Genomic DNA, 55,631 nt, shown 5'->3' on the forward strand with positions numbered 1-55,631 from the left:
GCAGCGGTGGCGCGGCACCATGGTTTCGGATGCGACTGGCAGATGCAAGGGCAGATGCACGTGCACGTGACCGAAATGATCCTGCCCGTACCGCTTCTTGGCCATTTTTTCTGCCACATTGGACCATGCGACTGTCAGAGGTCCGTACCTCTGCCTGCGGAAAACGGCTGACCTCTTTCCGTTTCCGTAACCGGACGAGTACTGCTCGAAGTGTTTTAGTGGCAGACTGCGGCCCCTGAAGACGGTTGGGGAGGCTGGCGAACGTGAGCGCGGGAGAGCCCGGATCGGTGGTGCGGCGCATGCTGCTCGGCTCGCAACTCAGGCGGCTGCGTGAAGCACGGGGGATCACGCGCGAGGCGGCGGGTTACTCGATCCGCGCGTCCGAATCGAAGATCAGCCGGATGGAGTTGGGCCGGGTGAGCTTCAAGACCAGGGACGTCGAGGATCTGCTGACGCTGTACGGCATCAGCGACGAGGCGGAGCGGGAGTCGCTGCTCTCCCTCGCCCGGGAGGCCAACGTGGCCGGCTGGTGGCACAGTTACACCGACGTGCTGCCGAGCTGGTTCCCCACCTACGTGGGCCTGGAGGGCGCGGCCTCGCTGATCCGGGTGTACGAGGTGCAGTTCGTGCACGGCCTGCTGCAGACCGAGGAGTACGCCCGCGCGGTGGTCCGGCGCGGCATGAAGGGCGCGAGCCCCGCCGACGTGGAGCGGCGGGTCGCGCTGCGCCTCGAACGGCAGAAGCACCTGCTCGCGGACAACGCCCCCGAGTTCCACATCGTCCTGGACGAGGCCGCCCTGCGCCGTCCGTACGGCGGGCGTGACGTGATGCGCGGCCAGCTCCAGCACCTGATCGACATCTCCCAGCGCCCCAACGTCCGGCTCCAGGTGATGCCGTTCGGCTTCGGCGGCCACTCCGGCGAGAGCGGCGCCTTCACCATCCTCAGCTTCCCCGACACGGACCTGTCCGACGTGGTCTACCTGGAGCAGCTCACCAGCGCCCTGTACCTGGACAAGCGCGAGGACGTCGCCCAGTACGAGCAGGCGCTCAAGGAGCTCCAGCAGGACAGTCCGGGCCCGGACGAGAGCCGGGATCTTCTCCGGGGACTCCTTCAACTCTCTTGAAACACAAGTACGATGACGTGTGATCAGACCGTGACGTCGCTCCTGTGTCTGCTACCGATTGAGGGATCACATGCCGTCCTACTTCAGCGACCTGGCCCAGCAGTACATCGACGGTGAGTGGCGCCCGGGCACCGGTTCCTGGGACGTCATCGACTTCAACCCGTACGACGACGAGAAGCTGGCCTCGATCACGGTGGCGACGGTCGACGAGGTCGACCTGGCCTACCGCAGTGCCGCCCGTGCGCAGAAGCAGTGGGCCGCGACGAACCCCTACGCCCGCCGCACGGTGTTCGAGCGGGCGCTGCGGCTGATCGAGGACCGCGAGCAGGAGATAGCCGACCTGATCATCGCGGAGCTGGGCGGCACCCGTGTGAAGGCCGGCTTCGAGCTGCACCTGGTCAAGGAGTTCCTGCGCGAGGCGGTCCACCTGGCGCTGCGCCCCGAAGGGCGGATCCTCCCCTCCCCGGCCGACGGCAAGGAGAACCGCGTCTACCGCGTGCCGGTGGGCGTCGTGGGCGTGATCAGCCCGTTCAACTTCCCGTTCCTGCTGTCGATCAAGTCCGTGGCCCCGGCCCTCGCGCTCGGCAACGGCGTGGTGCTCAAGCCGCACCAGAACACCCCGATCGCGGGCGGCACCCTGGTCGCGAAGATCTTCGAGGAGGCGGGGCTGCCGGGCGGCCTGCTCAACGTCGTCGTCACCGACATAGCCGAGATCGGCGACGCCTTCATCGAGCACCCGATCCCCAAGGTCATCTCCTTCACCGGCTCCGACAAGGTCGGCCGGCACGTCGCCACCGTCTGCGCCTCCCACTTCAAGCGCGCGGTGCTCGAACTCGGCGGCAACAGCGCGCTGGTGGTCCTGGACGACGCCGACATCGACTACGCGGTGGACGCGGCCGTCTTCAGCCGCTTCGTGCACCAGGGCCAGGTCTGCATGGCGGCGAACCGGGTCCTCGTGGACCGCTCGGTCGCCGAGGAGTTCACCGAGAAGTTCGTCGCCAAGGTCCGGACGCTGAAGGTCGGCGACCCGCGCGACCCGCAGACCGTCATCGGCCCGGTGATCAACTCCCAGCAGGCGAGCGCCGTCTCGGGCACCGTGGACCAGGCGCTCGCCGAGGGCGCCACCGCCCTCGTGCACGGCACCACCACCGGCAACCTGGTCGAGCCCAGCGTGCTCACCGACGTCCCCGCCGGCTCCGCACTGCTCCAGCAGGAGATCTTCGGCCCGGTCGTCTTCCTCGTCCCCTTCGACGGCGAGGAGGAGGCGGTCCGCATCGTCAACGACACCCCCTACGGCCTCAGCGGCGCCGTACACACGGGCGACATCGAGCGCGGTGTCGCGTTCGCCAAGCGGATCGACACCGGCATGTTCCACGTGAACGACGGCACCGTGCACGACGAGCCGCTGGTGCCGTTCGGCGGCGAGAAGCACTCCGGCCTCGGCCGGCTGAACGGCGAGACGACCGTCGAGGCCTTCACCACCGTCAAGTGGATCTCGGTGCAGCACGGCCGCAGCGGCTTCCCCTTCTAGAGGCACCGGCGTCATTTCGCGCGTGCCGGGCCCTTGCGGACGGAAACTGACCGCAAGGGCCCGTAGCTTCGTCGGTGTCAGGCAAGAGGACCCGATGGAAGGGCGGCCGGTCATGGTCACACACGTGGCGGCGGAGACGCAGGGCGACGAGCGCGGGGCGCTGCTGGCGTTCCTGGAGGAGCAGCGGGGCGGCATCCGCAGGGCGCTGCTGGGACTGACGGAGGAGCAGGCCCGCTCCCGTCCGACCGCCAGCGAGCTGTCGCTCGGCGGTCTGCTCAAGCATGTCGCCGAGGTCGAGCAGAGCTGGCTGGCCCGGGCCCGGCAGGAGCCGCCGGTCGTACAGCGCGACCAGTCGAACTGGCACGAGTGCTTCCGGCTCACCGACGACGAGACGGTCGCGGGGCAGCTCGCCTACTGGGAGGGGGTCGCCGCCGACACGGAGAAGTACATCCGGTCCGCGCCCAGCCTCGACGACACCTTCCCGCTGCCGCCCGACCCCTGGTTCCCGCCGGAGGGCCGGGTCTCATTGCGCTGGCTGTGCCTGCACCTGATCCGCGAGACCGCCCGGCACGCCGGCCACGCCGACATCATCCGGGAGTCCCTGGACGGGAAGACCGCCTTCGAGCTGGTGGCCCTGGAACAGCGGGGCTGAGCCGCGGCCATAACCTGGACGGCATGTCAGCGATCCGTCTTCTCGTGCTGGGCGCGGTCCGCCAGCACGGGCGGGCCCACGGCTACCAGGTCCGCGGCGACCTGGAGTACTGGGGCGCGCACGAGTGGTCCAACGCCAAGCCGGGCTCGATCTACCACGCCCTGAAGCAGATGGCGAAACAGGGGCTGCTGCGGGCGCACGAGGTCGCGCCGTCCACCGCGGGCGGTCCGCCGCGCACCGAGTACGAGATCACCGGCCAGGGCGAGGCGGAGTTCTTCCGGCTGCTGCGCGACTCCCTGGTCTCCTACGACCAGAAGATGGACGTCCAGTCCGCCGCCATCGGCTTCCTGGTCGAACTGGAGCGGGCCGAGGCGCTGGACCTGCTCCGGGAGCGGATCCGGCGCATCGGCCGGTGGCGGTCCGCCGTCACCGGTGACTACCTCCCCGAGGGCGGCCCCGGACAGCTCGGCCACATCGGCGAGATCATGAACCTCTGGGTGCACACGGCCGACTCCGACGCCGCCTGGACCCAGGGGCTCATCGGCCGCCTGGAGGCCGGCGCGTACACCTTCGCGGGGGAGGGCGAGCCGTTCGTGGGCGTCCTCGCCGAGGGCCAGGACAACCCGTACGCCACGGGGGAGCGGCCCCCGGGGGACGACCGCTGACCCGGCCCGGTCCGGACGAGGTCCCCTAGTGGTGGAAGCTGGTGGCCGCCTCCCGGTCCTTGGTGAGGGGGTGCGGCTGCCGGCGCAGCTCCGGCAGCAGGCGGGCCAGGTCGTCCACGAACAGGTCCGCCAGGTCGTGGGAGAAGCCGTTGCGGCACACCACCCGCAGCACCGCCAGGTCCTCGCGGTTGGGCGGGAAGGTGTAGGCGGGCAGCAGCCAGCCGTGCTCGCGCATCCGCCGGGAGACGTCGAAGACGTCGTAGGGCAGGCCGGCCTGGGTGGTGAACGCGAACACCGGCAGCTCGTCCCCGCGCGTCAGCAGTCGGAAGTCGCCGAGCGCCTCGATCTTCCCGGCGAGCGCCCGCGCCACGTCCCGTGTCGTCTGCTGCACCGCCCGGTAGCCGTCGCGGCCCAGCCGCAGGAACGAGTAGTACTGCGCGACGACCTGGGCGCCGGGGCGGGAGAAGTTCAGGGCGAACGTCGGCATGTCGCCGCCCAGGTAGTTCACCCGGAAGACCAGCTCCTCGGGCAGCGCCTCCTTGTCCCGCCACAGCGCCCAGCCGACACCCGGGTAGACCAGGCCGTACTTGTGCCCGGAGGTGTTGATCGACGCCACCCGCGGCAGCCGGAAGTCCCACACCAGGTCCTCGTCGAGGAACGGCGCGATCATCGCCCCGGAGGCCCCGTCCACGTGCACCGGGACGTCAAGACCGGTGCGCTCCTTGAGGGCGTCCAGGGCCGCGCACAGCTCCGCGATCGGCTCGTACGACCCGTCGAAGGTGGAGCCGAGGATGCCGACGACACCGATGGTGTTCTCGTCGCACAGCTCGGCCGCCGCCTGCGGGTCCAGGTGGAACCGGTCGCCCTCCATGGGCACCAGCCGGGCCTCCACCTCCCAGAAGTTGCAGAACTTCTCCCAGCAGACCTGGACGTTGACGCCCATCACCAGGTTCGGGCGGGCTCCCGGGTAGCGGTCGGCGTTGCGCTGCGCCCAGCGGCGCTTGAGCGCCATCCCGGCCAGCATGCAGGCCTCGCTGGAGCCCGTGGTAGAACAGCCCACGGCGGCCGACGGGTCCGGGGCGTTCCACAGGTCGGCGAGCATCGCCACGCACCGCCGCTCCAGCTCGGCCGTGCGCGGGTACTCGTCCTTGTCGATCATGTTCTTGTCCCGGCACTCACCCATCAGCACCCCGGCCTGCGGCTCCATCCAGGTGGTGACGAAGGTGGCCAGGTTCAGCCGCGAGTTGCCGTCCAGCATCAGCTCGTCGTGGACCAGCTGGTACGCCGTGGACGGCGGCAGCGGGGTGTCCGGGAGCCGGTGCGTGGGCGGGGCCTCGGTCATCCCGCCGACCGGATTGGCCTCACCGAAGAACGGGTTGACCGACATCAGGCGCTCTTCGTGCTTCTCCGGACCTTTGTGCAGGGCCATGACGTGCCTCCAGACGGGGGGATGGGATCAGCGGACGGAGCCGCCGTCACCGCGCAGCTGCATCTGCGGCCGCCCGGTCACCAGCAGCCAGGCCGGCAGCGACGCGATGCAGAGCAGGGCGATGATGGCGGGGGAGGCCACCAGGACGGCGGCCGTGAACAGGCTCACCCAGCCCTGCCGGGTGATCGCCAGCAGCATGCCCAGCACGCACGCGGACACGCCCACCGCGGCGGGCACGGCCGGGACCAGCGCGTGGGCGCTCAGACCGAGCGCGGAACCGACGAAGACGGCGGGGAAGATCCGGCCGCCGCGGAAGCCGCAGGAGGCCGCGACCAGCAGCGCCGCCAGCTTCACCACGGCCATGCCGGCGAACTGCCCGGCGGACCAGCCCGTCGGGTCGTGCGCCAGCTCGCCGACCTCCGTCAGCCCTTTGAACAGGGTCAGGTGACCGCCCACGGCGGCCAGGGCGCCGAGCACGACACCGCCCGCCGGTAGCATCAGCATCGGGTGCCGCAGCCGCTGGAAGGCCGCGTGGACGAAGGGGAAGGCGCGCACGGCGCACATGCCGAGCAGGGCGGCCACCGAGGCGAGCACCAGGACCGCCAGCAGGTCCGTCCAGCGCGGGCGGCCCAGCGGCGGCAGCCCCAGGTCGAAGGCCGGCCGGTACAGCAGCGAGGTGGTCAGCGCCCCGACGGCGGCCGCGATCAGCGGTGCGAACAGGTTGTCCCACAGCAGCCCGCGGACCGGCCGCCCGGCCAGCGCCTCGGAGATGACCAGGGCCGCCGCCACCGGGGTGCCGAACAGCGCGCCGATCGTCGCCGCCTCCGCCAGCATCGGCCACAGCGCGCCCGGCATCCGGGACAGCAGACGCCCGCCGAGCCAGGCCGCCAGGCCGACGTTCACGGCGATGATCGGGTTCTCGGGGCCGAGGCTCGGGCCGCCCGCCAGCATCAGCCCGGTCGCCAGCACCAGTCCCGGCAGCACCGGCGGCGGCAGCACCGGTGCGTCCAGACCGGTGGTCGCCGGATCCGGACCCGCGTGGCCCGGCACCTTCCACACCACCAGCCCCACGGCGAGCCCGGTGGCCACCAGCATGACGAACATCCACAGCACCGAGTAGGGGCCCACGCCGAGCGCGTGCGGCAGCGGCCCCCACAGCACACGCTGCAGCTGCTCCGCTCCGAGGCTCAGGCCGACGTAGACGAGGCTCGCCGCCACGCCGACGGCCACGGCGGGCAGGATCAGCGGCAGCAGCGCCCGTGCCGGGCTCGCCGGCCGGGTCGAGCGGGCCTGCTGCCCTGTGTCCTGGGTCACGTCGTCACGATAGGCGGACACGACGCCGCCAACATCCGGAGCGCGTCCGGCTTGCACCTCACGTGACGTGAGGCCTCAGCGTGGTGGCCGTACCGACGACGAAGGAGCGGAAAGTGAGCTACTCCGTGGGACAGGTCGCGGGGTTCGCCGGAATCACGGTGCGCACCCTGCACCACTACGACGAGATCGGCCTGCTCGTGCCCAGCGAGCGCACCCACGCCGGCCACCGGCGCTACAACGACGCCGACCTCGACCGGCTCCAGCAGATCCTGTTCCACCGGGAACTCGGCTTCCCGCTCGACGAGGTCGCGGCCCTGCTCGACGACCCGGACGCGGACCCGCGCGCGCACCTGCGCCGCCAGCACGACCTGCTGACCGCCCGGATCGAGAAGCTGCAGAAGATGGCCGCGGCCGTGGAGCACGCCATGGAGGCACGCACGATGGGCATCAACCTCAGCCCCGAGGAGCGGTTCGAGGTCTTCGGGGACAACGACCCCGAGCAGTACGCCGAGGAGACCGAGCGGCGCTGGGGCGGCACCGCGGCCTACGCCGAGTCGCAAGCCCGCGCCGCCCGCTACACCAAGGACGACTGGCAGCGCATGCGGGCCGAGAACGACGACTGGACCGCGCGCTACGTCGCCCTGATGGCCGCCGGCGGACGGCCGGACGACGAGGCGGCCATGGACCTCGCCGAGGAGCACCGCCGGCAGATCGACCGGTGGTACTACGAGTGCCCGCACGCCATGCACCGCTGCCTGGGAGCGATGTACGTCGCCGACGAGCGCTTCAAGGCGTACTACGACTCCACCCGGCCCGGCTTCGCCGACCACCTCAGCGAGGCGATCGCCGCCAACGCCGACCGCCACACGGCGTGATCCGCCGGCCCGGGACGCCTACTCCCGGGCCAGCACCACGGCCGTGCCGTAGGCGCACACCTCCGTGCCCACGTCCGCCGCCTCGGTGACGTCGAAGCGGAACATCAGCACGCCGTTGGCGCCACGCGCGCGTGCCTGCTCGACCAGCCGCTCCATGGCCTGGTTGCGGGTCTGCACGAGAGTCTTCGTGAGCCCCTTCAGCTCGCCGCCGATCATCGACTTCAGCCCGGCGCCGATCTGGCTGCCGAGGTGCCGCGAGCGCACGGTCAGCCCGAAGACCTCGCCGAGCACCTGCTGCACCCGGTAGCCGGGCACGTCGTTCGTGGTCACGACCAGCACGTCGGGCTGCGGCCCCTGGCCGCCGCCGTAGTCATCGAGTCCCATGAGCCACAGCTTTCTCCCGGTCGCACCGCAGTGCATCCTGGAGACACAGGTGGAACCCGGGGCGGTCGCTCCACGTTGGTAGCTTTGTGCGGCCCCCCATGGACGCCGTAGCCGCCTCACCCCCTCAGGAGCCCGGACCCGTGACGACACTCGCCCTCGGCCCGAGCTGGCTGGACCCCCAGTACCTGCTGGACACCTACAGCATCTGGGGCCTGCTGCTCATCGTGTTCGCCGAGTCCGGCCTGCTCATCGGCTTCTTCCTGCCGGGTGACTCGCTGCTGTTCACCTGCGGTCTGCTGATCACCTCGGACAAGCTGGACTTCCCGCTGTGGGGCGCGATCGCCCTGATCTGCCTCGCCGCGATCCTCGGCGACCAGGCGGGCTACATGTTCGGCAAGAAGGTCGGGCCCTCCCTGTTCAGCCGGCCGGACTCACGGCTGTTCAAGCAGGAGAACGTCGCCAAGGCGCACGAGTTCTTCGAGAAGTACGGCCCGAAGTCCCTGGTCCTGGCCCGCTTCGTGCCCATCGTGCGCACGTTCACGCCGATCGTCGCCGGCGTCAGCGGCATGCGGTACCGCTCGTTCCTGACCTTCAACGTCATCGGCGGCGTCCTGTGGGGCGCGGGCGTCACCCTGCTCGGCTCCTGGCTGGGACAGCACGCGGTCGTCAGGGACAACATCGAGGCGATCCTCATCCTGATCGTCCTCGTGTCGGTGATCCCGATCGCGATCGAGTACCTGCGCGCGCGCAGCAAGAACAAGAAGGCCGCGCAGCGGGAGGCGGCCGAGGACCGGCCCGCCCAGCAGCACCCGGTGCCCCAGTTCCACGGGCAGCCGGCCATGGACGACGCGACGACCCGCCTGCGCCGCATCGAGCCGGAGGAGCCCTACCAGCAGCCTTACGGGCAGCAGCACCAGCAGGAGCGTCGGCACTGGGACCAGGGCGGCTACGACGGCGACCGTCACCACGGCCAGGGGCAGCACCAGCAGCCGCGGTACGACCAGCACCCGCAGGGTCAGGGGCACGGCCAGAACGGACCCCGGTACGACCAGGACGGGTACCACCGCGGCGGATACGACCAGAACCAGTACGGCCAGAACGGGTACGGCCAGAACGGACACGACCCGAACGGGTACGGCCAGAACGGGTACGACCCGAACCAGTACGACCCGAACCAGTACCCCTACGGCGGCCAGGGCGACCACCGCTCCCGCTGAGACCGTCAGAAACCGCGGGTCCGCTTCGCCGCCCGCCGCTTGCCGGCGGAGCCGACCCGCAGGGTCAGCCGGGAGATCTCCGACCCCAGGTTGACCCCGATGGCGATCGCCATGGCCAGGGACGCCGCCTTGGCCAGCGACACCAGCCCCTTGTCGACCTCGTTCTGCGCAATGTTCAGCAGCCCGAAGTAGGTGGCCGAACCCGGCAGCAGCGGCCCGATGGCCGCGGTCGTGTACGGCAGCGCCGACGCGAACCGGAACCGGGACAGCAACTGCCCGAACAGCCCCACCAGCCCGGCCGCCACCGCCGTCGAGGCCACCGGTGAGATCCCGCCCGCGTTCGGTGAGTGCATCGCGCCGTACACCGACCAGGCCACGCCCCCGTTGAGCGTGACCGCCAGCACGGTGGACCGCTCCTGCTGCAGCAGCACGGCGAACGTCAGCGACAGCACCATGGAGGCGGCGATCTGGACCAGCGGCCGCTCGGTGATGCCGCCCAGCGCCGCGTCGGGATCCAGCTTGCCGCCCACCTTCACCCCGAAGTACAGGACGACCAGCACCCCGACGACGATGCCGACGAAGAAGTACATGACCTCCAGCAGCCGCGCGGACGCGGTGATGTAGAAGCCCGTCAGACCGTCCTGCACCCCCGCCACCAGCGCCCGCCCGGGCAGGAGTGCGAACAGCCCACCGGTGACCACCGCGGACGCGTTGACGCCGATGTGCGTCAGCGAGAACGCCACCCCCATCGCGGCCGGCGGCATCGCCGCCACCGTGAACTGGTAGAACTCCGGCAGCCCGCGTCCCGCGCACAGCCAGGCCAGCCGGTCGCCGAGCATCGCGCCGAGGGCGGCGGCGACGAACACGATCACATCACCGCCGACCAGCACCGAGGCCGCACCGGCCAGCAGCCCGCTGGCCAGGGTCAGCGCCCAGCCGGGGTACGGGTGCCGGTTGCGGCGGATCTCCGCCAGCCTGCGGTAGGCCTCCTCGAGGGAGACATGGGTCTCCGGGTCGGTCAGGTCGTCCACCAGGTGGAACACGGCCGCCAGCCGGGTGTAGTCGGTGCCGCGCCGCCGTACCGTGCGCGAGGCCGTCACCGGGTCGTCCACCAGCGAGGGCTGGTAGGAGATCGACAGCAGCGTGAAGGTGACGGTCGGCTCGCACCGGTCCAGGCCGTAGGACCGGCACACCGCGAACATCGCGGCCTCCACGTCCTCGGCGCCCTCGCCGCCGGCCAGCAGCAGCTCACCGATACGCAGGGTCAGGTCGAGCACGCGCGGAACCGCCGGGCCCTCGTCCTCGGTCCGCTGCACGGGCTCGGGCGCCGGCCGCTCGGTCACCGGCATGCGCAGCATCGTGCGCATCCGGTCCTGCCAGGGCGCGTCCTTGATCAGGCTGACCGCGGGCACCCCCGTCGCCGGGGTGAATGCCGCCAGCGCGTCCTTGGCGCTGTAGGTGCGCGGCAGGCTGAACGCCGAGCCCTCCGGCTCGGCGCTCGGCGGCTGCGGCGCCTGCAGCCCCTCGGGCACCGCGAACTCGGACGTGGTCTCCGACTCGCCCGCGCCCCTGGGGACCGCCAGTCCCTCGGGAAGGGCGAACTCGGACGTGATCTCCGGGTCGTACGTGGTCCGCGCCTCGTCCGACCGGGGCTTGCGGTCCTCCGCCTCCGTCACCTCGCACCGCTTCCTGAACGACACCTTCCGCAGGCCCCAGTATGCGCACGCACACGCAGACGGGCCGCGCCACCCCACCAGGGTGCCGCGGCCCGTGTCGGGCAAACCGGCCGGTCAGTGGCCGCCCTGCTCCTTGAAGCGCTTGTACGACCGCTCGATCTCGATCTCGGCGTCCGTGCGGCCCACCCAGTTGGCGCCCTCGACCGACTTGCCGGGCTCCAGGTCCTTGTAGACCTCGAAGAAGTGCTGGATCTCCAGGCGGTCGAACTCCGACACGTGGTGGATGTCGCGCAGGTGCTCCACACGCGGGTCGGTGGCCGGGACGCACAGCAGCTTGTCGTCGCCGCCGGCCTCGTCCGTCATCCGGAACATGCCGATGGCGCGGCACTTGATCAGGCAGCCCGGGAAGGTCGGCTCGTCAAGAATGACCAGCGCGTCCAGCGGGTCGCCGTCCTCGCCGAGGGTGTTCTCGACGAAGCCGTAGTCGGTCGGGTAGGCGGTCGAGGTGAAGAGACGACGGTCCAGGCGGATCCGACCGGTCTCGTGGTCCACCTCGTACTTGTTGCGCGAACCCTTCGGGATCTCGATCGTGACGTCGAACTCCACCGGTGGCTCCTCCATGATCAACACATAGTTCTGGTGATTAAGTGTCCCTCACGCAGGTGTGTGATCGCGAAAGGGGCTGGTGGTCGTGCCAGAGCAGAGGCCTTGGCGTGCCGCGGGACCGCATGTGCGGCGGATCGCGGACGCCGTACGACCGCGCCTGGCGCGTGCCGCGACGGCCGCGAAACCGCGGATCGCGCGGCTGACGAAGGCCGTGCGCCCGAAACTCGCGCACCTCCCCCGCCGGCGGGCCGACAGGACCTGGCAGTACACCGCGGGCGCCGCCACCGCCGGGCTGGCACTGGCCGCCGCGGTGGTGACCGCCGCCGGTCCCTGGGACGCCAACGGTCAGCGTACGGCCGAGCGGGACCGGGCGGTCGCCCTGGAGCGATCAGGTGGCGCAGATCACGGCGGATCCGGCACGAACGCCCAGACCCCCCAGGCCGCGCCGAGCGCCGCGGCCGTCCTCGCGGGCCTGGGCGGCACCACCGGCACCGTCAGCACCAAGAAGGCCCCGCCCGGCCGGCAGGCCCTCACGGACGTCCTCGGGCCCCTGCTGGACGCCCCGGCGCTCGGCTCCGGCCGCGGCGCGGCCGTCGTCGACGTCACCACCGGCACGCGGCTCTACGCCGCCGGGGCCGACCAGGCCCTCACCCCCGCCTCCACCACGAAGATCGCCACCGCGGTCGCCGCGCTGTCCGCCCTCGGCTCCGACCACCGCTTCACCACCCGCGCCGCCCTCGAACCCGACACCGGGGAACTGGTCCTGGCCGGCGGCGGCGACCCCACCCTCACCGCGCACCGCGACGCCGGCGACTGGGCGAGCCTGCGCACCCTCGCCGCCGACACCGCCGCCACCCTCGCCAAGCGCGGCATCCACAAGATCACGCTCTCCTACGACACCACGCTCTTCTCCGGCCCCGCCCTGCACCCGATCGGCGTCAACGACAACCTCGCCCCGGTGAGCGCCCTGACCGTCGACGAGGGCCGCACCGACGCCTCCACCAGCGGGCCCGCGGCCCGCGTCGCCGACCCGGCCGCGGACGCCGCCCGCAAGTTCGCGGGCTTCCTGCACGACGCCGGCGTCGAGACCACGCCCCCCGGCCCCTCCAAGGCCACCGGCCGCGCCGAGACCCTCGCCACCGTCTCCTCGCCCACGCTCGCCACCCTCGTCGAGCGCATGCTCACCAACAGCGACAACGACATCGCCGAGACCCTGGCCCGCCAGACCGCCCTCGCGAGCGGCCAGGCGGGCAGCTTCTCCGGCGGCGCCAAGGCCATCACCCTCCAGCTGCGCAAGCTCGGCCTGCCGCTGGCCGGCGCCTCCTTCCACGACGGCAGCGGCCTCGACCGCGAGGACCGGCTGACGGCGAACCTCCTCACCGCCCTCCTGGTCAAGGCCGGCGACCCCGCCCGCCCGGGCCTGCGGCCCGTCCTCACCGGCCTCCCCGTCGCCGGCTTCACCGGCACCCTCACCGACCGCTACACCGACGGCGCGGCCGGCGTCGTGCGGGCGAAGACCGGCACCCTCACCGGCGTCAACACCCTGGCCGGCACGGCCGTCGACCGCGACGGCCACCTGCTCGCCTTCGCCTTCATGGCCTCCGGCACCACCAGCGCCCAGGAGGCCCAGTCGGCCCTGGACCGGACGGCCACCGCCCTCGCGGGCTGCGGCTGCGGATAGCCACCACCGGCCCGGGCGGCCCCTGCCGCGGGCGACCCGGAACGCCTCGCACGGCCTGCCCGAAATGGGACCGCTCACGTACCGTTGACGCATGACGAGCTTCGGTGGCACCGCATCTCCCGGGATGGTCGACTGGAACCTCGCGGTGGCGACCGCGACACGGCTCGTACGACCGGGCCCCGAAGTCAGCCGCGACGAGGCGAGGGACGTCGTCGCGGAACTGCGCCGGCACGCCAAGGCCTCGGAGGAGCACGTCCGGGGCTTCACCCGGCTGGCCACCGAGGAGACCCACGACACCCCCGTCCTCGTCGTCGACCGCCCCGGCTGGGTCCGGGCCAACGTCGCCGGCTTCCGGGAACTCCTCAAGCCGCTCCTCGGCAAGATGCAGGAACGGCGCGGCGGCAACCCGGGCAGCGCCGTCCTCGGCGCCGTCGGCGGCAAGGTCACCGGCGTCGAACTCGGCATGCTGCTGTCCTTCCTGGCCTCCCGCGTCCTCGGCCAGTACGAGACCTTCGCCCCCGCCTCCCGCGACCTGCCCGCAGGGGAGAACGGCGGCGGCCGGCTGCTCCTCGTCGCGCCCAACATCGTCCACGTGGAACGCGAACTCGACGTCCACCCCCACGACTTCCGGCTCTGGGTGTGCCTGCACGAGGAGACGCACCGCACCCAGTTCACCGCCGTGCACTGGCTCCGCGACCATCTCGAGGGCGAGATCCAGTCGTTCTTGGCGGAGACCGACGTCGACCCGATGACCGTCCTGGAACGCGTCCGGGAGGCCGCCCAGTCCCTCGCCGGCGGACGTCCCGAGGGCGAGGAGGACGACGGCGGGCGCTCCTTCGTGGAACTGGTGCAGACCCCGGCCCAGCGCGAGATCCTCGGCCGCCTCACCGCCGTCATGTCCCTGCTCGAAGGGCACGCCGACTTCGTGATGGACGGGGTGGGCCCCCAGGTCGTGCCGAGCGTCGCCGAGATCCGCGAGAAGTTCCAGCAGCGCCGCGCCAAGGGCGCCTCCCGGCTCGACCTCGCCCTGCGCAAGCTGCTCGGCCTGGACGCCAAGCTCAGGCAGTACCGCGACGGCGAGCGCTTCGTGCGCGCCGTCGTCGACCAGGTCGGCATGGACGGCTTCAACCGCGTCTGGACCTCGCCCAACACCCTGCCCACCAAGGCGGAGATCGCCAAACCGGCGGACTGGGTCGCACGGGTGCACCGCAAGGCCGAGTCGTGAACCACGCCGCGACGCCGTGAGACGAATCCGGCCGACGGCAGGCGAACGCCCCTCCAATCACCCGTCCGAGGGACCGTGAGCCATGGGTAGGCGTGCAATGCTCGGGGAACGGCCCGCTTCTGTCACCATCGACACACTCTGAGTGACCGACCCTCGGGCTCACCCCCCGAAAACTTCATGAAGGGAACCGGACATGGGTCCCCATCCATCGGTCGCGGCGATACGCCTGGCGGTCCGCCGCGTCCTCCACGACATCCTGACCGACCACACAAGCAGCACCGGGCAGGTCCGGACCGCCGCCGGGCGGGGTCCGGCCGAGCGGCCCCCCTCCCCGCTCGTGCTCGTCGCGTGCTCCGGCGGCGCCGACTCCATGGCGCTCGCCTCCGCCCTCGCCTTCGAAGCCCCCAAACTCGGCATCCGCGCCGGCGGCATCACCGTCGACCACGGCCTCCAGCCCGGCTCCGGACTGCGCGCCGACGAGGTCGTGCTCAAGCTGCGCGGACTCGGCCTCGACCCCGTCGAGTCCATCGCCGTGACCGTCGGCCGCGAAGGCGGGCCCGAGGCCGCCGCCCGCGACGCCCGCTACGCCGCCCTGGACGCGGCGGCCGAACGCCACGGCGCCACCGCCGTCCTGCTCGGCCACACCCGCGACGACCAGGCCGAAACCGTCCTGCTCGGCCTCGCCCGCGGCTCCGGCATCCGCTCCCTGTCCGGAATGGCCGCGGTCTCGGGGGCCGGCGGCCGTTACCGGCGCCCCTTCCTGACCCTGGACCGGCAGACCGCCCGCAAGGCCTGCATGGCCCAGTCCCTCTCGGTCTGGGACGACCCGCACAACACCGACCCCGCCTACACCCGCTCCCGGCTCCGGCACGAAGGCCTGCCCGCCCTGGAGAAGGCCCTCGGCAAGGGCGTGGTGGAAGCGCTCGCCCGCACCGCCCAGCTCTCCCGCGACGACGCCGACGCCCTCGACACCTGGGCCAGCCAGGCCGAGCCCTCCGTGCGCGACGCCACCGGCCTCCTGGAGTGCGCCAAGCTCTACGCCCTCCCGCCCGCCGTACGCCGCCGCATCCTGCGCCGCGCCGCCATCGCGGCCGGCGCCCCGGCCGGGTCCCTCTTCGCCCGCCACATCGAGGAAGTCGACCGGCTCATCACCGGATGGCGCGGCCAGGGAGTCATCAATCTCCCGGGCAAAGTCGTCGCCCGCCGCCAGGGTGGCAGACTGGTGATTCGGCAGAGCTGACATCGCGGCTCCGGAGGGACCCCTCCGGAAGGCGGGGCAGCCGGAGCACGCGAGTGCGGCCGTAAGTGCGGGACGACCGAAAGTGATGCGGGTGGACGCGAACGACATGGGTGCCGACCTTCAGCGGGTACTCATCACCAAGGAAGAGATCGACGCGAAGCTGGCCGAGCTGGCCGCGAAGATCGACGCGGAGTACGCGGGCAAGGACCTGCTCATCGTCGGCGTCCTCAAGGGCGCGGTGATGGTCATGGCGGACCTCGCCCGGGCGCTGTCCACCCCCGTCACGATGGACTGGATGGCCGTGTCCTCCTACGGCGCGGGCACCCAGTCCTCCGGTGTCGTCCGCATCCTCAAGGACCTCGACACCGACATCAAGGGCAGGCACGTCCTGATCGTCGAGGACATCATCGACTCCGGCCTGACCCTGTCGTGGCTGATCAACAACCTCGGCTCGCGCGAGCCCGCCTCCCTCAAGGTGTGCACGCTGCTGCGCAAGCCGGACGCCGCGAAGGTCGCCATCGACGTCGAGTGGGTCGGCTTCGACATCCCGAACGAGTTCGTCGTCGGCTACGGCCTCGACTACGCCGAGAAGTACCGCAACCTGCCGTTCGTCGGTACGCTCGCGCCCCACGTCTACGGCGGCTGAGCCAACCGGGCCATTCCCTGTAGGACGACCGGGAACCCCAGCGGGTTTCTCCGCGTTGGAGCATGCAGAGACGGGATTGCCGGCCGTCGATGCCGCTCCGTGCGGCTTCGGACAACGATGCTGGGGTACCGTCAGAAGAACTGTCTTATCAAACTCACTATGGCAGGAGGGACGGGGCGACACCGCTCCGTATGGATGGACGTGAAGCGATACTTCCGTGGGCCGGTCATGTGGATCGTGCTGGCCGTCCTTGCCGTGGTCGTGTTGATGCAGGTCGTCGGCTCGTCCGGCGGCTACAAGACGGTGGACACCGGCCAGGTCGTGGCGGCGATCAACGACAACAGGGTCCAGTCGGCCAAGCTCACCACCGGTGACGAGCAGACCGTCAAGGTCGAGCTCAAGGATGGTCAGAAGGTCGACGGCAGCTCCAAGATCCAGGCGAGCTACATCGGCGACCAGGGCGTGACCATCGCCAGCACGCTGCAGAGCAAGTACCAGGAAAAGCAGATCCCGGACGGCTACACGGTGTCGCCGTCCAAGCAGAACCCGTTCCTCGGCGTCCTGCTGTCCCTGCTGCCCTTCGTCCTCATTGTGGTCGTCTTCCTGTTCCTGATGAATCAGATGCAGGGCGGCGGCTCCCGGGTCATGAACTTCGGCAAGTCCAAGGCCAAGCTCATCACCAAGGACACCCCGAAGACGACGTTCAGCGACGTCGCCGGCTGTGACGAGGCCGTCGAGGAGCTCCACGAGATCAAGGAGTTCCTGCAGGAGCCGGCCAAGTTCCAGGCCGTCGGCGCCAAGATCCCCAAGGGCGTGCTGCTCTACGGCCGTCCCGGCACCGGCAAGACCCTGCTGGCCCGCGCCGTGGCCGGCGAGGCCGGAGTCCCCTTCTACTCGATCTCCGGCTCCGACTTCGTCGAGATGTTCGTCGGTGTCGGCGCCTCCCGGGTCCGCGACCTGTTCGAGCAGGCCAAGGCGAACGCCCCGGCGATCGTCTTCGTCGACGAGATCGACGCGGTCGGCCGCCACCGCGGCGCCGGCCTCGGCGGTGGACACGACGAGCGTGAGCAGACGCTGAACCAGCTGCTCGTCGAGATGGACGGCTTCGACGTCAAGGGCGGCGTCATCCTGATCGCGGCCACCAACCGGCCCGACATCCTCGACCCGGCCCTCCTGCGCCCCGGCCGCTTCGACCGGCAGATCGCCGTCGACCCGCCGGACCTGCAGGGTCGCATGGAGATCCTCAAGGTCCACCAGAAGGGCAAGCCGGTCGCGCCCGACGTCGACCTGGCCGCCGTCGCCCGCCGCACCCCCGGCATGACCGGCGCCGACCTCGCCAACGTGCTGAACGAGGCGGCCCTGCTCACCGCCCGCGGTGACCAGAAGCTGATCGACAACAAGGCGCTGGACGAGGCGATCGACCGTGTGGTCGCGGGCCCGCAGAAGCGGACCCGGATCATGTCGGACAAGGAGAAGAAGATCACCGCGTACCACGAGGGCGGTCACGCCCTGGTCGCGGCGGCCTCCCCCAACTCCGACCCGGTCCACAAGATCACCATCCTGTCCCGGGGCCGCGCCCTGGGCTACACGATGGTGCTCCCGGACGAGGACAAGTACTCCACCACCCGCAACGAGATGCTCGACCAGCTCGCCTACATGCTGGGCGGCCGTGCGGCGGAGGAACTGGTCTTCCACGACCCGACCACCGGCGCCGCCAACGACATCGAGAAGGCCACCAACCTGGCCCGCGCGATGGTCACGCAGTACGGCATGACCGAGCGGCTCGGCGCGATCAAGTTCGGCGGGGACAACAGCGAGCCCTTCCTCGGGCGTGAGATGGCTCACCAGCGCGACTACTCCGAAGAGGTCGCCGCGCTGGTGGACGAAGAGGTCAAGAAGCTCATCGAGACCGCTCACAACGAGGCCTGGGAGATCCTGGTCGAGAACCGCGACGTGCTCGACAACCTCGTCCTGGCCCTCCTGGAGAAGGAGACCCTGGGCAAGGAGGAGATCGCCGAGGTCTTCGCCACGATCCACAAGCGCCCGCCGCGGCCGGCGTGGACCGGCTCCTCCCGCCGCACCCCCTCCACCCGCCCGCCGGTGCTCTCCCCCAAGGAGCTGGCACTGACCAACGGTGCGAACGGCGCGACGGCGGCCATCAGCACGGCCAAGTCCACGGCCTCGGACACCGCCCCGGTGACCGAGCAGACCCCGGAGGACCGCCCCGAGAGCTGACGTTCCGGCCGATGGGCCCGGAATGAACGCCGCACCCCCCAGGTTCTAGCCTGGGGGGTGCGGCATTTTCTTGTGCCCGCGGCAAGACGTACAGGAACGAGGCATCAGATGACCGACCCCGTGACGCTGGCCGGCGAAGGCTTCATCGGCGAGTTCGACGAGAAGCGCGCCGAGAGCGCCGTTCGGGAACTCCTGATCGCGGTCGGCGAGGACCCGGACCGCGAGGGGCTGAGGGACACCCCGGCCCGGGTCGCGCGGGCGTACCGGGAGCTCCTGGCCGGTCTGTGGCAGGAGCCGGAGGACGTGCTGACCACGACCTTCGACCTCGGGCACGACGAGATGGTCCTGGTGAAGGACATCGAGATCGTGAGCCTGTGCGAGCACCACCTGCTGCCGTTCCACGGCGTGGCGCACGTCGGTTACATCCCGGCCGAGAACGGCAAGATCACGGGACTGTCCAAGCTCGCCCGCCTGGTCGAGGTGTTCGCGCGCCGCCCGCAGGTGCAGGAGCGGCTCACCACGCAGATCGCGGACTCCCTCGTCCGGATCCTCGAGGCCCGCGGCGCGATCGTCGTCATCGAGGCCGAGCACATGTGCATGTCCGTACGCGGCATCCGCAAGCCCGGCGCCAAGACCACCACCTCGGCGGTCCGCGGCCAGCTCCGGGACGCCACGACCCGCGCCGAGGCGATGAGCCTGATAATCGCGCACTGACACGGCCGCCGGGCCGTTACGGCTCCTTGAGGGCTCCCGCCGGGGCCGGTGGTCAGGCCACCGGCTCCGCGCCCGTGCGGTCCTGGTCGTCGTCCTCGGGGAGCTTGCAGACCCGCTCTAGGAACATGGCCGACGCTATGACGGCGATGCCCGCCAGGACCGAGAAGCCGGCGTAGACGGCCTGGTCGCGGCGGGCGGGGATGTCGAGGAGTTCCAGGAGGAAGACGCCCGTGCCGCCGTACATGCCGGCGACGAGGGCGGCCACCAGGGCGCTGGCCTGGCCGAAGACGACCGCCCGGGCGGCCATCAGGGGGTCGACGCCCTTGGCGCCCGGCCGGCGCTCGCGCTGCGCCTTGAGGCGGGCCCGCAGCGAGAGCGCCGTGGCGAGCAGGACCACCGCGATCAGGGCGAGGACGACGGGGGCGGCCAGGGGGACGCTGGGCAGGGTCCCGACCGAGTTCCAGAGGCGGGCGCCCGCCCAGGACAGGACGCCGGCCACGACGAACACGCCTGCCAGCACCCTGATGCGCAGCTGTTTCACGGTGTCCCTTCAGCTCCCCCGGACCGTCCCGGACTGTGGTCGTCTTGACCTTAACGACTACTCGGGCAGTCGGAGTTCCAGGTCCGCGCGTGCTTCGACGCCGTGGCGGGTGACGCCCGACAGCAGATCGGCCACCGGGCCCCGGCCGGGGAGCTGCGCCTGGGGGTCCACGTCGTGCCAGGGCGCGAGCACGAAGGCGCGTTCGTGGGCGCGCGGGTGGGGGAGGGTCAGCAGCGGGTCGTCGGAGGTGACGTCGGCGTAGGCGACGATGTCGACGTCCAGCGTGCGCGGTCCCCAGTGCTCGTCGCGGACCCGGTGGAAGGCCTCCTCGACGGCGTGCGCCCGCTCCAGCAGGGAGGACGGGGGCAGCGTGGTCTTGAGCACCACGACCGCGTTGAAGTAGGAGGGCTGCGAGCCCGGTTCGACGCCCCAGGGTTCGGTCTCGTAGACCGGGGAGACGGCCTTCACACGGACGCCGGGGGTGTCCTCGAGGGCGTCGACGGCCCCCTGGAGGGTCTCCAGGCGGTTGCCGAGGTTGGAGCCGATGGAGATCACGGCCCGCTTGGGGTTGCTCAGCGTGGTGTCGGCGGCGTCGACCTGCTCGACGACCGCGGCGGGCACCGGCTGGACGGTCGGGTCGCTGTGACCCTGGGTGAAAGGTCGGGTCATACTCGGCTCCGGGTGATGGTGACGGTCACGTCGTCGAAGGGCACGGTGATCGGGGCGTCCGGCTTGTGGACGCAGACCTCGACCTCCTCGACCCCTTCGTGCTTCAGGCAGGTCTGGGCGATCCGCTCGGCGAGGGTCTCGATGAGGTTCACCGGCTCTCCCTCGACCACGGCCACGACCTCCTCGGCGACGATGCCGTAGTGCACGGTCTTCGTCAGGTCGTCGTCCGCCGCGGCCGGCCGGGTGTCCAGGCCGAGGACGAGGTCGACGAGGAAGGTCTGGCCTTCCTCGCGCTCCTTGGGGAACACGCCGTGGTGCCCGCGGGCCCTCAGGCCGCGCAGCGCGACACGATCCACGCGAATCACTCCTGCAATCGTCGGGAACGGCCGGGCGGTGCCATGTGCGGACGGCACACCGGCCTGGGACGAATCTACCTGCGGGCGCCTGCGGAGCCGGGGCGCCGGGGCGCGGCGCGGGCCGGCGCCCGGAGGTTTCATCGCGCGTTCTCCCTGGGGAACCCGGCCACGTCATGGGCTGGTAGCGGCTCCTACCCCAGGTTCGTGATTCCAACCACTTCCGGGCTCCCGCGGGCCGCGCGCCGGCTCAGAGCAGGGGGTCGTCGTCCGGATTCACGCCGTTGACCCCGTCCTGTCCGTTCTCGTCCTCCTCGTCGGACTCGGTCAGCACGGGTGAGGCGTGGTGGGCCCAGAGCTTCCAGCCGGTGGGCGTGCGGCGGAAGACGTTCGTGGCGACGACGAGCTGACCGAGGAGGGGGCCGAGCTCCGCGCCCTCCTCGGGGGCCGGGCCGCCGCTGAGGATGTTCTCGGTGCAGGTCACCAGGGCGGTGTCGCCGGTGACCGAGACGTGCACGTCGGTGAGGAAGAACTGGATGTAGTCGGTGTTCGCCATGATCAGCGCGTACGACCTGAGGACCTCGGCGCGGCCGGTGAGCACCGGCCAGCCGGGGTGGACGCAGGAGACCACGCCGGTGTCGGCCGGATCGTGGTACTCCTCGTCGACGCCCAGGTCGGTGGGCACGAGCCAGAGGGAGGTCAGCTCCTCGAAGTCCCCGCGCTCCATCGCCTCGTAGAAGGCGGTGTTGGCGGCCTCCACCTGCTCGACGTCGGTGTGGGGGGCGCTCACCGGGTTCCTTCCGCCCCGTGCTCGCCGCCCGCGCCCCGCGGGGACCGCTCCGCGCGCGCTCCCTCCACGGCGCGCGCGACCCGTACCGCGTCGGCGCTGGCGTGCACCTCGTGCACACGGACCGCCCAGGCGCCGGCCTGTGCGGCGAGCGCGGAGACGGCGGCGGTGGCGGCGTCGCGTTCCCGGGCCGGCGGTGGCGCGCCCTGCGGGCCGGCGAGGACGCGGCCGAGGAACCGCTTGCGGGAGGCGGCGACGAGCAGCGGGTGGCCGAGGGCGCGCAGCCGGTCGAGGTGGGCGAGGAGGGCGAGGTCGTGTTCGGCCTCCTTGGAGAAGCCGAGGCCGGGGTCGACGACGATGCGGTCGGGGGCGATGCCGCCCGCCAGTACGGCCTCCACGCGCGCGTGCAGTTCGTCCACGACCTCGGCGACGACGTCCTCGTAGGCCCCCTGGACGTTGCCGCCCTCGAGGAAGCCGCGCCAGTGCATGACGACGAAGGGCGCGCCGGCGGCGGCGACCACGGGGATCATCGCGGGGTCGGCGAGGCCGCCGCTGACGTCGTTGACCAGGGCGGCGCCGGCGGCGAGGGACTGCTCGGCGACACGCGCGCGCATGGTGTCGACGGAGACGACGACGCCTTCGGAGGCGAGACCGCGGACGACGGGGATGACGCGCCTGAGTTCCTCGGCCTCGTCGACGCGGGTGGCGCCCGGGCGGGTGGACTCGCCGCCGACGTCGACCAGGTCGGCGCCCTGGGCGACCAGCTCCAGGCCGTGCTTGACGGCGGCGCTCGTGTCGAACCAGCGGCCGCCGTCGGAGAAGGAATCGGGGGTCACGTTCACGACGCCCATGACCGCGCACCGGTCCCATGCCGGAAGGCCCGCCACTCGGCCGCGTCCGCTGAGGTTGTTCATACCTTCAGCGTAGGCCCAGGGCGGTGCCGCGAACGCGCGGTGGCGTCTGTGCCGGTGCCGGGCGCGGCGGCGGCCGGACCGCCCGCCGGGCGGCTCAGGCCGCCCGGACGTCGTGCTCCACGACCGCGTGCGCGCAGGGGCGCCGGACGGCCGCGCCGCGCCGGCGCAGGAAGCGCGGCAGCGGCAGGGCGAGGTCGACGAAGCCCTCGGCCTGCATGGCGGCGAAGCCGATGCGGGGCAGGTCGGACGAGGCGCGGTAGACGACGAAGCGGGGCTCCCACCGGGGCTGGAACTTGGCGTTGAACTTGTACAGCGACTCGATCTGGAACCAGCGGGAGAGGAAGACGAGCAGCCCGCGCCAGGCGCGCAGCACCGGTCCCGCGCCGATCTTCTCCCCGCGCGCGAGGGCGGAGCGGAACATCGCGAAGTTCAGCGAGACCCGCGTGACGCCGAACTTCGGGGCGGCCTGGAGGGCGGCGACGATCAGCAGTTCGTTCATGCCGGGGTCGGCGCTGCGGTCGCGCCGCATGAGGTCCAGCGAGACGCCGTCCTCGCCCCAGGGCACGAAGTGCAGGATCGCCTTCAGGTCGCCGTACTCCCCGGGCTCCTCCTCGCGCTTGTGGGCGGTGGCGATCAGGCAGTCGCCGTCGGCGGGGTCCCCGATGCGGCCGAGCGCCATGGAGAAGCCGCGTTCGGTGTCGGTGCCGCGCCAGTCCTCCGCCGCCCGGCGGATGCGCTCCAGTTCGGCGTCGCCGAGGTCACGGATGCGCCGTACCCGGGTCTCGTAGCCGGCCCGCTCGATGCGCTTGACCATCTGGCGCACGTTGCGCATCGCGCGTCCGGCCAGCGAGAAATCCGCCACGTCGACCACCGCCTCGTCGCCCAGCTCCAGGGCGTCGAGGCCGGTCTCGCGGGTCCACACCTCGCCGCCCGTCTCGGAGCAGCCCATGACCGCGGGCGTCCAGGAGTGCGCCCGCGCCTCGTCCATGAAGCGCTCGATGGCGCCGGGCCAGGCCTCGACGTCGCCGATCGGGTCGCCGCTGGCGAGCATCACGCCGGAGACGACGCGGTAGGTGACGGCCGCCTTGCCGCTGGGGGAGAAGACGACCGCCTTGTCCCGGCGCAGCGCGAAGTGGCCGAGGGAGTCGCGCCGGCCGTGCCGGTGCAGCAGCGCGCGGAGCCTGGCCTCGTCCTCCTCGGTGAGCCGGGCGGCCGGGTGCTCGGGGCGGAAGGCCAGGTAGACCGTGGTGGCCGTGGTGAGCCAGCCGAGCGCGCCGAGGGAGAAGGCGACGGTCCACGAGGTGCTGCCGGTGTAGTCCACCGGGCCCTCGAAGCCGAACAGGCCGTACAGGACGTGCGTCAGGCGGTCGGCGAGGCTCGGGTCGCCGACCGTCCGGTCCGGGTGGACGCTGACGATGACCAGGCCGAGGGCGAGCGAACCGGCGCTCATCAGGACGAAGTTGGCGAGCGCGCGCCAGCGGCTGCGGGGGTCGGGCAGGGCGGCGAACTCGTCGCGGTGGCGCAGCAGCGGCACCAGCAGCGCCACCGATATGAGCATGCCGATGAGGGAGTGCCGGTAGCCGAACTGGGCCACCGCGCCTGCCGGGAGGAGCGCGACGGCGGCCCGCCACGCCCGGCGCTTGCGCCTCCGGAGCCCGTGCGCGAGCAGCAGCAACAGCACGCCGGCGCTCAGCGAGAGGGCCGCGGCGAAGGGTCCGAAGGAGCCGGGCAGCACCTCGGCCATGGCGTGCATACGGCTGTGGCGGAAGCGGGGGAAGACGCCCGCGGCGATGTCCAGCACGCCGACGACGGCGCACGCTCTGGCGACCAGGGTGGGAACGGCCTCGGGGCGCGGGCCGCGCAGGATGCGCCGCGCCCGGCTTGATCGGCTCGGAACCTCGCCCGACATTTCCCCATCTATCCTGACAGACATCGCATCCCGTAGTTCTGCGAGAGACCTTGAACCCGGTGCCGATCGGGGCATCCGGCGACATTGCGCCCTCTAGGACGGTGTCTCGGGGAGAGAGGTTCACTCCCCTCCGGAAAGCCGGGTCAAAGGCCAAGGAAAGCCCCGGACAAGCCCTCGCGACGATGTGTGGGCTGGACACGGGCGGAAAGCGCAGGCGGAAACAGCCCATGGGTCTCACGAGCAACAAGGTGCTGCTGCTGGCGATCGTGCTCGCCGCGGCTCTGTTCGTCGCCACGGTGTGGCTGTGGCCACGGCTCGCCCGGCGGAGCTGGCGGGCCGTCAGCGGGCGCGTCGGTCTGCTCCTCGCCACCCAGCTGGCCCTCTTCGCCTCCCTGGGGATCGGCGCCAACCAGGCCTTCGGCTTCTACGCGGACTGGGCGGACCTGTTCGGCCGGGAGACCGAGCAGGGCGTCGTCGTCGACCACTCCTCGGGCGGCGGCCCGGGCGGCCCGCTGCAGGTGCTCTCCACCTCGTCGGTGCCGGGCGTGACGGGCGGCCCGCGCACGGCCGGGCAGATACAGCGGGTCGCCATCGTGGGCCGCGGATCCCGCATCGCCTCGCCCGCCTACGTCTACCTGCCCCCCGAGTACTTCCAGCCGCGGTACCGCACGCGTACGTTCCCGGCGGCGGTCGTGCTGACCGGTTACCCCGGCACGGCGCAGGCGCTGGTGAACAAACTGCACTATCCGCGTACGGCGCAGGAGCTGGCCAAGGACGGGCGGATGCAGCCGATGATCCTGGTGATGCTGCGGCCGACCGTGGCGCCGCCGCGGGACACCGAGTGCGTCGACGTCCCGGGCGGCCCGCGGACGGAGACGTTTTTCGCCAAAGACCTCCCCGAGGCCGTGCTCGCCCACTACCGGGTGGGGAAGCGGCCCGGGAGCTGGGGCGTCATCGGCGACTCCACCGGCGGTTACTGCGCGCTGAAGCTGGCCATGCACCACCCGGGCGTGTACGCGGCCGGAGCGGGCCTGTCGCCGTACTACAAGGCGCCGGTCGACCCGACGACCGGTGACCTCTTCCACGGCGACCGGAACCTGCGCGACCGCGCCGACCTGTGGTGGGTCCTCAAGCACGCCCCCGCGCCGGACACCTCACTGCTCGTCACCAGCAGCCGCGTCGGCGAGCACAACTACCGGGACACGCTCAGGTTCATAGACCGGGTGAAGGCCACGAACCGGACGCGGATCTCGTCGATCATCCTGGACAGCGGCGGGCACAACTTCAACACCTGGCGACGGGAGATCCCGCCGACGCTGCAGTGGATCAGCGGACGGCTCAGCGACCGCTGATCCCCGGTGCCGCCGTGGCCGGCGAAGCCGTGGGTGTGGCCGTGTTTTTACGGGGCGGGGACCCATGATTCGCCTACGCGCGGTAAGTTTCTGGCCATGCCACGTGGACGCCACCGCCATTCCCCGCCTCTGCACCGGCTGTTGCCACCGTCGGCGATCGCCGGAGTCTCCGTCGTCTGCGCGCTGGGTCCCTGGGTGTTCTCCGAGACCACGGTGCTGCGCGTGCTGGCCGCGGCCGCCGCGGCGACCGCCGTCGCCGGCGCCGTCGTGATGCGCCGCTGGGACACCCACGCGGGCAAGCAGGTCGCCGACCTCACACGCGCGCGTGCCAGCGACGAGTGGCGCTTCGAGGAGCGGGTCGCCGAACTGGAGACCGACCTGGAGGAGTCGCGGGAGCTGCGCACCAAGCTGGAGCGGCGGCTGCGCGCCAAGCGCGCGGAGCTGGCCGGGCTGCGCAACGAGCACGCGGCCCTGCTGCGCCGCTACGCGACCGCCGAGACCGAGCGGGCGAGCGCCCTGGAGGGGCGCCGGCTGCTGGAGATCGAGGCGGGCGAGCCGTCCGGCGCGCTCGCGCTGCCGCCCGCGCGCAGCGCCGAGCCGGAGGCACCGACCGAGCCCGAGTCCCCTGAGACCGCCGACGCGGCGGTCACGGCGGAGCCGGCCGGGGCGCAGAAGCCGGAGCACGACGCGGTGTTCTCGCCCGAGGGCTCGCGGCTCTACCTCCGGGCCGCGACGGCACTGGCCCGGTTCGACGCCGGGACCGACGCCGAGGCCGAGGCTCCCGCCGGGACCGACGCCGACGTCGAGGCGTCCGCCGCAACCGACGCCAAGGCGTCCGCCGGGCTCGATGCCGAGCTTTCCGCCGACCCTGACGTCGACGCCTCCCCCGAGGAGCCCGCGAATCCGGACGCCGAGGCTCCCGGCAGGGCCGTCACCGACGCCGCGTTCGTGAAGTCCGCCGCCGGGACGCCGGCCGGGCCCCGGTCCGCCGCGCCCGCGCCGCGCGGGGCGGCCGCCAAAGGAGAGGGCGCCCCGGAGGGCGTGACCGAGGCGGCCGGCTCCCCCCGGAGCGAGGGCGCCGTCCAGGAGGACGAGGCGCGGGGGAAGCCCGGGGCGGCCGGGGAGCACACGCGCCCGGCCGCCACCACGACGGCGCCGGCCGAGCCCGCCAAGCCCGCCGGCCGGCAGCCCGCGGGGCACTTCACGGTGCCGACCGCGGTGGCCGTCGTACCGGCCGCGCCCGCCCGGCGTCCGGCGGTCGAGGGCGGGTTCGACTTCTTCGGCACCCACAAGCACACCTCGTCCGAGGCGCTGGAGTCCGTGCAGAACGAGGACCTGGCGGACGTCGTCGGTCAGGAGGCCCTCGCCCTGCACAAGGCCGAGGCCGAGGCCGAGTTCAAGACCGCCGACGAGCAGGCGCGCGGCGTCGGCCAGGTCATCGACCTGACCGCGCACGACGAGACGGAACAGATCGACGTCCAGGGACTGCGCAGCGCGGCCTCCTGAGCCCGCACGGCGAACCCGTGAGCCCGGCGCCCCGCGAGGGGAGCCGGGCTCCGTCGGGTCCGGCGGCCGCCCCGCTCAGGACATCCAGCGGTCCGGGCGGGCGTCCCGGCGGCCGGTGCGGGAGCGCTCCGCCTGGGCGCGCAGCAGCCGGGCGGCCTCGTCCGCGTCGCGCAGCCGGGCCGTGACGGTCCGGCCGGCCCCGGTGTCCACGTGCACGTCGGCGAGCCGCCACAGCCGCCGCCAGGGCCCCTGGGTGAGCCGTACGCTCTGCACCTTGGCATGCGGAACCAGGGACAGCCGGCGGCGCAGCAGGCCGTGCCGGGCGGCGAACACCGCGTCCGTGACCGCGAGGCCGTGCCCGCGCCACCACACCGGCACGCACCAGCGGGCCCGCCGCGGCGGCCGGGCCGGCGACGCCGGGACGCTCACACCTGGCAGCACGCGCGCTATGACCGACTCGGCGACGGCGCGTGGGGCGACCGGCACCAGCACCGAGTTGTCCGATCCGGCCACGTCCAGCTCCACCCGCACCCAGCCCAGCCGCCGCCACAGCAGCGGCTCCACGACGCGCACCGTCTGGACCCGGCCCGGCGGGACCGTCTCGTGCGCGCGGTCGAGCAGCCCGTGGTCGATGCGCAGCCCGTCCGCGGACTCGCCCACCGACCAGTCGTACTCGGCGACGAACCGGCCCGCGCTGCTCGCGCCGGCGGCGCCCAGCAGCGGCAGGGCGGTGGCGAGGACCGTCCACACGCTGTGCGTGGCGAGCCACAGCAGGGGCGGTACGACCAGGGCGGCGGCCAGCGAGCCCCAGGTGGCGCCCGTCAGCAGCAGGGAGACCACCAGCGCGCGCGGCGGCACGCGCAGCAGTTCCCGCGCCGGCGCCTCGCCGACCTCGCGCGCGGTCTCGGGGGCGAAGCCCGCCGCGCGCGCGAGCAGTTCCGCGCGCAGGGCGCGCGCCTCCCGCTCGCCCAGGAAGGCCAGTTCGTCCTTCTTGGCGGCGCCGACGACGTCGATGCGGAGCTTGGCCACCCCCGCCACCCGCGCGAGGAGCGGCCGGGTGACGTCGACCGCCTGGACGCGCTCCAGCCGGATGTGCGCGGTGCGCCGGAACAGCAGGCCGGTGCGGATGCGCAGTTCGCCGTCCGTGACCGCGAAGTGCGTGAACCACCAGGACAGGAAGCCGTACAGACCGGCCGCCGGGACCAGCACGCTGAGCGCGACGAGCAGCATGGTGCCGGTCAGCCGCGCCAACTGCTCCTGCGCCGCGCTCGGGTCGTGCACGGCCCAGCCGGCGAGGACGGCGACCGGCGCCCAGGCCCGCCGGAACGGGGTGACGGGGTGCAGCCGCCGCTCGGCGGCCGGCGGGCGGTCCGGCGCGTCGCCGGGGGCCGGGGCCGTCACAGCCCCGCCGACCGGGCCTCGCCCAGCTCGGTGAGCCGGTCGCGCAGCCGTTCCGCCTCGGCCGGCTCCAGGCCCGGGACGACCGCGTCGGTCGCCGCGGCCGCGGTGTGCAGCTGGACGCTGGCCAGCCCGAAGTAGCGCTCCAGGGGACCGGAGGTGACCTCCACGAGCTGCATCCGCCCGTACGGCACCACGGTCTCCTCACGCCACAGCACGCCGCGGCGGATCAGCAGGTCGTCGGCGCGCTCGGCGTACCGCCAGGAGCGCCAGTTGCGGCCCAGCAGCCGCCAGCACCACGCGGCCAGGGCCGGGGGGAGCAGCGCGAAGGCGGCCCAGGCCGGTCCCGCGAGCAGGCCCGGCAGCAGCCCCGCCGCCAGGGCGAGCACGCCCGTCCACACCACCAGCAGCAGCCGGCGCATGCGCAGCAGCCCCGGCGGCAGTCCCCGCCACACCGGCTCGTCCCCCGCCACCCCGGTCTCCGCCGGGCTCCCCGTCTCCATGGGGCCAGCGTACGTAGGGGAGACTGGGTCCATGACTGCGACGGAGACCACGGTCGGCGTCGGCGGCGCCGCCGAGAGCACCGACATGGTGCTCAACATCGGCCCCCAGCATCCGTCCACGCACGGCGTGCTGCGGCTCAAGCTGGTGCTGGACGGCGAGCGCATCCAGCACGCGGAGCCGGTGATCGGCTACATGCACCGGGGTGCGGAGAAGCTCTTCGAGGCGCGCGACTACCGGCAGATCATCATGCTCGCCAACCGCCACGACTGGCTGTCGGCGTTCTCCAACGAGCTGGGCGTGGTCCTCGCCGTGGAGCGGATGCTCGGCATGGAGGTCCCCGAGCGCGCCGTGTGGACGCGGACGCTGCTCGCCGAGCTGAACCGGGTGCTCAACCACCTGATGTTCCTCGGGTCGTACCCGCTGGAGCTGGGCGGGATCACCCCGGTGTTCTACGCGTTCCGGGAGCGCGAGGTGCTCCAGAACGTGATGGAGGAGGTCTCCGGCGGGCGCATGCACTACATGTTCAACCGCGTCGGCGGCCTCAAGGAGGACCTGCCGGCCGGATGGACCGCACGCGCGCGTGCCGCCGTCGCCGCCGTGCGCTCCCGCATGGACGTCTTCGACGACCTGGTGCTCGGCAACGAGATCTTCCGGGGACGCACCAGGGGCGTGGGGGAGCTCTCACCGGAGGCCGTGCACGCCTACGGCGTGAGCGGGCCCATCGCGCGCGCCTCCGGTGTCGACTTCGACCTGCGCCGCGACGAGCCCTACCTGGCGTACGGCGACCTTCAGGACGTCCTGAAGGTCGTCACCCGGGACGAGGGCGACTGCCTGGCCCGCTTCGAGTGCCTGCTGGAGCAGACCCACAACGCGCTGGACCTCGCCGACGCCTGCCTGGACCGGCTGGCCGGACTGCCGCCGGGGCCGGTCAACCAGCGGCTGCCCAAGGTGCTGAAGGCGCCCGAGGGGCACACCTACGCGTGGACCGAGAACCCGCTCGGCATCAACGGCTACTACCTGGTCAGCAAGGGTGAGAAGACCCCGTACCGGATGAAGCTGCGCTCGGCGTCGTACAACAACATCCAGGCGCTGACCGAACTGCTTCCGGGGACGCTGGTGGCCGACATGGTGGCGATCCTCGGATCGATGTTCTTCGTGGTGGGCGACATCGACAAGTAGCCCCCGGGTGGCGCGCGCGGTTCAGGCGAGCGGGTCCGGGACGCCGACCGGCTGGAGCAGCCAGCCGAAGCCGCCGAGTCCGTCCGGGGCGGTCAGTTCGGCGGCCTCCCCGGCGCTCGCCAGGGCGCGCACGTAGGCCGCCGGGTCCGTGGCGGCCAGCGTGAGCGGGGGGCGCGCGCCGGTGAGGTCCAGGGCGTGCAGGGCGTCGCGTTGGGTGAGCAGCCGCGCGGGCGGTGAGACCTCCGCGCGCGCCGCCGCGCACGCGTCCAGCGCGACATGCGCCGTGATGTCGCAGGAACCGTCCGGCACAGGCGCCGTCTCGCGCCCCGCCCGGAACCCGGTGAGGGTCCCGAACGACGGGCGCGCGCCGGCGGTGTGCGCGTAGTCCACGGCCACCGCGAGCCCCCGCTCCACCCGGTCCACCGCGGCCGCCCAGGCCGTGTCCCTGGGCCGTCCGATCTCCGCGCGCAGGCCCTGCTCGCAGGGCAGCGGCCACCACCGGGCCAGCCAGTCCGCGTCCGCCCCCGACACCGGCTCCCCGAGCCGCTCCGTGCCGTCCGCCGCGACGAGCACCAGCCGGGGCACGCCCGCCGGGTCCACCTCGGCGACGTCCACCGGCACGTTGTCCAGCCACTCGTTGGCGAACAGCAGCCCGGTGACGCGCTCCGGGGGCTCGCTCAGCCAGGCGATCCGCTCGTCCAGCCCCGCGGGGCGTGCGGCGAGCTCGACGGCGTACCCGCGCGCGCGTGCGGCCACGCCGGCCGGCAGCGCCGCGAGCACGGCGGTGACCAGCTCACCGCGTCCCGCCCCCATGTCGACGAAGTCCAGGGCGGCCGGCCGGCCGAGCGCCTCGTCGACCCGGCACAGCAGCCGGGCCACGGCGCGCGCGAACAGCGGGGAGGCGTGCACCGACGTACGGAAGTGCCCGGCCGGCCCCTCGGGCCGCCGGTAGAAGCCGTCCCGCCCGTACAGCGCCTCCTGGGCCGCCTGCCGCCACCCGCGTCCCTCGCGCCCGCTGCGCGCCGCCGCCTCGTCCGTCACCGGGACAGACTAGGCGCACAGGTGATCACTTCCTCCACCTTGCGGAGTACGCGGGCCTCCCGGGGATCGGCCCTCCGGTTGACCCGTGCACTCATTTCATTTCCCTACTCTGGGTTACGTGCAGCGCCTCTATGACTTTCTCCGCAGGCACCCGACGTGGGTCGACAGCTTCTGGGCCGTCGTCCTGTTCGGGCTCTCCGGTGTGAGCGTGGTGAGTCTCAGCAGGGCGCCGGGGCACCACATGCCGGTCGCCGGAGGGCTGGCGGTGTCCGCCGTGCTGTGCCTGGTCGTGGCGCTGCGCCGCCGTTATCCCGAGCCGATGCTGCTGCTGGCCCTCGCCACCGGACTGGCGCAGCTGGTCCTGGACATCGAGTCGACCGTCGCCGACTTCGCGATGCTGGCGATCACCTACACGGTCGCGACGATGGGCGCGCGCTGGGCCTCCCGGCTCGCTCTCACCGTCACTCTGTTCGCGGCGACCCTGGCCCAGATCCGCTGGCCCGCCCCGCACACGGGCCTGCTCGGCCAGGTGGCGATCGCGGCGTTCCAGACGGTGCCGTTCGCCCTGGCCTGGGTGCTCGGCGACTCCATGCGCACCCGCCGCGCCTACTTCGCCCAGCTCGAGGAGCGCGCCGCCCGGCTGGAGCGGGAGCGCGAGGCGCAGTCCAAGGTCGCGGTCGCCGCCGAGCGCGCCCGGATCGCGCGCGAGCTGCACGACGTCGTCGCGCACAACGTGTCGGTGATGGTGGTGCAGGCCGACGGCGCCGCCTACGTCCTCGACGCCGCCCCCGACCAGGCGAAGAAGGCCCTGGAGACCATCTCCTCCACCGGCCGGCAGGCCCTCGCCGAGATGCGCCGCCTGCTGGGCGTGCTGCGCACCGGCGAGCACCAGGAGACGGGGGAGTACGTCCCGCAGCCGGACGTCGACCAGATCGACGACCTCGTCGAGCAGTGCCGCACCTCGGGCCTGCCGGTCGACTTCAAGGTCGAGGGCACCCCGCGCCCGCTGCCCAGCGGCGTGGAGCTGACCGCGTACCGCATCGTGCAGGAGGCGCTCACCAACACCCGCAAGCACGGCGGGCCCAACGCGGGCGCGAGCGTGCGCCTCGTCTACTTCGACGACGGGCTCGGCCTGCTCGTCGAGGACGACGGCAAGGGCGCCCCGCACGAGCTGTACGAGGAGGGCGGCGCCGACGGGCAGGGGCACGGCCTGATCGGCATGCGGGAGCGGGTCGGCATGGTCGGCGGCACCCTGGACGCCGGACCGCGTCCTGGTGGAGGCTTCCGCATCAGCGCGCTGCTGCCGCTCAAACCGGCGCACTGACGACGCCGCACGCCCCCTGTTGACACCTGTCACGCCCCCGGGCGCGACCCCTGATCCGACCTCGCACGACCCCCGCACGACCTTCGACGACGACTGGAAGAGGACCCCGATGACGATCCGCGTGATGCTCGTGGACGACCAGGTGCTGCTGCGCACCGGGTTCCGGATGGTGCTCGCCGCCCAGCCGGACATGGAGGTCGTCGCCGAGGCGGGCGACGGCGTCGAGGCCCTCCAGGCGGTCCGCTCCACCGGCGTCGACGTGGTCCTGATGGACGTCCGCATGCCGAAGCTGGACGGGGTGGAGGCCACCCGGCGGATCTGCGCCGAGCCCAACCCGCCGAAGGTGCTGATCCTGACCACGTTCGACCTGGACGAGTACGCCTTCTCCGGTCTGAAGGCGGGCGCCTCCGGCTTCATGCTCAAGGACGTGCCGCCCGGCGAGCTGCTGACGGCCATCCGCGCCGTGCACAGCGGGGACGCGGTGGTGGCGCCCTCCACCACCCGGCGCCTGCTGGACCGGTTCGCGCCGATGCTGCCGTCCGGCGCCGGCGCACCCAAGCACAAGGAGCTGGAGCGGCTCACGGAGCGAGAGCGCGAGGTCATGGTGCTGGTCGCGCAGGGCCTGTCCAACGGGGAGATCGCGGCCCGGCTGGTGCTGTCCGAGGCGACCGTGAAGACCCATGTGGGCCGCATCCTGACCAAGCTCGGCCTGCGGGACCGGGTGCAGGTGGTGGTGCTGGCGTACGAGACCGGACTGGTGCGGGCCGGCGGTCACGGCTGACCGGGCCCGGCGGGCGGCCCGCGTCGGTAGGGTCGCCGTCATGCTCCTGTGGATCAACGGCCCCTTCGGGGGCGGCAAGACGCAGACCGCGTACGAGATCCAGAGCCGCATGCCCGGCAGCGTCGTCTGCGACCCCGAGCACGTCGGATTCGGCCTGCACCGCATGCTCCCGCCCGGGCTGCGCGGCGACTTCCAGGACCTGGCGTCCTGGCGGCAGGGCGTCGTCGAGGTCCTCGACCTGGCCCTCACCGGGCACGGGGGCGTGGTCATCGCCCCGATGACGGTGACCGACCCCGGCCACTTCGCCGAGACGGTCGGCCGTCTGCGCGGACTCGGCCACGACGTACGGCACTTCACCCTGCTCGCCGAGCGCGAGACGGTGCTCGGGAGACTGCGCGAGCGCGGCCTCGGGCGCCTCCTGCGGCTCCCCGGCGGGCAGAAGGCCCGGTCGGGCCGGGAGACCTGGGCGGTGAGCCGGCTCGACCACTGCCTGAGCCGGCTGCGCGAGCCGGAGTTCGCCGAGCACCTGTGGACGGACCGCGTCACCGTGCCGAGGACGGCGGACCGCATCGCCGTCCTGGCCGGCCTCACCCTCCGGCCCCACCGCGGCGGCCCGGTGCGGACCCGGCTGCGGCAGGCCCGGGTGGGCCTGCGGCACATCCGGTTCGACTGACCCGCCGCCCGCCGCCCGCCGCCCGCCGCCCGCGTCCCCCCCCGCTTACGGCGCCGCCGGCAGCCGGGCCACGAAGTCCGCGACGGCCGCCCGCACGTCGTCCGCCGTCCACTCCAGGCCCGCCGAGCGGAGGGTGACCTCGGTGCACGCGACGCCCGGCCCGGCCTCCTCCCAGCCGTTGGCGAAGAGCAGCACCGAGGTCTCCTCGCCCTGCCGCACCGCCGCCTCGGCCACCACCTCGGGCCGGTACGGCAGCAGCACCTGGAACTCGTGGGTGTGCGGCACCTCGGGGTGCACGCGCGCCCACGGCAGACCGGCCGCGGCGAACCCCTCGCCCAGCGCGGCCGCGACCACGCGCGCGTGGCGCACGTACTCCGGCAGCCGGGGCAGCTCCCGGTCCAGCCCGACCAGCGCCGACAGCGCGGTCGGGAACTGCTGGAAGACCATCCCGCCGTACCGGTGCCGCCAGGTCCTCGCCTGGTCGACCAGGGACCTCGGGCCGGCCAGCGCGGCGCCGCCGAAGCCGTCGAGGGACTTGTAGAACGACACGTACACGCTGTCCGCGAGGCCGGCTATCTCGTCCAGGGGCCGGCCGAAGTGGACGGTCGACTCCCACAGGCGCGCACCGTCGAAGTGCACCACCGCGTCCCGCTCCCGGGCCGCCGCCACGATCTCGGTCAGCTCCTCCCAGGAGGGCAGCAGGAAACCGGCGTCCCGGAGGGGCAGCTCCAGCATCAGCGCCCCGAAGGGCTCGGGGAAGTCGCGGACCTCCTCGGCCGTGGGCAGCCGGGGATCGCTGGTCAGCCGCACCGGACGCAGGCCGGCCACCTGGCTGAGCGCGTGCCGTTCGTGCACCTCGGGGTGGGCCAGGCCGTGCAGCGCCACGGTGGTGTCGCCGGTGCGGGCCGCCCAGCAGCGCAGGGCGACCTGCTGGGCCATCGTGCCGGTCGGGAAGAACGCGGCGGCCTCCGTGCCGAGCAGCGCGGCGACCCGCTCCTCCAGGGCGGCCACGACCCCGTCGCCGTAGACGTCCGCCGGTTCGTCCAGGTCGTACACCGCCGGGGCGGCCTCCTGCAGCAGCGCCAGCCGCTCGCGCATCGTGCCCCGCCAGCCCGCGCGCGACAGCACCCGCCGCGCCTGCCTCTGGGCGACCCCGCGCCGCTCGCGCAGCCGCTGCGCCGCCGACCGCTCCCCGCCCTGCTCCGCCGTATCGCTCATGTGCGGGATCATGCCCTGCGCGGCCCCGGCGGGGCAGCCGGGTTTCCCCGATCCCGCGCCGTGGCGAAGCCCACAGCCTGTGGACGACCGGCCGCGCCGTGCCGGATAGCGTTAACATGACGAGAAATCGTCCGGTACCCAGAGCGGACTGGAACGGGAAGGCCACCGTCGCGTGAGTACAGTCCACCAGCCAGACCTCAAGGACCGCCCCGCGCGGCTCACCGTAGGCGTCGTCGGCGCCGGACGCGTGGGCCCCGCCCTGGCCGCGTCCCTCCAGCTCGCCGGGCACCGCCCGGTGGCCGTGTCCGGAGTCTCCGACGCCTCCCGCAGACGGGCCGAGACGATGCTCCCGGACGTGCCCCTGGTGCCGCCCGCCGAGGTCCTCCGGCACGCCGACCTGGTACTGCTCACCGTCCCCGACGACGCCCTGCCCGGCCTGGTCGCCGGCCTCGCCGAGACCGGGGCCGTACGGCCCGGGCAACTGCTCGTGCACACCTCCGGCCGGTACGGCGCGAAGGTCCTCGACCCCGCCCTGCGCGCGGGCGCGCTGCCGCTGGCGCTGCACCCGGCGATGACCTTCACCGGCACCCCCGTCGACGTCCAGCGCCTCGCGGGCTGCTCCTTCGGCGTCACCGCGCCCGAGGAGCTGCGGCTGGCCGCCGAGGCCCTGGTCATCGAGATGGGCGGCGAGCCCGAGTGGATCGGCGAGGAGAACCGCCCGCTGTACCACGCGGCCCTCGCCCTCGGCGCCAACCACCTGGTGACCCTGGTCGCCCAGTCCATGGAGCTGCTGCGCACGGCCGGCGTCTCCGCCCCCGACCGGATGCTCGGCCCGCTGCTCGGCGCCGCCCTGGACAACGCGCTGCGCTCCGGCGACGCCGCGCTCACCGGCCCCGTCGCGCGCGGGGACGCCGGGACGGTCGCGGCGCATGTCGCCGAGCTGCGCAAGCACTCCCCGCAGGCCGTCGCGGGCTACCTGGCGATGGCCCGCGCGACCGCCGACCGGGCGCTCGCCCACGGCCTGCTGAAGCCGGAGCTCGCCGAGGACCTGCTCGGCGTGCTGGCCGGCGGGGCCGACGGCACGAACGGGACCAACGGCACCGAGGGGAACGCCTGATGACCACCGCCCTGCTCAGCACCGCCGAAGAGCTGCACGCGCGCGTGCGCCGCGGCCGCCGTGCCGTCGTGATGACCATGGGAGCGCTGCACGAGGGCCACGCCACGCTGATCCGCACCGCGCGCGAGATCGCCGGACCGGAGGGCGAGGTCGTCGTCACCGTCTTCGTCAACCCGCTGCAGTTCGGCGCCGGCGAGGACCTCGACCGCTACCCGCGCACCCTGGACGCCGACCTGAAGCTCGCCGAACAGGCGGGCGCCGACGCCGTGTTCGCGCCCGCCGTGGACGAGGTGTACCCGGGCGGCGAACCCCAGGTGCGGATCACCGCGGGCCCCATGGGCGAGCGCCTCGAAGGCGCCTCCCGGCCCGGGCACTTCGACGGGATGCTCACCGTCGTCGCCAAGCTGCTGCACCTCACCCGCCCCGACGTCGCCCTGTACGGCCAGAAGGACGCCCAGCAACTGGCCCTGATCCGGCGCATGGTGCGCGACCTGAACTTCGGCGTGGAGATCGTCGGCGTCCCGACCGTGCGCGAGGAGGACGGGCTCGCCCTGTCCAGCCGCAACCGCTACCTCTCGCCCGGCGAACGCCGCACCGCCCTCGCGCTGTCCCGTGCCCTGTTCGCCGGCCGGGACCGGCACGCCGCACAGGAGGCGCTGCGCGCCCGGGCCCGCGAGGTGCCCTCCACGCACGCGCGTGCTGAGGCGCTGAGCGTCATGGGCGAGTCCCGCGCGGCGGCCGACGCGCACGCCGTCGCCACCGCCGCGCCCGGCGGCCCGGCGGCCGTCCGCGCCGCCGTGCACCAGGTGCTGGACGAGGCCGCCCGCCTCGACCCGCCGCTGAGGCTGGACTACCTCGCCCTGGTCGACCCGTCCGACTTCACCGAGATCGGCGCCGGCTTCACCGGCGAGGCCGTCCTCGCCGTGGCCGCCCGCGTCGGCACCACCCGGCTGATCGACAACCTGCCCCTCACCTTCGGATCCCTCGGAGCCGCCTCGTGACCAGCACAGGCATACGACTGCACGCGCCCGCACCCGGGTGGAGCATCTCCGCGGACGTGGTCGTCGTCGGCTCCGGAGTGGCCGGGCTGACCGCTGCGCTGCGCTGCGAGGCCGCGGGCCTGACGACCGTCGTCGTCACCAAGGCACGCCTCGACGACGGTTCCACGCGCTGGGCGCAGGGCGGCATCGCCGCCGCCCTCGGCGAGGGCGACACCCCGGAGCAGCACCTCCAGGACACCCTGGTGGCGGGCGCCGGCCTGTGCGACGAGGAGGCCGTGCGCATCCTCGTCACCGAGGGCCCCGACGCCGTACGGCGGCTGATCTCCACCGGCGCCCACTTCGACACCGACGACGAGGGCGGCATCGAGCTCACCCGCGAGGGCGGCCACCACCGGCGCCGCATCGCGCACGCGGGCGGCGACGCCACCGGCGCGGAGATCTCCCGCGCCCTGGTCGAGGCGGTGCGCGCGCGTGGCCTGCGCACCGTCGAGAACGCGCTCGTGCTCGACCTGCTGACCGACGCCGAGGGCCGGACGGCGGGCGTCACCCTGCACGTGATGGGCGAGGGCCAGCACGACGGCGTGGGCGCGGTGCACGCCCCCGCGGTGGTCCTGGCGACCGGCGGCATGGGCCAGGTGTTCTCCGCGACCACCAACCCCTCGGTGTCGACCGGCGACGGCGTGGCGCTGGCGCTGCGCGCGGGCGCGGAGGTCAGCGATCTGGAGTTCGTGCAGTTCCACCCGACCGTGCTGTTCCTCGGCGCGGACGCCGAGGGCCAGCAGCCGCTGGTCTCCGAGGCGGTGCGCGGCGAGGGCGCCCACCTGGTCGACGGGGACGGCGTGCGCTTCATGGCGGGGCAGCACGAGCTGGCCGAGCTGGCGCCCCGGGACATCGTCGCCAAGGGCATCACGCGGCGGATGCAGGAGCAGGACGCCGAGCACATGTACCTCGACGCCCGGCACTTCGGCGCCGAGATGTGGGAGCACCGTTTCCCGACCATCCTGGCCGCCTGCCGCGCCCACGGCATCGACCCGGTGACGGAGCCCGTACCGGTCGCCCCGGCCGCCCACTACGCCTCCGGCGGCGTCCGCACCGACGCCCGGGGCCGTACGACCGTGCCCGGCCTGTACGCGTGCGGCGAGGTCGCCTGCACCGGCGTGCACGGCGCCAACCGCCTCGCCTCCAACTCCCTGCTCGAAGGCCTCGTCTACGCCGAGCGCATCGCCGCCGACATCGCCGAGACCCGGGCGGGAGGCGGCCTGGCGGTGCGCGAGCCCGCGACGCTCGCGCACCCCGAGACGCCCGGCCACCCGCTGCTGGCCCCGGAGTCCCGGTTCGCCATCCAGCGGATCATGACCGAGGGCGCCGGCGTGCTCCGCTCGGAGCGGTCGCTGCAGCGGGCCGCGGACCAGCTCCAGCGGCTGCACGGCGAGGCCCGCGACGCCCTGCGGGAGAACGGCAAGACCGCCGAGCCCGGTGTCGACACCTGGGAGGCCACCAACCTCCTGTGCGTGGCCCGGGTCCTGGTCGCCGCCGCCCTGCGCCGCGAGGAGACCCGCGGCTGCCACTGGCGCGAGGACCGCGCCGAGCGCGACGACGCCCACTGGCGGCGCCACATCGTCGTACGGCTCGGCCCGGACCGGTCGCTGGCCGTGCACACCACGGACACCGCAGACTTCCCCCCTACCCGGCCCCAGCGTTCCCAGGAGCAGTGACACACGTGAGCACCGACGACCTTCCCCTCGCCCCGACCGGCGGCTGCGGCGACGGCTGCGCCTGCGGCGCCGAGGGCGACGAGGAGTACCTGGAGTGCGGGCTCGACCCCGCGCTCGCCGAACTGCTGGCCGCCGCCGGGCTCGACCCCGTCGAGGTCGAGGACATCGCCAACGTCGCCATCCAGGAGGACCTGGACGGCGGGGTGGACGTGACGACCGACTCGACCATCCCCGAGGACGCGGTCGCCACCGGCGACTTCACCGCGCGCGAGGCCGGCGTGGTGGCGGGCCTGCGGGTCGCCGAGGCCGTGCTCTCGGTGGTCTGCACCGACGAGTTCGAGGTAGAGCGGCACGTCGAGGACGGCGACCGCGTGGAGGCCGGGCAGCGGCTGCTGTCGGTCACCACGCGCACGCGTGACCTGCTCACCGCCGAGCGCAGCGCCCTGAACCTGCTGTGCCGGCTGTCCGGCATCGCGACCGCCACGCGCGCGTGGGCGGACGTCCTGGAGGGCACCAAGGCCCGCGTCCGCGACACCCGCAAGACCACTCCGGGGCTGCGCTCCCTGGAGAAGTTCGCCGTGCGCTGCGGCGGCGGGGTCAACCACCGCATGTCCCTCTCGGACGCGGCCCTGGTGAAGGACAACCACGTGGTCGCCGCCGGGGGCGTCGCGCCGGCCTTCAAGGCCGTGCGGGAGGCCTTCCCGGAGGTGCCGATCGAGGTCGAGGTCGACACCCTGCACCAGCTCCGCGAGGTCGTGGAGGCGGGCGCCGACCTGGTCCTGCTGGACAACTTCACGCCGGGCGAGTGCGCCGAGGCCGTCGGCATCGCCGGCGGGCGGGCGCTGCTGGAGGCCTCCGGCCGGCTCACCCTCGACACCGCGCGCGCGTACGCCGAGACCGGGGTGGACTTCCTGGCCGTCGGCGCCCTGACCCACTCCTCGCCGATCCTGGACATCGGCCTGGACCTGCGCGAGGCGGAGTAACGCCCATGCTGCTCACGATCGACGTCGGAAACACGCACACCGTGCTCGGGCTGTTCGACGGCGAGGACATCGTCGAGCACTGGCGCATCTCCACGGACGCGCGCCGCACCGCGGACGAGCTGGCGGTCCTGCTGCAGGGCCTGATGGGCATGCACCCGCTGCTCGGCGAGGGCCTGGGCGCCGGCATCGACGGCATCGCCATCTGCGCGACCGTCCCGTCCGTGCTGCACGAGCTGCGCGAGGTCACCCGCCGCTACTACGGCGACGTGCCGGCGGTGCTGGTCGAGCCGGGCGTGAAGACCGGGGTGCCGATCCAGTTCGACAACCCCAAGGAGGTCGGCGCCGACCGGATCATCAACGCGGTCGCGGCGAACGAGCTGTACGGCGGCCCGGCGATCGTCGTCGACTTCGGCACGGCGACCACCTTCGACGCCGTCTCCGCGCGCGGGGAGTACGTCGGCGGGGTCATCGCGCCCGGCATCGAGATCTCGGTGGAGGCCCTCGGCATCCGGGCCGCGCAGCTCAGGAAGATCGAGGTGGCCCGGCCCCGGAACGTGATCGGCAAGAACACCGTCGAGGCCATGCAGTCGGGCGTCGTGTACGGCTTCGCCGGGCAGGTCGACGGGGTGGTGAGCCGGATGGCCCGGGAGCTGGCCGACGACCCCGACGACGTCACGGTGATCGCCACCGGCGGTCTCGCGCCGGTGGTGCTGGGCGAGTCCGCGGTGATCGACGAGCACCAGCCCTGGCTGACCCTCATCGGCCTGCGCCTGGTCTACGAGCGGAACGTCTCGCGGCTGTGAGCCGACCGGCGCCCGGTGGGGCGCCGGTCGCCGCCGTTCACACGAGCGGGTGACACCGGTCGGGGGAAACCCGGCGGCGACACGCGGCGACACACAGCCCGATCCGTCACTTTTGTCCGATTAGCGATAGCGTCGCCGCATGCCCACGCCATACGGATCCCGCGGCGGCATGGCGTTCGGCGCACAGGAGCTGCGTGTGCTCCGCCGCGCCCTCGCCCTCGCCCTTCACCCCGGCCGAGCGTCCGCCGAGGACGTCAAGGACTGCTTCCGGCTCGCCGCGTCCCTGGACGAGGCGATGCACGAGGCGGCCCGGCTGCGCGCCTTCCTGGTGGCCGACCTCGACCGGTACCGCGCCGCCCTGCCGGGCACCGCGGCCGGCTACCTCTCCCTGCTGGAGGAGGTGCTGGCGACCGGGTACCGGCCGGTTCCGGACGATCTGGCCGCTCTGCGGGCGCTGCGCGGGAACCCTCGGGGCGCCGCCCTGCTGGAGCGCTGCCGGTCGCTCGCCGAGCAGGACGTGCGGGCCCGCTTCGCCCAGGGCGCCCGCAAGGTGCCGGCGCCCGCCGTGCCGCCCGCCAGAACGCGTCTGCTGGCCGTCTCGGGCGGTGCGGGGGACGAAGTGGCCCGAGCGGCCGAGGGGCAGGAGAAACCCGCTCAGAAGCCCGCTCCCAAGCCCGGCCAGGCCCCTCCCGGGCGGCCCGAGCGCCCGGCCGGGGACCCCGCCCCCAAGCGCCCCGTCCCGACGCCGGGCGAGGTCTTCCCGCGGCGCAAGCCGCCCGCGCCGCCCGCGGGCCCGGCGCAGACGCGCCAGCTCGCCGCGGGCTGAGACGCCGCGCCCACCCCGCCCCTTTCGTCCCGGCCCGCATGGCTACCCTGGTGTCATGGACTACGTCTCCGCGCTCGTGCCCCCGGTCGTCATGGCCGTGTTCTTCATCGGTGTGGTCAGGGTGATCGTGAAGACCCAGGGCGGGGCCGCCAAGGCCAAGGAGGACGCGGCCGTCGACGCCGCCCTCGCGCGCGTGGAGGGCGGTCGCGAGACCCCCGCCGCCGGCGAGGCCTGAGCCGCCCCACAGACCCCGGCCCGTCAGGGCGTACGCCTCCGCGCACCCTGGTGCTTTGCGAGGCGTGCGCCCTTTTTGTATGCCTTGGCGACCTAAGTGCACGTCCGGCGGGCCTTCGGCTGATTCTCCCACTATTGTTCTGTGCTGTGCCTCGCCCATTGGGAGAACTCGAAGACGCGGTCATGACGCGGGTGTGGAAGTGGAACCGCCCGGTGACCGTTCGAGAAGTCCTGGAAGACCTCCAGCAGGAACGGTCCATCGCGTACACCACCGTGATGACCGTTTTGGACAATCTCCATCAGAAGGGCTGGGTGCGCCGCGAGGCGGAAGGACGGGCCTATCGATATGAGGCCGTCTCCACCCGCGCCGCCTACGCCGCCGCGCTGATGAACGACGCCTGGTCGCAGAGCGACAACCCGGCCGCCGCTCTCGTCGCCTTCTTCGGGATGATGAGCGAGGAACAGCGCCAGGCCCTCAGCGACGCCGTGCGCATCGTCCAGCGACCGGAAACCGCGCCGGCCCCGCACCCCGTACAAGCGCCGGAACCCGCTCAAGCGCCGGAACCCGCGGGTCCCCGCGAAGCGCGGGAAGAGCAGAACCCCGGCGCGGCGGAGGACACCTCCGGGCGATAGCGTCCGCTCATGTCCGCAGAACGTCCCGAAGTCCCCGCGAAAGCCATCACCGTCCGCCGGGCCCGGACCAGCGATGTCCCGGTCGTGCGCCACCTCCTCGACGCCTACGTCCGCGACCGCATCCTGCTCGACAAAGCCATGGTCACCCTTTACGAGGACATCCAGGAGTTCTGGGTCGCGGAACGCGACGACAACGCCGAGGTGGTCGGCTGCGGCGCGCTGCACGTCATGTGGGAAGACCTGGCCGAAGTCCGCACTCTCGCGGTGCGGCCGGGCCTCAAGGGCGCCGGAGTCGGGCACCAGTTGCTGGAGAAGTTGCTGCAGACCGCGCGCTGGCTCGGTGTTCGCCGCGTTTTCTGTCTGACCTTCGAAGTCGACTTCTTCCAGAAGCACGGCTTCGTGGAGATCGGTGAGACGCCGGTCGACACCGATGTGTACGCGGAGCTGTTGCGTTCCTATGACGAGGGCGTCGCGGAGTTCCTGGGTCTCGAACGAGTGAAACCGAACACCTTGGGCAACAGCCGGATGCTTCTGCATCTGTGATCGCCATTGCCTCGGTGCCCTATGTCCGAAACGCGCATGTTTCCGGACCGCGGCGGGCCCCCGGGTCTCTCCCAGGGGTTTGTGTTTTTCCGGCAAAAGCGGTTTGCTTTCCGACGTACTGCAGTACTGCATATAACAGGGGGCGGCGAAACGGCGGGCGCCGTACACACCCTGGCCCTCAACGTTATCGATGAAAGGAAATCCGGTGGCACAGAAGGTTCAGGTCCTTCTTGTCGACGACCTCGACGGCGGCGAGGCGGACGAGACGGTTACGTTCGCACTGGACGGCAAGACGTACGAGATCGATCTCACGACCACCAATGCGGACAAGCTGCGTGGCCTTCTCGACCCCTATGTGAAGGGCGGGCGTCGTACCGGAGGCCGTGCCGCGGGCGGACGTGGAAAGGCGCGCGCCGCTTCCGGTGGCAACCAGGACACGGCGGCGATCCGCGCCTGGGCGAAGGAGAACGGTTACGAGGTCAACGACCGCGGCCGTGTTCCCGCGTCCATTCGCGAGGCCTACGAGAAGGCCAACGGCTGATTTCCCCGGCAGGCGGGCGGCCGGGCGTTCGCGCGTCCCAGCCGGACGCGGTGGCAGTGCGTCGCCAGCGTTTCCACCAGCCGTACGAGATCGGGGGCGCCTGTCGGGCCCCCCACGGCCGGCATCGCCGGCAGCGAGGCCTCGGCCTCACCCCCCGGCCCGGGGGGCCGCAGCCACACGGCGGCCCCCTGCACGGGAACGGAGCCGTGCCCGGCCGCGGAACCCCGCCCCGGCGGCAGCGCCCCTGAGCGGGCCTCTCCGGGCCGCGCAGGCGCCTCCGTGAGGTCGCCGGCGCCCAGCGCCCGCAGATCCAGCGCGACCCCGCGCCACTCCAGCCACTCCAGCACCCCCGGCAGCTCCTCCGCGCCGCCCACGGCCACCAGCAGCCGCATCCGCTCGCCCCACAGGGCCACCGGGGAACCCGGCCCGAGGTGCCGGAGCGCGGGGGCGCCCGCCTCGGCCGGCACGTCCAGGACGTCGAAGCGCACCCCTGTGACCAGCATCGGAGGCCGTCCGGGCACGGTCGGCCAGCCCAGCTCGTTCTCGTACCAGTGCAGGGTCCCGGTGTCCGGGCCGCCCGGCACCCCGGCCGCCCGCGGGGCGGACGGCACCGGATCGAGCGGACGACGGGGAAGGGGGACCGATGAGGTCATGGGGACCGAGCCAGCCATGCCGGGTGCAACCGCCGGACCGGGCCGCTGGTTACGCTGGGCGCTCCGCCCGTCGCGCGGTGTGCGGGGAAAAGGGGCGCTCGGGAGCCCGGGCAGGCGCAAGGTTGTTCGCCCATAGCGGAGGGAACCGGTGGGCGCGGCATGGAGTGTCCGTCCCAGCGGGTAAGACATGCCTAGTGGGAGGGGGCGACACGCAGGACGGACGGCCTCACGTTCGCCATCGGCGTACTGGCGACTGGGGTAACTGCCTGGCCTGCGGGAACATCGTCTCGCACCATCGGGTTGGGACAGATGTCGGCGTTCGGGGTCAGGAGGCCATCGACGGTGTCGGCAGTTGGAATGAGCGGTCCCCGCTTGCGGGACTAAGCTGCGGAAGGACAGGGAGGGGAAGTTCCCCCCACTGCCTGACCGCTCTGAGGAGCGATTAACGATGTTCGAGAGGTTCACCGACCGCGCGCGGCGGGTTGTCGTCCTGGCTCAGGAAGAAGCCCGGATGCTCAACCACAACTACATCGGCACCGAGCACATCCTCCTGGGTCTCATCCACGAGGGCGAAGGTGTCGCCGCTAAGGCCCTGGAGAGCCTCGGCATTTCGCTTGAGGCGGTCCGCCAGCAGGTGGAGGAGATCATCGGCCAGGGCCAGCAGGCCCCGTCCGGTCACATCCCCTTCACTCCCCGTGCCAAGAAGGTCCTGGAGCTGTCGCTCCGCGAGGCCCTTCAGCTGGGCCACAACTACATCGGCACGGAGCACATCCTGCTCGGCCTGATCCGTGAGGGCGAGGGCGTCGCCGCCCAGGTCCTGGTCAAGCTGGGCGCAGACCTCAACCGGGTGCGGCAGCAGGTGATCCAGCTGCTCTCCGGTTACCAGGGCAAGGAGACCGCCACCGCCGGCGGCCCTGCCGAGGGCACCCCCTCGACGTCCCTGGTCCTCGACCAGTTCGGCCGGAACCTCACCCAGGCCGCTCGTGAGTCCAAGCTCGACCCGGTCATCGGGCGCGAGAAGGAGATCGAGCGGGTCATGCAGGTGCTGTCCCGCCGTACCAAGAACAACCCGGTGCTGATCGGTGAGCCCGGCGTCGGCAAGACCGCCGTCGTCGAGGGCCTCGCCCAGGCCATCGTCAAGGGCGAGGTGCCCGAGACCCTCAAGGACAAGCACCTCTACACCCTGGACCTCGGTGCGCTGGTCGCCGGCTCCCGCTACCGCGGTGACTTCGAGGAGCGCCTGAAGAAGGTGCTCAAGGAGATCCGCACCCGCGGCGACATCATCCTGTTCATCGACGAGCTGCACACGCTGGTCGGTGCGGGCGCCGCCGAGGGCGCCATCGACGCGGCCTCCATCCTGAAGCCGATGCTGGCCCGCGGTGAGCTGCAGACCATCGGCGCCACCACGCTGGACGAGTACCGCAAGCACCTGGAGAAGGACGCGGCCCTCGAGCGCCGCTTCCAGCCCATCCAAGTCGCCGAGCCGTCCCTGCCGCACACGATCGAGATCCTCAAGGGTCTGCGTGACCGGTACGAGGCCCACCACCGTGTCTCCATCACGGACGAGGCGCTGGTGCAGGCGGCCACCCTGGCCGACCGCTACATCTCGGACCGCTTCCTGCCGGACAAGGCGATCGACCTGATCGACGAGGCCGGCTCCCGGATGCGCATCCGCCGGATGACCGCTCCGCCGGACCTGCGCGAGTTCGACGAGAAGATCGCCGGCGTCCGCCGGGACAAGGAGTCCGCGATCGACTCGCAGGACTTCGAGAAGGCCGCGTCCCTGCGCGACAAGGAGAAGCAGCTCCTGGCCGCCAAGGCCAAGCGGGAGAAGGAGTGGAAGGCCGGCGACATGGACGTCGTCGCGGAGGTCGACGGCGAGCTGATCGCCGAGGTCCTCGCGACCGCCACCGGCATCCCGGTCTTCAAGCTGACCGAGGAGGAGTCCTCGCGTCTGCTCCGCATGGAGGACGAGCTCCACAAGCGGGTCATCGGCCAGGTCGACGCCGTCAAGGCGCTGTCCAAGGCGATCCGCCGTACGCGCGCCGGTCTGAAGGACCCGAAGCGCCCGGGTGGTTCGTTCATCTTCGCCGGCCCGTCCGGTGTCGGTAAGACCGAGCTGTCCAAGGCCCTCGCCGAGTTCCTCTTCGGTGACGAGGACGCGCTGATCTCCCTCGACATGTCGGAGTTCAGCGAGAAGCACACGGTGTCGCGTCTGTTCGGTTCGCCCCCCGGCTACGTGGGCTACGAAGAGGGCGGCCAGCTGACCGAGAAGGTCCGCCGCAAGCCGTTCTCCGTCGTCCTGTTCGACGAGGTGGAGAAGGCCCACCCGGACATCTTCAACTCGCTGCTGCAGATCCTGGAGGACGGTCGTCTGACCGACTCCCAGGGCCGGGTCGTGGACTTCAAGAACACGGTCATCATCATGACGACCAACCTCGGCACCCGGGACATCTCCAAGGGCTTCAACCTGGGCTTCGCGGCCCAGGGCGACACGAAGTCCAACTACGAGCGCATGAAGAACAAGGTGTCGGACGAGCTCAAGCAGCACTTCCGCCCCGAGTTCCTCAACCGCGTCGACGACGTGGTCGTCTTCCCGCAGCTCACGCAGGAGGACATCCTGCGGATCGTCGACCTGATGATCAGCAAGGTGGACGAGCGCCTGAAGGACCGGGACATGGGCATCGAGCTCTCCCAGACCGCCAAGGAGCTGCTGTCCAAGAAGGGTTACGACCCGGTGCTGGGCGCCCGGCCGCTGCGCCGCACGATCCAGCGCGAGATCGAGGACACGCTCTCGGAGAAGATCCTCTTCGGCGAGCTGCGCCCCGGTCACATCGTGGTCGTGGACACCGAGGGCGAGGGCGAGTCCCAGACCTTCACCTTCCGCGGCGAGGAGAAGTCGGCGCTGCCCGACGTCCCGCCGATCGAGCAGGCGGCCGGCGGCGCCGGTCCGAACCTGAGCAAGGACGCGTAACCCCTCCGGGGTCACGACGGACGAAAGGGGCTGCCCCGGGACTTCGGTCCCGGGGCAGCCCCTTTCGCGTCGTCCGTCAGGACAGCTGGCCGTCGTAGTCCGGCAGCTTGTACGTCTTCTCGGCGTGGCCGCCCGAGAGGTCCGTGGCGCTGTTGCCGATGTTCGCGACGATCGTGTAGCCCCGCTTCTCGATGTCGGCGCGCTGGGCGGTCTTGTAGGCGGCCACGTCCTTGAAGAGGTCGAGCAGGCCGCGGACGCGCAGCCCCGAGACCTCGTAGCCGTCGTGCTCGAGGTTCCATTTCGTGGGCGCCTCGATGATGCCCGGGCGGGCGGTGACGAAGAAGAGCGAGACGCCGTGCTCCTGGGCGTACTCGGCGACGTTCAGCACCGGCTTGTTGGCGGGCTGCGGGAAGCTGAAGCCGAAGTCGGTCTCCAGGGTGGTGTTGTCGACGTCGAAGACGATCGCCTGCTTCTCGCCCGGCCTGGCGGCGGCGATGCGGTCCTTCAGGTAGGGCAGGGCCTGGTCCATGACCGCCTGGCAGTCCTTCTGCCAGGTGCCGTAGTCGGCCTTGGCGGCCGTTGCGGAGGCGGTGGCGGTGCCGCCCGTGCCGGCGGCCGTACCGGCCGCTTCGGCGGGGGCGGCCAGCGCGGCGAGCGCGGCCACGGAGACGGCGGTGACGGATACACGGCGCGCCCAGGGGCGTCTGGTCATCGGTGGGGGTCCTCTCACGTCCGTACTGAACGGCCAGTCGGTGGACTGTCAGGGGCATGATCAGTGCTGAGGATGGCGCGAGAGGAACCGTAGGGTTACTGAACGGTAGTCGTACAGGGGTCTGCGTCACATTTCGCGGGTCGGACAGGGCCGGCTGACGGAGCGTCGGCTTCCGGATTCGCCCCGGACCGCCAACTTCCGTACCCGGCAAGCGAGTAGCGCGCGTCACATTCAGGGGCCTCCACGGGCCCCGGCGCGGTGACAAGCCGCACAGGGGAAATGCCCTGTACTAACCGGATTAGTGATATTTGCTATCGGGGCAAAACTGGACATTCCCACACTCGTGCGGCGAAGAAATGGCAGCTCAGAGGGGGTGGTGTCCGAAGAGTCAGGGTCTGTCAAGAAGTGGGGTGTTTTGCTGCTCTCTACTACGTACCGCCGTAGAAGCAGGGCTTTGTGGCGGACTGGGGTGGTGGGTTACCAATGAATGGCCGAAGCGGCGAACGCCTGTACGCCGCACGGCCCCTACGTTCCCTAGTCCACGGAGTTTCGATGTTCCAGCGCTTCACGTCCCGTTCTCCGCGTACGTCCTCGCTCCGCACCCGCGTGGCCGTCCTGGCTGCCGGCATCGGCGCCACGGCCGTGGTGGGGACCGGGGTCGCGAGCGCGGCCACCCCGTCGGCCGCCTCCTGGGTCGACCCGGTGAAGAAGTACACGCTGTCCGCCAGCTTCATGCAGGACGGCAGCCACTGGGCGCACAAGCACAGCGGTCAGGACTTCGCCGTCCCGACCGGCACCGAGGTTCTCGCCGTGCATGGCGGCACCGTCGTCAAGGCCGGCCCCAACGGCGCCGGTGACGGCCCCGCCTACGGCAACGCCGTCGTCATCAAGCACGACAACGGCACGTACTCGCAGTACGCGCACCTGTCCCGGATCGACGTGAAGATCGGCCAGGCCGTCAAGACCGGTCAGCACATAGCCCTTTCGGGCAGCACCGGCAACTCCACCGGCCCGCACCTGCACTTCGAGATCCGGACCACCCCGAACTACGGTTCCGCGGTCAACCCGGTGGACTTCCTGAAGGCCCACGGCCTGAAGGTCTGATCTACCGCTCCCCGTGGGCGCCTTGATGCGCCTGCGTGACGAGATCCACGGCGACTTCGAGGACGGCCGCGCGCTTCTTCTCGAAGTCGCCTTCCAGGTCCCGCATCACGAACATCCCCGCGTGCAGCGTGAACAGCGCGCTCACGCAGCGGACCTGGTCGACGAGTTGGGCCTCGGGGTCGATGATGATGTCCCTGAGGCTGGTCATCCGGTCCTTGAAGGACTCGCCGATGCGCAGCTCCCGCACCGTCGCCTGGTTCTCCTGCATGAACCGGAAGAGCGGTTCCGCTCCGGCCAGCGCCTGGCTGTAGCGCCGCACGATCTCCTGCTTGGTCTCCAGCGTGTGCGGCCGGCTGCGGCCCCACTCGATCAGATCCTCGATCGGCTGCGTCAGATCCTCGAAGAGGCTGACGATGATCTCTTCCTTCGTCTTGAAGTGGTAGTACAGGGCCGCCTTCGTGACGCCGAGACGCTCGGCGATCTCGCGCAGGGAGGTCTTCTCGTAGCCCTGCTCGGCGAAGAGTTCGAGCGCCACGTCCTGGATGCGCTGGCGGGTGTTGCCGCGGCGCTGCTGCTTGGTGCCGTCCATGGTGACGCCCATCCTCGTACTCCTCGCGCTCCCGCAAAACTTACTTGACGACCGGCTAGTGGCGGGTCTACCTTCCCCCACTGTAGTGAACTAGCCGGGCGGCAAGTAAGGGGCCGCCGGGGGGAGTGGGAGAGATGGCGGACACACAAGCGGTCGCGGCGGACCGGAAACAGCCCGGGCAACCGGGGAAATCGCAGGAGAAGCAGCCCAAGAGCGTGCGGGTGGTGCTGCTTGCGCTCATGATCGCGATGATGCTCGCGATGCTCGACAACATGATCGTGGGCACCGCGATGCCGACGATCGTCGGTGAGCTCGGCGGCCTCGAGCACCTGTCCTGGGTGGTGACCGGCTACACGCTGGCGACCGCGGCGGCGACCCCGATCTGGGGCAAGCTCGGTGACATGTTCGGCCGCAAGGCCACCTTCCTCAGCTCCATCGTGATCTTCCTGATCGGCTCCGCGCTCAGCGGCATGGCCCAGGACATGGGCCAGCTGATCGGCTTCCGCGCCGTGCAGGGCCTCGGCGCCGGCGGTCTGATGGTCGGCGTCATGGCGATCATCGGCGACCTGATCCCGCCGCGGGAGCGCGGCAAGTACCAGGGCATGATGGCCGGCGTCATGGCGCTGGCGATGATCGGCGGCCCGCTGGTCGGCGGCACCATCACCGACAACTGGGGCTGGCGCTGGTCCTTCTACATCAACCTGCCGCTCGGCGCCGTCGCGCTCGCGCTGGTCAGCGCGGTGCTGCACCTGCCGAAGAAGCGGTCCAAGGCGGGCATCGACTACCTCGGCGTCCTGCTGCTGACCGTCGGCATCACCTCCATCGTGCTCGTCACCACCTGGGGCGGCACCGAGTACGCCTGGACCTCCGCGCGGATCATGGAGCTGATCGGCATCGGCGTGGCCGCGCTGGTCGGGTTCGTGTTCTGGCAGACCAGGGCCGCCGAGCCGGTGCTGCCGCTGCACATCTTCCGCAGCGGCAACTTCACCCTGATGTCGGTCATCGGCTTCATCACCGGCTTCGTGATGTTCGGCGCCACCCTCTTCCTGCCGCTGTACCAGCAGGCGGTCCAGGGCGCGTCCGCGACCAACTCCGGTCTGCTGCTCCTGCCGATGCTCGGCGCGATGCTGGTGACCTCGATGGTGGCCGGCCGGGTCACCACCAACAGCGGCCGCTACAAGGTCTTCCCGATCGTCGGCGGTGTGCTGATGATCGTCGGGCTGTACCTGCTGTCGCTGATGGACACCGGCACCACGCGGCTGACCTCCGGTCTCTACATGGCTGTGCTGGGCGCGGGCATGGGCTGCCTGATGCAGATCACCATGCTGGTGGCGCAGAACAGCGTGGAGATGAAGGACATGGGCGTGGCGTCCTCCTCCACGACCCTGTTCCGTACGCTCGGCTCCTCCTTCGGTGTGGCCGTCATGGGCGCGCTGTTCAACCACCGGGTGCAGGACGTCATGGCGGAGAAGGCCGGCGCGCTGGGCTCCAAGATGACCGAGAAGTCGGCGCAGCTCGACGCGGCGAGCCTGGCCAAGCTGCCGGTGCAGGCCCGGGAGGCCTACCAGCACGCGGTGTCCTCCGGTACGCACTCGGCGTTCCTGCTGGGCTCGGTGATCGCGGTCGTCGTGCTGGTCGCGGCGCTCTTCGTGAAGGAGGTGCCGCTCAAGGGCGGTCCCCAGAAGCCCGAGGTGACCGAGGCCCTCTGAGGCCCCGTCCGGTCCGAAGGCCCCCGGCGGTGTCCGCCCCGGGGGCCTTCGCCGTGCCGGGCGGTGGCCGGTGAACCGAGCCGGCCGGGGCCCGCGGCGGAGGCCGCTCTAACGCCCGCCGGACAGCGGCAGCATGGGATGGCTGCCGGTGTTGGTGGGGGCGTGCTCCGGGAGCCAGAGGACGGCCACCGCGCCCTCCGCCGAAGCGTGTTGCGGGGCCCCGGCCGGGCGCACGTTGCGGAAGGTCAGCCGGGCGCCCAGCACCCGAGCCTGGCCGGCCGCGATGGTCAGACCCAGGCCGTGGCCCTGGCCCGCACGGTCCTGGCTGCCGGTGCGGAAGCGGCTCGGCCCCTCGGCGAGCAGGCCCTCGGGGAAGCCGGGACCGTGGTCGCGCACCCGGATGACCCGGCCCTCGACGGTGACCTCCACCGGCGGCCTGCCGTGCCGGGCGGCGTTGGCCAGCAGGTTGAACAGCACCCGCTCCAGACGGCGCGGGTCGGTCGTGACCTCCGACTCGTGCACCACCCGTACGGTGATGTCCGGGTCCTTCGCCGCGACCCGCCGGGCGACGAACTCGCCCAGCATGATGTCCTGCAGCTCGGCGCGCTCGGAGGCCCCGTCCAGCCGGGCCACCTCCAGCACGTCCTCGACCAGGGTGCGCATCGCCTTGGCCCGGTCCAGGACCAGCTCGGTGGGGCGCCCCGGCGGCAGCAGCTCGGCGGCCGTCAGCAGGCCCGTCACAGGGGTGCGCAGCTCGTGCGCGATGTCGGCGGTCACCCGCCGCTCGGCCTCCAGACGCTGCCGCAGCGCGTCCGCCATGGCGTCCACCGCACGCGCGAGGTCGTCGGTCTCGTCCCGGACGACCCCGCCGATGGCCTCCCGCACCCGTACGTCCGTCTCCCCCTTGGCGACCTGGCCCGCCGCGGCCGCCGCCTTGCGCAGCCGCCGCGAGAGCTGCCCGCCGATCAGCACGCCGAGCGCGCTGCCGCCGAGCACGACCGCGATGGAGCCGATGACCAGCGCCTGGTCGAGGTCCTTCATCACGTCGGTGGAGCGGTCCGGGAAGTTGCTGTGCAGGGAGAGCACGTGCCCGTCCTTGACCGGCACGGCCGCCCAGATGTCCGGCCCGGTGCCGCGGTCGCTGACGTAGCTGGCCCGGCGGCCCTCGCGCACCTTGTCGCGCAGCGGGGGCGGCAGCTCCGGATCGTCGATCTTGATGCTCGGGAAGTTCGGCCGCCCGCCCAGCTCGTAGTTGCGCTGCGCGATCTGGACCCGCGCGTTGGCCAGGTCACGGGCGTTGTCCAGCATGGAGACCCGGGCCGCGTTGTGCACGACCAGGCTGAGCGCGATCGCCACCAGACCGGCGACCAGCGCGATCGCCGCGCTCAGCTTCCATCTCAGCCCGGTCCGCAGCCCCGCCCGTTCCACGCGCCGCATCGGGCGCCGAATGATCCCCCGCATGTCCCGCTCCGCTCAGGCCCTCAACTTGTAGCCGAACCCGCGGACCGTCTCGATCCGGTCCTGGCCGATCTTCTGGCGCAGCCGCTGCACATGGACGTCGACGACCCGGGTGTCCCCGCCCCAGCCGTAGTCCCAGACCCGCTCCAGCAGCTTGTCGCGGGAGAGCACGGTGCCGGGCGCGCCGGAGAACTCCAGCAGCAGCCGCATCTCGGTAGGGGTGAGCGCCACCGGGCGTCCGGCCCGGCGCACCTCCATGCCCTCGGTGTCGATCTCCAGCTCGCCGAAGACCAGCGGCCCGCCGTTCGGGTCCGCCGCGGCCCCGGAGCCGGGCGCAGCCCCGCCGGCGTGCCCGAAGCGGCGCAGCACCGCGCGGATCCGGGCGACCAGGACGGCGCCGTCGAACGGCTTGGTCACGTAGTCGTCGGCGCCCGCCTCCAGGCCGAGGACCACGTCGATGGAGTCGGCGCGCGCCGACAGCATGATCACCGGCACGGTCGACTCGTCCCGGATACGGCGGCACAGGCTGACGCCGTCCAGGCCGGGGACCATCACGTCGAGCAGCGCGATGTCGGGCCGGTCGGCCCGGAACGACTCCAGCCCGGAGAGCCCGTCGGGCATGGCGGTCACCGCGAAGCCGTCCCGCTCCAGGGCGAGCTGGGTGGCCTCGCGGATGACGTCGTCGTCCTCGACGAACAGGACGTGGGTCTGGTCTGCCATCCCGGTGCTCTCAGTCCTCGTGTGCTTGTGGCCGGTCAGTTGTCGGGCGGGGGCGTCGCGTCCCCGCCGACGGACTTGCTGTAGTCGTTGTGGACGGGCTTCCCCTGGGCGAAGCGCCCCGCCCGCCACTCGTAGGGGATCACGTCCTCGCCGGACGGGCGCGAGATCGGGTCGCCCCTGCGGTACACCTGCCTGGTCACGGTGAGGACGCCCTGGACTATCTCCGCGTAGACCGGGGACTCCTCGGACCGGAAGACGTTCTTGTACGCGCCGTTCTCGTCCCGGTACACGTACGAGCCGACGCCCACCGCGTCCGCACAGGTCAGCACGTTGACGACGACGTCGCTCACGGCGCTGCCGGTCAGGTCGCCGTAGGACACGTCGACCGGGTAGTCGTCGCCGTTGCACGGCTTGAGATCGCGCTTGACCGAGGCCGAGACCGCCGGGTCGTGCCGCAGCAGCGCCACCGCGTCCACCCGCCGGTAGGAGTCGGACGGACTCGGCGGCGGGGAGGCGACGGCGCCCGCCACCGCGGAGGCGTGCGCCGGTCCCTCGTCCCGTGCGCCGGTCCCCCCGGTGCCGCAGGCGGCGGCGAGAAGGCCGAGGGCGGTGACCGAGGCCGCCGCCGCGATCACCGCCATGGAACTGCCTGGGGCCCGCTCGGGCCCGGCCCCGCTCAGGCCGCGCAACGCTCCCGCTCCTCACGCTCCAGCGCGCGTGCGTCCAGATCGCGGGCCTCCAGCTCCTCGCGGAGCCGGGCGAGCGCCCGGTGCAGCGTGCTCTTGACCGTACCCGCGGACATGCCGAGGGCGGCGGCCGTCTCCTCCGTGGACATCTGCTCCCAGTGTCGCAGCACCACGACACTGCGCTGCTTCGGTGCGAGCACCTTCATGATGTCCATCAGCAGGGCCCGGTCCGCGTGCTGCTCGGTGGCGTCCTCCACGGTGGACTCCGGGAGCTGCTCGGTGGGGACCTCCTCCAGCTTGCGCGCCCGCCACCACTCGGTGCGGGTGTTGATCATCACCCGGCGCAGATAGGCGTCCGCGAGCCGCTTGTCGGCGATGCCGTCCCAGCGTCCGTACGTGCGCACCAGCGCGGTCTGCAGCAGGTCCTGGGCGTCGACCGGGTCCGGGACCAGTCGGCGGGCGCTGCGCAGCAGCGCTTCCTGCCGGGTGCGGACGTACTCCTCGAACTCGAGCACCTCTCCCTGCGCCATGATCGACCGCCTCCGTTCCCCGTGTACTCCGGCCCCGTGCCGGAAGTCCCGCCGTGCTGCCTGCCCGTTGGTCCGCCGGGCACGGGAAGAAAGCTACGGAGCGGTTGTCACGAGGCTGTGCGGAGCAGCCTGCGGCCGGCAATCGGCTGTCCGTCGGTTGTGTAACGGAAGTAGGTACGGGGTAAGGAACGCGGGGCTTTTGTCCGGCTATTCGCCGTTTCGTCGACCTGGAGGTGTCGTAACGAAGGCCGGTGGGCCGTGACTTAAGCGTGCGTCAGGTCAGCGGCAGCCGGTACAGACCGCCCGGCAGCGGCTCCACCAGACCGTCCGTGACGAGCCCGTCGAGCGCGCGGGCGCGCTGCACCGGCTCGTGCCAGACCCGGTCCAGCGACGCCTGCGGCACCGGCGCGTGCGCCTCCCGCAGCACGGCGAGGAGCTTGCCGCGCACCTGGCGGTCCGTGCCCGCGTACGTCTGGCCCCGGCGCGGCGGGCCCTCGTGCTCCGGCTTGCCCGCGAGCCGCCACGCGCACTGCGCGGCGATCGGGCAGCGCGGGCAGCCCTCGTTCTTCGCGGTGCACACCAGCGCGCCCAGCTCCATGGAGGCGGCGGCCCAGCGCGCGGCCGTCCCCTCCTCCTCCGGCAGCAGCTCCCGGGCCAGCCGCCGCTCGGCGGCCGTGGTGGCGTTCGGCGGGTACTGGACGCCCGTCACCGCCCGCGCGAGGACCCGGCGCACGTTG

Annotated in this window: 53 protein-coding genes and 1 pseudogene (1 of these 54 cut by a window edge); 31 read left to right on the plus strand and 23 right to left on the minus strand. The window is 72.2% G+C overall.

Annotated features, from left to right (window positions below):
• Positions 1–299 precede the first annotated feature (299 nt).
• The 4 genes from ACZ7JA_RS11440 to ACZ7JA_RS11455 all read left to right on the plus strand — a co-directional run bounded on the left by ACZ7JA_RS11440 (position 300) and on the right by ACZ7JA_RS11455 (position 3,972).
• Entirely contained in the window at positions 300–1,124 is an 825-nt protein-coding gene (locus tag ACZ7JA_RS11440; RefSeq protein WP_351667491.1) for a helix-turn-helix domain-containing protein, read from the plus strand.
• 70 nt (positions 1,125–1,194) lie between these two features.
• Positions 1,195–2,655: an aldehyde dehydrogenase family protein gene (locus ACZ7JA_RS11445; RefSeq protein WP_351667325.1), complete on the plus strand. Its 1,461-nt coding sequence runs from the start codon at positions 1,195–1,197 to the stop codon at positions 2,653–2,655.
• A 112-nt stretch (positions 2,656–2,767) separates the two neighbouring features.
• Positions 2,768–3,307, plus strand: coding sequence for a DinB family protein (locus tag ACZ7JA_RS11450; protein WP_470807947.1), 540 nt, complete (start codon positions 2,768–2,770; stop codon positions 3,305–3,307).
• Positions 3,308–3,330: 23 nt separating this feature from the next.
• Positions 3,331–3,972 (plus strand): PadR family transcriptional regulator, encoded by a 642-nt coding sequence (locus ACZ7JA_RS11455; RefSeq protein ID WP_470807948.1) that lies wholly within the window; start codon positions 3,331–3,333, stop codon positions 3,970–3,972.
• Between the two features lie 25 nt (positions 3,973–3,997).
• On the opposite strand, the gene ACZ7JA_RS11460 is transcribed toward ACZ7JA_RS11455, so the two are convergent.
• A complete protein-coding gene (locus ACZ7JA_RS11460) occupies positions 3,998–5,401 on the minus strand; it encodes a glutamate decarboxylase (RefSeq protein WP_468891513.1) in 1,404 nt (467 codons plus the stop codon).
• A 27-nt stretch (positions 5,402–5,428) separates the two neighbouring features.
• Complete coding sequence (locus tag ACZ7JA_RS11465) at positions 5,429–6,715, minus strand: ion channel protein (RefSeq protein WP_351667319.1); 1,287 nt, start codon at positions 6,713–6,715, stop codon at positions 5,429–5,431.
• Between the two features lie 113 nt (positions 6,716–6,828).
• On the opposite strand from ACZ7JA_RS11465, the gene ACZ7JA_RS11470 reads away from it, so the two are divergent.
• The gene (locus tag ACZ7JA_RS11470; protein WP_351667317.1) at positions 6,829–7,590 is read left to right on the plus strand and encodes a MerR family transcriptional regulator; all 762 of its coding nucleotides are present in this window, start codon (positions 6,829–6,831) and stop codon (positions 7,588–7,590) included.
• 18 nt (positions 7,591–7,608) lie between these two features.
• Here the strand turns inward: ACZ7JA_RS11470 and ACZ7JA_RS11475 are convergent, their stop codons facing one another.
• On the minus strand, positions 7,609–7,974 hold the full coding sequence (locus tag ACZ7JA_RS11475) for a YbjQ family protein (protein WP_073901121.1): 366 nt from the start codon (positions 7,972–7,974) through the stop codon (positions 7,609–7,611).
• A 140-nt stretch (positions 7,975–8,114) separates the two neighbouring features.
• On the opposite strand from ACZ7JA_RS11475, the gene ACZ7JA_RS11480 reads away from it, so the two are divergent.
• Positions 8,115–9,191: a DedA family protein gene (locus ACZ7JA_RS11480; RefSeq protein WP_351667315.1), complete on the plus strand. Its 1,077-nt coding sequence runs from the start codon at positions 8,115–8,117 to the stop codon at positions 9,189–9,191.
• 5 nt (positions 9,192–9,196) lie between these two features.
• On the opposite strand, the gene ACZ7JA_RS11485 is transcribed toward ACZ7JA_RS11480, so the two are convergent.
• Together ACZ7JA_RS11485 and ACZ7JA_RS11490 are read right to left on the minus strand one after the other, a co-directional pair.
• The gene (locus ACZ7JA_RS11485; RefSeq protein ID WP_389300806.1) at positions 9,197–10,867 is read right to left on the minus strand and encodes a threonine/serine exporter family protein; all 1,671 of its coding nucleotides are present in this window, start codon (positions 10,865–10,867) and stop codon (positions 9,197–9,199) included.
• Between the two features lie 114 nt (positions 10,868–10,981).
• A complete protein-coding gene (locus ACZ7JA_RS11490) occupies positions 10,982–11,473 on the minus strand; it encodes an inorganic diphosphatase (protein ID WP_010044289.1) in 492 nt (163 codons plus the stop codon).
• Between the two features lie 79 nt (positions 11,474–11,552).
• On the opposite strand from ACZ7JA_RS11490, the gene dacB reads away from it, so the two are divergent.
• The 6 genes from dacB to folE all read left to right on the plus strand — a co-directional run bounded on the left by dacB (position 11,553) and on the right by folE (position 19,214).
• A complete protein-coding gene (gene dacB / locus ACZ7JA_RS11495) occupies positions 11,553–13,154 on the plus strand; it encodes a D-alanyl-D-alanine carboxypeptidase/D-alanyl-D-alanine endopeptidase (RefSeq protein ID WP_450743319.1) in 1,602 nt (533 codons plus the stop codon).
• A 91-nt stretch (positions 13,155–13,245) separates the two neighbouring features.
• Positions 13,246–14,379, plus strand: a complete 1,134-nt coding sequence (locus tag ACZ7JA_RS11500) for a zinc-dependent metalloprotease (RefSeq protein ID WP_351667309.1) — start codon at positions 13,246–13,248, stop codon at positions 14,377–14,379.
• 193 nt (positions 14,380–14,572) lie between these two features.
• Positions 14,573–15,619, plus strand: a complete 1,047-nt coding sequence (tilS, locus tag ACZ7JA_RS11505; RefSeq protein ID WP_351667307.1) for a tRNA lysidine(34) synthetase TilS — start codon at positions 14,573–14,575, stop codon at positions 15,617–15,619.
• A gap of 85 nt (positions 15,620–15,704) precedes the next feature.
• Positions 15,705–16,265 carry a hypoxanthine phosphoribosyltransferase gene (gene hpt, locus ACZ7JA_RS11510; RefSeq protein ID WP_351667305.1) on the plus strand — a complete coding sequence of 187 codons (561 nt, stop codon included), beginning with the start codon at positions 15,705–15,707 and terminating at the stop codon, positions 16,263–16,265.
• A gap of 195 nt (positions 16,266–16,460) precedes the next feature.
• Positions 16,461–18,500 carry an ATP-dependent zinc metalloprotease FtsH gene (gene ftsH / locus ACZ7JA_RS11515; protein ID WP_351667303.1) on the plus strand — a complete coding sequence of 680 codons (2,040 nt, stop codon included), beginning with the start codon at positions 16,461–16,463 and terminating at the stop codon, positions 18,498–18,500.
• Between the two features lie 108 nt (positions 18,501–18,608).
• The gene (gene folE, locus ACZ7JA_RS11520) at positions 18,609–19,214 is read left to right on the plus strand and encodes a GTP cyclohydrolase I FolE (RefSeq protein ID WP_351667301.1); all 606 of its coding nucleotides are present in this window, start codon (positions 18,609–18,611) and stop codon (positions 19,212–19,214) included.
• A 52-nt stretch (positions 19,215–19,266) separates the two neighbouring features.
• On the opposite strand, the gene ACZ7JA_RS11525 is transcribed toward folE, so the two are convergent.
• From ACZ7JA_RS11525 to ACZ7JA_RS11550, 6 genes are all read right to left on the minus strand, one after another.
• Positions 19,267–19,755 carry a DUF3180 domain-containing protein gene (locus ACZ7JA_RS11525; protein WP_351667299.1) on the minus strand — a complete coding sequence of 163 codons (489 nt, stop codon included), beginning with the start codon at positions 19,753–19,755 and terminating at the stop codon, positions 19,267–19,269.
• Positions 19,756–19,812: 57 nt separating this feature from the next.
• Positions 19,813–20,424 (minus strand): 2-amino-4-hydroxy-6-hydroxymethyldihydropteridine diphosphokinase, encoded by a 612-nt coding sequence (folK, locus tag ACZ7JA_RS11530; protein WP_143629579.1) that lies wholly within the window; start codon positions 20,422–20,424, stop codon positions 19,813–19,815.
• A complete protein-coding gene (gene folB / locus ACZ7JA_RS11535) occupies positions 20,421–20,780 on the minus strand; it encodes a dihydroneopterin aldolase (RefSeq protein ID WP_351667297.1) in 360 nt (119 codons plus the stop codon). Before folB ends, folK begins: the two co-directional genes overlap by 4 nt.
• 247 nt (positions 20,781–21,027) lie before the next feature.
• Positions 21,028–21,567, minus strand: a complete 540-nt coding sequence (locus tag ACZ7JA_RS11540; protein WP_351667295.1) for a nuclear transport factor 2 family protein — start codon at positions 21,565–21,567, stop codon at positions 21,028–21,030.
• Positions 21,564–22,478 (minus strand): dihydropteroate synthase, encoded by a 915-nt coding sequence (folP, locus tag ACZ7JA_RS11545; RefSeq protein ID WP_389300814.1) that lies wholly within the window; start codon positions 22,476–22,478, stop codon positions 21,564–21,566. Before folP ends, ACZ7JA_RS11540 begins: the two co-directional genes overlap by 4 nt.
• Positions 22,479–22,572: 94 nt before the next feature.
• Complete coding sequence (locus ACZ7JA_RS11550; protein WP_351667291.1) at positions 22,573–24,387, minus strand: phosphatidylglycerol lysyltransferase domain-containing protein; 1,815 nt, start codon at positions 24,385–24,387, stop codon at positions 22,573–22,575.
• Positions 24,388–24,614: 227 nt separating this feature from the next.
• On the opposite strand from ACZ7JA_RS11550, the gene ACZ7JA_RS11555 reads away from it, so the two are divergent.
• Together ACZ7JA_RS11555 and ACZ7JA_RS11560 are read left to right on the plus strand one after the other, a co-directional pair.
• The gene (locus ACZ7JA_RS11555) at positions 24,615–25,739 is read left to right on the plus strand and encodes an alpha/beta hydrolase (protein ID WP_389300817.1); all 1,125 of its coding nucleotides are present in this window, start codon (positions 24,615–24,617) and stop codon (positions 25,737–25,739) included.
• 96 nt (positions 25,740–25,835) lie between these two features.
• A complete protein-coding gene (locus ACZ7JA_RS11560; protein ID WP_470807949.1) occupies positions 25,836–27,245 on the plus strand; it encodes a hypothetical protein in 1,410 nt (469 codons plus the stop codon).
• Between the two features lie 75 nt (positions 27,246–27,320).
• Here the strand turns inward: ACZ7JA_RS11560 and ACZ7JA_RS11565 are convergent, their stop codons facing one another.
• Together ACZ7JA_RS11565 and ACZ7JA_RS11570 are read right to left on the minus strand one after the other, a co-directional pair.
• Positions 27,321–28,646, minus strand: a complete 1,326-nt coding sequence (locus tag ACZ7JA_RS11565; RefSeq protein WP_470807950.1) for a PH domain-containing protein — start codon at positions 28,644–28,646, stop codon at positions 27,321–27,323.
• Positions 28,643–29,146, minus strand: a complete 504-nt coding sequence (locus tag ACZ7JA_RS11570; protein WP_470807951.1) for a PH domain-containing protein — start codon at positions 29,144–29,146, stop codon at positions 28,643–28,645. Before ACZ7JA_RS11570 ends, ACZ7JA_RS11565 begins: the two co-directional genes overlap by 4 nt.
• Positions 29,147–29,177: 31 nt before the next feature.
• Here ACZ7JA_RS11570 and ACZ7JA_RS11575 point away from each other — a divergent pair, with 31 nt between their 5' ends.
• On the plus strand, positions 29,178–30,326 hold the full coding sequence (locus tag ACZ7JA_RS11575; RefSeq protein ID WP_389300824.1) for an NADH-quinone oxidoreductase subunit D: 1,149 nt from the start codon (positions 29,178–29,180) through the stop codon (positions 30,324–30,326).
• Between the two features lie 21 nt (positions 30,327–30,347).
• Here ACZ7JA_RS11575 and ACZ7JA_RS11580 read toward each other — a convergent pair whose 3' ends face one another.
• On the minus strand, positions 30,348–31,367 hold the full coding sequence (locus tag ACZ7JA_RS11580; protein ID WP_470807952.1) for an SAM-dependent methyltransferase: 1,020 nt from the start codon (positions 31,365–31,367) through the stop codon (positions 30,348–30,350).
• A 118-nt stretch (positions 31,368–31,485) separates the two neighbouring features.
• Between ACZ7JA_RS11580 and ACZ7JA_RS11585 the strand changes: the two genes are divergently transcribed.
• The 3 genes from ACZ7JA_RS11585 to ACZ7JA_RS11595 all read left to right on the plus strand — a co-directional run bounded on the left by ACZ7JA_RS11585 (position 31,486) and on the right by ACZ7JA_RS11595 (position 34,145).
• Entirely contained in the window at positions 31,486–32,691 is a 1,206-nt protein-coding gene (locus ACZ7JA_RS11585) for a sensor histidine kinase (protein ID WP_351667277.1), read from the plus strand.
• Between the two features lie 109 nt (positions 32,692–32,800).
• Positions 32,801–33,472 carry a response regulator transcription factor gene (locus ACZ7JA_RS11590; protein ID WP_351667275.1) on the plus strand — a complete coding sequence of 224 codons (672 nt, stop codon included), beginning with the start codon at positions 32,801–32,803 and terminating at the stop codon, positions 33,470–33,472.
• 40 nt (positions 33,473–33,512) lie between these two features.
• Positions 33,513–34,145: an ATP-binding protein gene (locus tag ACZ7JA_RS11595; RefSeq protein WP_470807953.1), complete on the plus strand. Its 633-nt coding sequence runs from the start codon at positions 33,513–33,515 to the stop codon at positions 34,143–34,145.
• A gap of 45 nt (positions 34,146–34,190) precedes the next feature.
• Here the strand turns inward: ACZ7JA_RS11595 and ACZ7JA_RS11600 are convergent, their stop codons facing one another.
• Positions 34,191–35,363: a threonine aldolase family protein gene (locus ACZ7JA_RS11600; protein WP_470807954.1), complete on the minus strand. Its 1,173-nt coding sequence runs from the start codon at positions 35,361–35,363 to the stop codon at positions 34,191–34,193.
• 172 nt (positions 35,364–35,535) lie between these two features.
• Between ACZ7JA_RS11600 and ACZ7JA_RS11605 the strand changes: the two genes are divergently transcribed.
• From ACZ7JA_RS11605 to ACZ7JA_RS11650, 10 genes and pseudogenes are all read left to right on the plus strand, one after another.
• Complete coding sequence (locus ACZ7JA_RS11605) at positions 35,536–36,480, plus strand: Rossmann-like and DUF2520 domain-containing protein (RefSeq protein ID WP_389300832.1); 945 nt, start codon at positions 35,536–35,538, stop codon at positions 36,478–36,480.
• Positions 36,480–37,481: pseudogene (gene panC, locus ACZ7JA_RS11610) on the plus strand (pantoate--beta-alanine ligase); the annotation flags it as partial. The gene ACZ7JA_RS11605 and the pseudogene panC, both read left to right, overlap by 1 nt.
• The gene (locus ACZ7JA_RS11615) at positions 37,478–39,196 is read left to right on the plus strand and encodes an L-aspartate oxidase (RefSeq protein ID WP_470807955.1); all 1,719 of its coding nucleotides are present in this window, start codon (positions 37,478–37,480) and stop codon (positions 39,194–39,196) included. The pseudogene panC and the gene ACZ7JA_RS11615, both read left to right, overlap by 4 nt.
• A gap of 5 nt (positions 39,197–39,201) precedes the next feature.
• On the plus strand, positions 39,202–40,179 hold the full coding sequence (gene nadC / locus ACZ7JA_RS11620; protein WP_351667264.1) for a carboxylating nicotinate-nucleotide diphosphorylase: 978 nt from the start codon (positions 39,202–39,204) through the stop codon (positions 40,177–40,179).
• Positions 40,180–40,184: 5 nt separating this feature from the next.
• Positions 40,185–40,982 carry a type III pantothenate kinase gene (locus tag ACZ7JA_RS11625; RefSeq protein ID WP_351667262.1) on the plus strand — a complete coding sequence of 266 codons (798 nt, stop codon included), beginning with the start codon at positions 40,185–40,187 and terminating at the stop codon, positions 40,980–40,982.
• A gap of 169 nt (positions 40,983–41,151) precedes the next feature.
• Complete coding sequence (locus tag ACZ7JA_RS11630; protein WP_470807977.1) at positions 41,152–41,808, plus strand: hypothetical protein; 657 nt, start codon at positions 41,152–41,154, stop codon at positions 41,806–41,808.
• Positions 41,809–41,863: 55 nt separating this feature from the next.
• On the plus strand, positions 41,864–42,043 hold the full coding sequence (locus ACZ7JA_RS11635; protein ID WP_351667260.1) for a hypothetical protein: 180 nt from the start codon (positions 41,864–41,866) through the stop codon (positions 42,041–42,043).
• A gap of 182 nt (positions 42,044–42,225) precedes the next feature.
• Positions 42,226–42,675, plus strand: coding sequence for a BlaI/MecI/CopY family transcriptional regulator (locus tag ACZ7JA_RS11640; protein WP_450743328.1), 450 nt, complete (start codon positions 42,226–42,228; stop codon positions 42,673–42,675).
• A 9-nt stretch (positions 42,676–42,684) separates the two neighbouring features.
• Complete coding sequence (locus tag ACZ7JA_RS11645; RefSeq protein ID WP_351667258.1) at positions 42,685–43,218, plus strand: amino-acid N-acetyltransferase; 534 nt, start codon at positions 42,685–42,687, stop codon at positions 43,216–43,218.
• Positions 43,219–43,423: 205 nt separating this feature from the next.
• Positions 43,424–43,759, plus strand: coding sequence for a histone-like nucleoid-structuring protein Lsr2 (locus ACZ7JA_RS11650; RefSeq protein ID WP_199211446.1), 336 nt, complete (start codon positions 43,424–43,426; stop codon positions 43,757–43,759).
• On the opposite strand, the gene ACZ7JA_RS11655 is transcribed toward ACZ7JA_RS11650, so the two are convergent.
• The gene (locus ACZ7JA_RS11655) at positions 43,738–44,430 is read right to left on the minus strand and encodes an SCO3374 family protein (protein WP_470807956.1); all 693 of its coding nucleotides are present in this window, start codon (positions 44,428–44,430) and stop codon (positions 43,738–43,740) included. The genes ACZ7JA_RS11650 and ACZ7JA_RS11655 overlap by 22 nt on opposite strands.
• Positions 44,431–44,860: 430 nt before the next feature.
• Between ACZ7JA_RS11655 and ACZ7JA_RS11660 the strand changes: the two genes are divergently transcribed.
• Positions 44,861–47,386, plus strand: a complete 2,526-nt coding sequence (locus tag ACZ7JA_RS11660; protein ID WP_351667254.1) for an ATP-dependent Clp protease ATP-binding subunit — start codon at positions 44,861–44,863, stop codon at positions 47,384–47,386.
• A 76-nt stretch (positions 47,387–47,462) separates the two neighbouring features.
• Here the strand turns inward: ACZ7JA_RS11660 and ACZ7JA_RS11665 are convergent, their stop codons facing one another.
• The gene (locus ACZ7JA_RS11665; RefSeq protein ID WP_470807957.1) at positions 47,463–48,098 is read right to left on the minus strand and encodes an HAD family acid phosphatase; all 636 of its coding nucleotides are present in this window, start codon (positions 48,096–48,098) and stop codon (positions 47,463–47,465) included.
• A gap of 552 nt (positions 48,099–48,650) precedes the next feature.
• Between ACZ7JA_RS11665 and ACZ7JA_RS11670 the strand changes: the two genes are divergently transcribed.
• A complete protein-coding gene (locus tag ACZ7JA_RS11670; RefSeq protein ID WP_470807958.1) occupies positions 48,651–49,202 on the plus strand; it encodes a M23 family metallopeptidase in 552 nt (183 codons plus the stop codon).
• 1 nt (position 49,203) lies between these two features.
• Here the strand turns inward: ACZ7JA_RS11670 and ACZ7JA_RS11675 are convergent, their stop codons facing one another.
• Positions 49,204–49,803 carry a TetR/AcrR family transcriptional regulator gene (locus ACZ7JA_RS11675; RefSeq protein WP_351667248.1) on the minus strand — a complete coding sequence of 200 codons (600 nt, stop codon included), beginning with the start codon at positions 49,801–49,803 and terminating at the stop codon, positions 49,204–49,206.
• Between the two features lie 122 nt (positions 49,804–49,925).
• On the opposite strand from ACZ7JA_RS11675, the gene ACZ7JA_RS11680 reads away from it, so the two are divergent.
• Entirely contained in the window at positions 49,926–51,500 is a 1,575-nt protein-coding gene (locus ACZ7JA_RS11680; RefSeq protein ID WP_351667246.1) for an MDR family MFS transporter, read from the plus strand.
• Positions 51,501–51,608: 108 nt separating this feature from the next.
• On the opposite strand, the gene cseC is transcribed toward ACZ7JA_RS11680, so the two are convergent.
• From cseC to ACZ7JA_RS11705, 5 genes are all read right to left on the minus strand, one after another.
• Positions 51,609–52,961, minus strand: a complete 1,353-nt coding sequence (gene cseC, locus ACZ7JA_RS11685; RefSeq protein WP_389300844.1) for a two-component system sensor histidine kinase CseC — start codon at positions 52,959–52,961, stop codon at positions 51,609–51,611.
• 12 nt (positions 52,962–52,973) lie between these two features.
• Positions 52,974–53,678: a two-component system response regulator CseB gene (cseB, locus tag ACZ7JA_RS11690; RefSeq protein WP_351667242.1), complete on the minus strand. Its 705-nt coding sequence runs from the start codon at positions 53,676–53,678 to the stop codon at positions 52,974–52,976.
• 35 nt (positions 53,679–53,713) lie between these two features.
• The gene (locus tag ACZ7JA_RS11695; RefSeq protein ID WP_403683761.1) at positions 53,714–54,367 is read right to left on the minus strand and encodes a hypothetical protein; all 654 of its coding nucleotides are present in this window, start codon (positions 54,365–54,367) and stop codon (positions 53,714–53,716) included.
• Positions 54,355–54,894 carry a SigE family RNA polymerase sigma factor gene (locus ACZ7JA_RS11700; RefSeq protein WP_351667240.1) on the minus strand — a complete coding sequence of 180 codons (540 nt, stop codon included), beginning with the start codon at positions 54,892–54,894 and terminating at the stop codon, positions 54,355–54,357. The genes ACZ7JA_RS11695 and ACZ7JA_RS11700 overlap by 13 nt, the downstream gene beginning before the upstream one ends.
• A 274-nt stretch (positions 54,895–55,168) precedes the next feature.
• On the minus strand, positions 55,169–55,631 hold the 3' portion of the coding sequence (locus ACZ7JA_RS11705) for an HhH-GPD family protein (RefSeq protein WP_351667238.1). 413 nt of this gene lie beyond the right edge of the window; the window shows 463 of its 876 coding nt (coding positions 414–876); the start codon falls outside the window, past its right edge; it ends in the stop codon at positions 55,169–55,171.

This window comes from Streptomyces sp. NPDC038135, assembly GCF_055601245.1.

Excerpts from the sequence above, each read along its gene's own strand:
- ACZ7JA_RS11500 (WP_351667309.1), top strand. The coding sequence starts at position 13,246 with ATGACGAGCTTCGGTGGCACCGCATCTCCCGGGATGGTCGACTGGAAC.
- ACZ7JA_RS11550 (WP_351667291.1), bottom strand. The coding sequence starts at position 24,387 with ATGTCGGGCGAGGTTCCGAGCCGATCAAGCCGGGCGCGGCGCATCCTG.
- cseC (WP_389300844.1), bottom strand. The coding sequence starts at position 52,961 with ATGCGGGGGATCATTCGGCGCCCGATGCGGCGCGTGGAACGGGCGGGG.
- hpt (WP_351667305.1), top strand. The coding sequence starts at position 15,705 with ATGCGGGTGGACGCGAACGACATGGGTGCCGACCTTCAGCGGGTACTC.
- ACZ7JA_RS11625 (WP_351667262.1), top strand. The coding sequence starts at position 40,185 with ATGCTGCTCACGATCGACGTCGGAAACACGCACACCGTGCTCGGGCTG.
- ACZ7JA_RS11595 (WP_470807953.1), top strand. The coding sequence starts at position 33,513 with ATGCTCCTGTGGATCAACGGCCCCTTCGGGGGCGGCAAGACGCAGACC.
- folE (WP_351667301.1), top strand. The coding sequence starts at position 18,609 with ATGACCGACCCCGTGACGCTGGCCGGCGAAGGCTTCATCGGCGAGTTC.
- ACZ7JA_RS11575 (WP_389300824.1), top strand. The coding sequence starts at position 29,178 with ATGACTGCGACGGAGACCACGGTCGGCGTCGGCGGCGCCGCCGAGAGC.
- cseB (WP_351667242.1), bottom strand. The coding sequence starts at position 53,678 with ATGGCAGACCAGACCCACGTCCTGTTCGTCGAGGACGACGACGTCATC.
- ACZ7JA_RS11560 (WP_470807949.1), top strand. The coding sequence starts at position 25,836 with ATGCCACGTGGACGCCACCGCCATTCCCCGCCTCTGCACCGGCTGTTG.
- ACZ7JA_RS11675 (WP_351667248.1), bottom strand. The coding sequence starts at position 49,803 with ATGGGCGTCACCATGGACGGCACCAAGCAGCAGCGCCGCGGCAACACC.
- ACZ7JA_RS11440 (WP_351667491.1), top strand. The coding sequence starts at position 300 with ATGCTGCTCGGCTCGCAACTCAGGCGGCTGCGTGAAGCACGGGGGATC.
- ACZ7JA_RS11630 (WP_470807977.1), top strand. The coding sequence starts at position 41,152 with ATGGCGTTCGGCGCACAGGAGCTGCGTGTGCTCCGCCGCGCCCTCGCC.
- ACZ7JA_RS11665 (WP_470807957.1), bottom strand. The coding sequence starts at position 48,098 with ATGACCAGACGCCCCTGGGCGCGCCGTGTATCCGTCACCGCCGTCTCC.
- folK (WP_143629579.1), bottom strand. The coding sequence starts at position 20,424 with ATGACCCGACCTTTCACCCAGGGTCACAGCGACCCGACCGTCCAGCCG.
- ACZ7JA_RS11590 (WP_351667275.1), top strand. The coding sequence starts at position 32,801 with ATGACGATCCGCGTGATGCTCGTGGACGACCAGGTGCTGCTGCGCACC.
- ftsH (WP_351667303.1), top strand. The coding sequence starts at position 16,461 with ATGGACGTGAAGCGATACTTCCGTGGGCCGGTCATGTGGATCGTGCTG.
- ACZ7JA_RS11445 (WP_351667325.1), top strand. The coding sequence starts at position 1,195 with ATGCCGTCCTACTTCAGCGACCTGGCCCAGCAGTACATCGACGGTGAG.
- ACZ7JA_RS11655 (WP_470807956.1), bottom strand. The coding sequence starts at position 44,430 with ATGGCTGGCTCGGTCCCCATGACCTCATCGGTCCCCCTTCCCCGTCGT.
- ACZ7JA_RS11680 (WP_351667246.1), top strand. The coding sequence starts at position 49,926 with ATGGCGGACACACAAGCGGTCGCGGCGGACCGGAAACAGCCCGGGCAA.
- ACZ7JA_RS11455 (WP_470807948.1), top strand. The coding sequence starts at position 3,331 with ATGTCAGCGATCCGTCTTCTCGTGCTGGGCGCGGTCCGCCAGCACGGG.
- ACZ7JA_RS11570 (WP_470807951.1), bottom strand. The coding sequence starts at position 29,146 with ATGGAGACGGGGAGCCCGGCGGAGACCGGGGTGGCGGGGGACGAGCCG.
- ACZ7JA_RS11670 (WP_470807958.1), top strand. The coding sequence starts at position 48,651 with ATGTTCCAGCGCTTCACGTCCCGTTCTCCGCGTACGTCCTCGCTCCGC.
- ACZ7JA_RS11600 (WP_470807954.1), bottom strand. The coding sequence starts at position 35,363 with ATGAGCGATACGGCGGAGCAGGGCGGGGAGCGGTCGGCGGCGCAGCGG.
- ACZ7JA_RS11460 (WP_468891513.1), bottom strand. The coding sequence starts at position 5,401 with ATGGCCCTGCACAAAGGTCCGGAGAAGCACGAAGAGCGCCTGATGTCG.
- ACZ7JA_RS11635 (WP_351667260.1), top strand. The coding sequence starts at position 41,864 with ATGGACTACGTCTCCGCGCTCGTGCCCCCGGTCGTCATGGCCGTGTTC.
- ACZ7JA_RS11475 (WP_073901121.1), bottom strand. The coding sequence starts at position 7,974 with ATGGGACTCGATGACTACGGCGGCGGCCAGGGGCCGCAGCCCGACGTG.
- folP (WP_389300814.1), bottom strand. The coding sequence starts at position 22,478 with ATGAACAACCTCAGCGGACGCGGCCGAGTGGCGGGCCTTCCGGCATGG.
- tilS (WP_351667307.1), top strand. The coding sequence starts at position 14,573 with ATGGGTCCCCATCCATCGGTCGCGGCGATACGCCTGGCGGTCCGCCGC.
- ACZ7JA_RS11555 (WP_389300817.1), top strand. The coding sequence starts at position 24,615 with ATGGGTCTCACGAGCAACAAGGTGCTGCTGCTGGCGATCGTGCTCGCC.
- ACZ7JA_RS11450 (WP_470807947.1), top strand. The coding sequence starts at position 2,768 with ATGGTCACACACGTGGCGGCGGAGACGCAGGGCGACGAGCGCGGGGCG.
- ACZ7JA_RS11645 (WP_351667258.1), top strand. The coding sequence starts at position 42,685 with ATGTCCGCAGAACGTCCCGAAGTCCCCGCGAAAGCCATCACCGTCCGC.
- ACZ7JA_RS11640 (WP_450743328.1), top strand. The coding sequence starts at position 42,226 with ATGACGCGGGTGTGGAAGTGGAACCGCCCGGTGACCGTTCGAGAAGTC.
- ACZ7JA_RS11660 (WP_351667254.1), top strand. The coding sequence starts at position 44,861 with ATGTTCGAGAGGTTCACCGACCGCGCGCGGCGGGTTGTCGTCCTGGCT.
- ACZ7JA_RS11700 (WP_351667240.1), bottom strand. The coding sequence starts at position 54,894 with ATGGCGCAGGGAGAGGTGCTCGAGTTCGAGGAGTACGTCCGCACCCGG.